Raw genomic sequence first — 57,671 nt, forward strand, 5'->3', positions numbered from 1 at the left:
GACTGCTGTCTGGGCTGGGGTTGATCCGGATGGCGACATCAAATTGTTCCTCGACGAGGTCGACCACGCGATCCTCCGAAATGACCTCGATCGTGACGTCAGGATAAGCCGCACAAAACTCTGCGCCGATGCCTCCCATCGCAAGCTGCGAGAACAGGACTGGGGCAGCGACACGCAAGCGTCCGCGAGGCGTCGATACGCCCTCCTTCGCCGCCGCCATGGCTTCCGCCACCTCGGCCAACGGCCCTTCGGCCCGGGCCAGCAGTAGCTCTCCAGCCTCGGTGAGCTTCAGACCGCGCGCGCTGCGCTCGATCAGCCTTACGCCCAGTTGTTCCTCAAGGTCGGCAATGCGGCGCGACAAGGTGGCCTTGGCTATTCCGCTCGCACGGCTTGCCTTTCCCAGCCCCTCGTTCGTTGCGACGAGGGTGAAATCGATCAGCGCGTTCAGGTTCATGGTGTTCCATTTTTGCAACGGAGTGTCTACATCCTGGCGTCTTCGTTTTACTCCTGCAACACAATATCGTTTGTCCATCGCAACGGGCCGACAAGGTCGTAGCGGACCTTCTGACTCCCCCACCCTTTTGCAGGAGATTCAAATGAGCATTCTCGTTACCGGCGCCACAGGCACCATCGGTTCACTCATCATTCAACGCCTCGCCAGCGCAGGCACCGAGGTCAAAGCCCTCGTGCGCCAACCTGGCAAGGGCTCCTTCCCGGCGGGCGTCACTGAAGTCGTTGCCGACCTCACCGACGTCCCTTCGCTGCGCAACGCACTGGCGTCGGTGCGTACGCTGTTCCTGCTCAACGCCGTGACGCCCGACGAGGTGACACAAGCCCTCATCACCTTGAACCTCGCTCGCGAAGCAGGCATCGAGCGCATCGTCTACCTGTCGGTGATTCATGCCGACAAGTTCACCCACGTTCCGCACTTCACCGGCAAGCACACGGTCGAGCGCATGATCGAGAGCCTCGACATCCCCGCCACCATCCTGCGTCCGGCTTACTTCATGCAAAACGAACTCATGGTCCAGCAGACCATTCAGAACTACGCGGTATACCCGATGCCGATCGGCTCGGCGGGCGTGTCGATGATCGATACCCGGGACATCGCCGATATCGCCGCTGCCGAGTTGCTGCGACGCGACAAGGCACCTTCGGCCCTGGATCGGGTCACCTTGGAATTGGTCGGCCCGCACGCACTGACCGGCACCGACGTGGCGAAGATCTGGAGCACCGCCCTGGGTCGCGAGATCGCCTACGGCGGTGACGATGTGGCTGCCTTCGAAGCGCAATTGGCCGCCTACGGTCCCGCCTGGCTGGCTTATGACATGCGCCTGATGATGTCTGGCATCCAGACGTTCGGTATGCAGGCGGTTGAAGGAACGGTGGAGCGGCTACAGGCCATCCTCGGACGCCCGCTGCGCACCTACGAAGACTTCGTCCGCGAGACCATCGCCGGGGTTTGAACAGCAGGGGTCGTCATGCCGTATTGCTGCCCCGATGATTCAACCGGTCGAGGCAACACGATTACTCCTCGGCAGGCCTCATATGAAAAATCGTATAAGGCAGGATCAACGTATCGGCGACGATACTGAAAGGCAGGTCAATGATTGCAAACGGTGCCAGCGCACGTGAATACACGTCGTTGTCGTTCGTCGAGCCCTTGATGATCTCGATATCGGTCGCCGCACCGCAATAAGGCTGACGGCCGCAAAGTTGCCCCATGCCAAAGGTTTCATTGGCCGTCGCGCAGCCGGCCAGCAGCGCCATCGTCAAAGCCATTGCTACGATCCGCATGCCGCTCCCTCCCCTGGAAAGACCGGACTGTAGCACCGATGGCGGACGACCTATAGGGGCAAGCAGTGTTACCGGAATGAGGGGCGCAAGACTGCACCAGCGCCCCCCAGACCTTCCCATGCATCAATCCCACCACTGAACACTGTTGCCTGGGAAACAATGGATCAACTGTTGCCCGAGCAACAGCCATTCAACAATTCATCCGCCAGACCAACAGTCGCTCCCCCTCCCTGCCCCGCGAAGCCCAGCAAATACTGGGCTTTTCGCGTTGGTACGGCCCTTGCTCAAGCCTGTGTACCTCGATCAACAGTCCAACAGGAACACCTAGGATGAGCACTCCCCTGAAAGTCGTCGCTGTTTCCGGCGGTACCTCCCGCCCCTCGCGCACTTTGGCACTGACCGAAGCCATCCTGGGCGAACTCGGCCAGCACTTGGTCATCGACACCCACTTGATCGAACTGGGCAACATTGCCCGTCCGTTGGGCGGTGCGTTGTGGCGCAAGGAATTGCCGGAAACCGTCGAGCATGAACTGCGCCTGATCGAGTCTGCCGACCTGCTGGTGGTGGCCGCGCCTGTCTATCGCGGCACCTATCCGGGCCTGTTCAAGCATTTGTTCGACCTGGTCGGCCAGGACGCCCTGGTCAACACGCCGGTACTGCTGGCCGCCACCGGTGGCAGCGAGCGCCATGCCCTGGTCCTCGATCATCAACTGCGCCCGCTGTTCAGTTTCTTCCAGTCGCTGACCCTGCCCATTGGCGTGTACGCCAGCGAGACCGATTTTACCGACTACCGCATCGTCAACGCGGCCTTGCAGTCGCGCATCGAGCTGGCAGCCGCACGCGCCGCTCGCCTGTTTGCCGACCAGGCGCATGCTTTGCGCAAGATCGCCTGAGGAACCCGCATGAATCACCACTGCATTTGCCTGGAAGGCCTTTTCGCGAGGGATATCGCGTGAGAATCCAACAACAGCCCACCGTGTTGACCCCGCTACAGACCGCCCGCCGCCTGGCTGCGGAATTTGCCGAAACCGCCGTCGAGCGTGATGAGGCCGGCGGCACCCCCAAGGAGCAACGCGACGCCATTCGCCAGAGCGGCCTGCTGGCCTTGAGCATTCCAACCCAGTTTGGCGGCCTCGGGGCCAGTTGGAGCGAAACCCTCGGCGTGGTCCGCGAGTTCGCCAAGGTGGACAGCTCCATCGCCCATGTCTTCGGTTTCCAGCACCTGATGCTGGCCACCGTGCGCCTGTTTTCGCGCCCCGATCAATGGCAACCCTGGTTCGAACAGACCGCCCGCAAGAACTGGTTCTGGGGCAACGCGTTGAACCCGCTGGACACCCGCACCGTGGTCAAGACCTTCGACGGCTGGCGCGAATTCTCCGGCAAGAAGAGCTTCTGCTCCGGTGCCAGCGACTCGGAAATGCTGATCGCCTCGGCCATCGACGAAAGCGCCGGCGGTAAACTGCTGATCGCCGCGATCCCCAGTGGCCGCACCGGCATCACCCTGCACGGCGACTGGGACAATATGGGCCAGCGCCAGACTGACAGCGGCAGCGCCACCTTCGAACGGGTGCGCGTGGAAGAGAACGAACTGCTGCTCGACCCCGGCCCCCTGAGCACGCCTTTCGCCTGCCTGCGCCCGCTGATCGCCCAATTGCATTTCTCCCACATCTTCCTCGGCATCGCCGAAGGCGCCCTGGAAGAGGCCCGCCATTACACCCTCAAGGAAGGTCGGCCGTGGTTCCGTTCCAAGGCCCAGCACGTCAGCGAAGACCCCTATGTGCTACGCCACTACGGCGAGTTCTGGGTCGGCCTGGAAAGCGTGCGCCTATTGGTGGAACGCGCCGCCGAGCAGCTCGATGAAGCCTGGCACAAGGGGCACGCGCTGGGTGCCGAGGAACGCGCACAACTGGCGCTGTCCATCGCCACCGCCAAAGTCGCCGCCGTACGCACCGGCCTGGATATCTGTAGCCGCCTGTTCGAAGTCACCGGCGCCCGCGCCACCCACGCTTCGCTGCGCCTCGACCGCCATTGGCGCAACCTGCGCACCCAGAGCCTGCACGACCCGGTGGATTACAAACTCCACGAATTGGGTGACTGGGCGCTGAACCAGACGCGGCCTACCCCCTCCTTCTACTCATAGGGATGCCCATGCAACTGCTGACTCTCCCCCCTTCGCCGACACTAGCTACCTCGATCCGGGCGACCGCACAGGTCTTCGAAGACCCTAGATCGCAGGCGCTGCTCGCTCACGTGCAACAGGTCGCCCCCAGCGAGGCCAGCGTCCTGATCATTGGCGAGACCGGCACGGGCAAGGAGCTGGTCGCGCGTCACATCCACAACCTCAGCGGCCGCCGCGCCGGACCGTTCGTTGCCGTCAACTGCGGGGCCTTTTCCGAATCGCTGGTGGAAGCTGAGCTGTTCGGCCACGAAAAAGGTGCCTTCACCGGCGCCCTTGCCGCCAAGGCCGGCTGGTTCGAGGAAGCCAACGGCGGCACGTTGTTCCTCGACGAGATCGGCGACCTGCCGATGGCCATCCAGGTCAAGCTGCTGCGAGTATTGCAAGAACGCGAGGTGGTGCGCCTGGGCTCGCGCAAGAGCATCCCGATCAATGTACGCGTGGTCGCCGCCACCAACGTGCAACTGGATAAGGCCATCGGCGCCGGCCACTTCCGCGAAGACCTGTATTACCGCCTCGACGTGGTCAGCCTGCAACTCTATCCATTGCGTGAGCGACCGGGCGACATCCTGCCGCTGACCCGTCACTTCATCAAGACCTACTGCAATCGCCTGGGCTATGGCGAGGTGCGCCTGACTTCGCAAGCCGAACGCAAACTGGTGGACTACAGCTGGCCGGGCAACATCCGCGAACTGGAAAACGTCATCCACCACACCCTGCTGGTGTGCCGCAACGGCCTGGTGGAGGAAGACGACTTACGCTTGTCGTCCCTGCGCATCGAGCGCCAGGAACAACCCCAGGCCACCCACGGCGAGAGCGCCGACGAACAACTGCTGCGCACCTTTCACCGGCTATTCGAAGAACAGGCCGGCGGCCTCCACGAGAAGGTTGAAGACAGTCTGCTGCGCGCCGCCTATCGCTTCTGTCACTGCAACCAGGTGCGCACCGCCAGCCTGTTGGGCCTGAGCCGCAACGTCACGCGGGCGCGTCTGATCGCCATTGGCGAGCTGGTGGTCAACCGACGCCGCCCGGACAGCAACACGCATCCGGGCCAGGCCCTGCAACTGTCAATCTGATCACGATAAAAACAGGCAATGCGGCCTGGCCGACAAAGCCCCGATACGCCAAGCGTTGCGATACAGCAAGGGCCCATGCGCCCTTCCATACTCTCAACAGCACAAGGATCAAACTTCATGAGCCTGGATATTTTCTGGTTCCTTCCCACCTCCGGCGACACCCGCTACCTGGGCCATTCCGGCAGCGGCCGGCCGGCGACCAACGCCTACATGCGCCAGATCGCCGTGGCTGCCGATCAGCTCGGCTACGATGGCCTGCTGATCCCCACCGGGGCCAGTTGCCTGGATCCCTGGGTGACCGCTGCCAGCCTGGTTCCGGTGACCCAGCGGATCAAGCTGCTGGTGGCGCTGCGCACGTCGCTGGGTAACCCCACGGCCTCGGCGCGCCAGGCCGCCAGCCTGGATCAGGCCAGCGGAGGCCGCCTGCTGCTCAACGTCGTGCCGGGCGGCGATGCCACCGAACTGCAAGCCGACGGTGTGTTCCTCACGCACGACGAGCGCTATGACGCCTCCGACGAATTCCTGACCATCTGGCGGCGTCTGCTCCAAGGCGAGACCGTCGACTTCGACGGCAAGCACTTGAAAGTACGTGGCGCCCAGAACTTCTTCGCCCCCGTGCAGCAACCGCACCCGCCGCTGTACTTCGGCGGTTCATCAGAGGCCGCGCACGAATTGGCGGCCAAGCATGTGGACGCCTACCTGACCTGGGGCGAACCACCGGCTGCCGTGGCCGAGAAAATTGCCGACGTGCGCGCCCGTGCCGCCAGGCATGGACGCAGCGTGCGCTTCGGCGTGCGCCTGCATGTGATCGTGCGGGAAACCAACGAGGCCGCCTGGGCCGCGGCCGACGAGCTGATCAGTCACCTGGACGATGCCACCATCGCTGCGGCCCAGGCCAACTACGGCAAAATGGATTCCGAAGGCCAGCGGCGCATGGCCGCGTTGCATGGCGGCGACCGCAATAAACTGGAAGTGGCCCCCAACCTGTGGGCCGGTGTCGGCCTGGTCCGTGGCGGTGCCGGCACCGCCTTGGTGGGCGACCCACAAACCGTCGCCGCACGCCTGCTCGAATACGCCGAGCTGGGTGTCGACAGCTTCGTACTCTCGGGCTACCCGCACCTGGAAGAAGCCTATCGCTTCGCCGAACTGGTGTTCCCATTGTTGCCGGGCAAGGGCAAGGTCACCGTCGAAGGCGCCTTCACCGGCGGCGCCTTCGACGTTCGCGCAGGCAAGGAGAAAGTCGCATGAAAGTCATCGACCTACGCTGTCGCCCGGCCTACCTGCACCCCTTCTTCGGCGGCGTGCCGGGCTCGCCCGAACACGCCGTGGCGCGCTGGCTCAACCGACGTGTCGGCACCCGCGGGCCGGACGATCACTTCGAGCGCTCGCTGACCCCGCAGGGTTTTCTCGCCGAAGTACGGGATGCCGGCCTGGACAAAGCCGTGGTGGTCGGCCGCCACACCCCGGGGCAACACCTGCCGAATGAACGCATCCACGAAATCGTTCATGGCCACGACGAACTGATCGGCATCGGCTCGATAGAACCGGTGCTGCAGGGAATCGAAGGCGCCCTGGCGGAAATCGACCGGGCGATCGACCAACTGGGCCTGGCCGGCATCGACCTGGAGCCGGGTTTCGCCGAGCCGGCCCGACACCCCGACGACGCACTGTACTGGCCGATCTACGAACATCTGCAAAAGCGCGGTATCCCGCTGTTCCTGATGAGCGGGCCGACCACACCGGACCCGAGCTACAACGACCCGGCACGCCTGGCTGCTGTGGCTCGGGCGTTCCCGGACCTGACGATCGTCGTTTACCACGGCTACTGGCCCAATGTGCAGCAGGCCCTCGGCGTTGCGTTCCGCTTTGAAAACATTCACCTGGTGCCGGACATGTACCTGTTCCAGCCGGGCAGCGAGGGTTATGTGCAGGCCGCCAACGGCTACCTGGCCGAGCAGTTGTTGTTTGGCTCTTCCTACACATTCCGCCCAATCCGCCAAAGTATCGAAGATGCCCTGCAACTGGGGTTCAAGGACGAGGTGCTGGAGAAGTTCTTCCACGGTAACGCGCGCAGGGTGTTAGGGCTGGCCTGAGCCGACGTCGACTCTGTTTCTCGTTCAGCATTTCCTGCGGTTCAAACCCTGCCGCAGGAAACCCGGGGAGCGCTCCTGCACTCCCCGGATCCATTCACCTACCCAGCCCATTTCCTTGTCCGTCGGCCAACGCAGCGCCATTGAGGTAATGGTCGCCAAGCAGTCGACGTTGAGTCAGCAATGCCGGCTCGGGGTTTTCCGGCAAGGGCCGCGGCAAGCTGCGACCGGCCAGTTCGAAGTAGACATGGCCGGCCAGGCGCGCCGATTCAGCGGCGGCCAGGCGAAAAGCGATGGCGGCCGACTGGGACTCGTCGGCGTACGCCAACAAGGCATCGGCAGCGTCGATGCGGATGCGCAGTTCACCGACCGCGGCGATCACCAGGGCCTCATGACGAGCGCTCTGCGCACGCAGGTAGTCAAGCAGCGCCGCCTCGACATGACGGGCATGGGCCAGGTCGCTGCGGCCTTGAGAATGTAAGTTGGACATGCGCGATACCTCAGTTCCAGGAATGACGTTGCGGCTTGACGCCGTTGAGAAGCTGATTGCCGACCAAGTGATATTTCCAACGCACCGGATCGTGCAGGGTATGAGTCCGCGCATTACGCCAGAACCGATCCAGCCCCTGGCTGGCCGAGACGCTGCGGGTGCCGCCCAACTCCAACAGGCGGCTGGAAGCCTCCAGGGAAATCTCGGTGGACAGCACCTTGGCCTGGCCGACGATTACCGAGGCCTCGGCAACCCGTTCTTCGCTGGGCTCGGCGACAGCACGGTCGACCGCGTGCGCCGCGCGCCGCAGGATCGCTTCGGCCGCTTGCAGGCGCCAGGCCAACTCACCAATCAACGCTTGGCCGAGCGGGTCCTGCCAGCCGTGTTGCAACCCGCTGTCCACCCATGGACGCGCCTGGCGTGCCACGCGCAAGGTCTCGGCGAAGGCGCCACGGGCAATGCCGGTGTCCACCGCAGCCTGGATGATTTGTGAGATCGGGCCGTCAGAGGTGGGCTGGTCATAGGCCTTCCAGGCCGGCACCACGTCGCTCGCCGGCACCCGCACGCCTTCGATGCGCACCTGGCCGCTGGCGGTGATGCGCTGGCCGAAACCGTCCCAACTGTCGATCACTGTCAGGCCTGCGGCATCGCGCGGAACGAGGGCGATATGGACGTGCCCCACCTCGTCCACCCCGGCGACCGGCACGATGTGGGCGAACAGCGCACCGGTGCAGTAGGCCTTCTCGCCGTCGAGTACGGCGGTGTCGCCATCGAAGCGGATCTGCGTCTGGAAGGTGGTGACGTACTGGCTGCGCGCCTCGGAAAAAGCGTTGCCGAAGCGATAGCCCTGCAACACCTTGGCGTAGTAACGGCGCTTCTGCTCCTCGCTGCCGGTCAGGCTGAGGTTGCTGAGCACGCCGAAGTGGTTCTGCGGCAACTGGCCGAGAGACGGATCGGCAGCGGAAATGATCGCGATCACTTCACTGAGGGTGGCATAGGACACCTCGGCGCCACCGTAGGCCTTCGGCACGCGGATCGCCCACAACCCGCTCGCGGAAAAGCGTTCGAGTTCTTCCCAGGGCAGGCGTCGCTCGCGGTCGCGCAAAGCGGCCTCGCGGGCGAAATCCTCGGCCAGGCGCTGTGCCACCTCGATGGCCTCGGCGTCACTACGGATGATGTGGGCCGGACTGCGTGGCGCCGGACGCGCCTGCCCAGGCTGATCGAAAGATGGTGAGTCGGTCATGTGCTACTCCATGCATAACGGGTTCACCCAGAGCTAAAGCACAGCCCGTACCAACCTTTAAAACGCTTTATATTCAATAGCTTGAAGAAATATCCGAGTACGCTTGAAAGCCTCGGGAGCGGCAAACTGTCGATGGACTGTTGCCCAGCGAACAGTTGCGTCACACCCCATCAACGAGCCTTGCCACCCAGGTAGAAATGCTGGATGTCTTCCCGCGCCGCCAGCTCCGTGGCGTCGCCCTCACCCACCACCCGCCCGTTCTCCAGGATGTAGGCGTAGCTGGCATGGCGCAGGGCGACATTGATGTTCTGCTCGGCCACCAGAAAGCTCATGCCTTCCTGGGCATTGAGCTGCGCGACGATGGCAAAAATCTCCTCGACGAGGATCGGCGCCAGCCCCATTGAGGGTTCATCGAGCAGCACCAGTCGAGGCTTGGTCATCAGGGCCCGGCCAAGGGCAAGCATCTGCTGCTCACCGCCCGAGGTCAGCCCGGCCTGGGTCTTGCGCTTGGTCTTCAGGCGTGGAAACCAGGCGTAGATACGCTCCAGATCCTGCTCCAGCTCCCGTCGTGTCGGCTTGCGCAGGAAACCACCGCTGCGCAGGTTGTCCTCGACAGTCAAGTGGGCGAATACATGTCGTCCCTCCAGCACATGGACGATGCCCTGGCGCGCCAGCAGATTGGCCGCAACCCCGGCGGTGTCCTGTCCCTGGAAGACAATCCGTCCACGGCTGACTTGCGCCCGATCGGCCTGGACCAACCCGGAGATGGCCTTGAGCGTGGTGCTCTTGCCGGCCCCGTTGGCGCCGAGCAGGGCGACGATGTCACCCTGTCCGACCCGCAGGGAAACCCCGGCCACGGCGAGGATCGCGCCGTCGTAGATCACTTCGATGTCTTGCACCGCCAGCAACTCTCTGTTTTCGGTGCCGGCAAGGGCCGCGTTGGTCATGATTCCCTACTCCTTGGGCGCGGTCGCGCCCGGTTGTGTTTCGATTTACCGAACCGAGTGCATGGCTACAGCGCCGCGCAATCGCGGGCGGTCACACCCTTCTCTTTCGCATATTCGGCGGCCTTGGCATCGATCAGTGGCCGCAACGTCGCGCGGTCGGCCTGGACCCAATCGGTGATCAGCTTCCACTGCTGGCCGTCCCATTGCTGCACCTTCGCCGCGCCACCGCCCTCGTGGTCGCTGCATGACAGCTTCAGCGGCTGCATCAGCCCAAGAAAACCGATTTCCTTGAGGCGTGCATCGTTGAGGTCGAGGTGCTCCAGGCCCCAGCGGCCCTCCTCACCGTTGAGCGGACGATTGCCGAAATGCTTCTGCCCGGTGCGGATCGCCTCGACGGCAATGGCGGCGTTCACCAGGCCAGAGTTGTAGTAGACGCTGCCGAAGCTCTTCGGATCCTTGAGGTCGCTCTTGCCGGTATCGAGAATGTACTGGCGCAGGCGCTGGTGAATATCGAAGTCGGCGCCGCCCGGATAGGGCGTCAGTGCCAGGTAGCCCTTGCCTGCTTCACCGGCCGGCAGCACGTCTTCGTTGGAACTGGCCCAGATGTCGCCGACGATGCGCTCCACCGGGTAGCCGAACCTTGCGGCGGTCTTGATCGCCACCGGCGTGGACACGCCCCAGGTCCGCAGGAACACCCAATCCGGCTTGAGCTGGCGCACCTGGCGCCACTGTCCGGCCTGCTCATTACCTGGGTCTGCCACCGCGATCTGGATGTTCTCGAAGCCGTATTTCTGCGCCAACAGCGCCAGTGGCCCCTGGGTTTCCCGGCCGTAGGCGGAGTCGTGGTAGACGGTGGCGATCTTCTTGCCCTTGAGCTTGTCCAGCCCGCCCTCGCGCTCGGCCACGTAATTGATGAACGCCGAGGCCTCGCTGTAGAACGTCAGCATGGCCGGGAAGTTATAGGGAAACACCCTGCCGTCGGTGGCTTCGGTGCGGCCATAGCCGAGTGTGATCAAGGGAATCCTGTCGGCGGCGGCCTTGTCCGCGAGGGCATAGGCCGCTGGCGCGCCATTCGGCTGGTAGACCGCCACCGGCGCGCCATTGAGGCCGTTCTTGAAGCGTTCGTAGCATTCGATGCCCTTCTCCGCCGTCCATTCGGTCTCGCATTCCTGCCAGACCAGCTTGACGCCATTGATCCCGCCTTCCACCTCATTGATGTAGCGCAGGTAGTCGATCATTCCGGCCCAGACTGGAATGCCACTGGAGGCATAGGCGCCGACCCGGTAGGTGGCCAGCGGGAAGAACTGTTCGTTGGCCGCCTGAGCGGCCGGTACCAGCACCGCGCAGGCGCTGAGCGCCAGGCCAACGACGGCGAGACTACGTTTGAGGGTTGCATGCATGATTTTTTTCTCGGCTTGAGTGCCCGACCGCGCCATGGCAGCCGGACGACAGTTATCGACGGCGGCTCATTATTCGCGGGCGCAATCACGCGCGGTGATGCCCTTCTCCTTGGCGTAGGCGGCAGACTTGGCTTCGATCAATGGGCGCAATGTGGCGCGGTCGGCCTGGACCCAGTCAGTCACCAATACCCATTTCTCGCCATCCCATTGCTGCACGCGCGCCGCGCCGCCGCCCTCATGGTCGGAGCAGGACAGTTTCAGCGGTGGTAGCAGGCCTTCAAAACCGCTGGCCTTGAGCCGCGCGGCATCGATGTCCAGGTGTTCGAAGCCCCAACGCGCTTCCTCGCCGTTGAGGGGGCGATTGCCGAACTTGGCCTGGGCCGTGCGCAGCGCCTCGACCGCAATGGCCGCATTGATCAGACCGATGTTGTAGTAGACCTTGCCGAAATAGCTGCGGTCCTTGAGGTCACTCTTGCCGGTATCGAGAATCGACTGGCGCAAGCGCTTGTGGATCTCGAAACCGTCGCCGCCCGGAAACGGCGCAAGGGCCTGGTAGCCCTTGGCGGCAGGGCCAGCCGGGATCACGTCGGCCTCGGAGCCGGCCCAGACATCGCCAATGATGCGGTCTACCGGGATGCCGAACCTCGCGGCGGTCTTGATCCCCACCGGGGTGGAGACGCCCCAGGTCCGCAGGAACACCCAGTCCGGCTTGATCTGCCGCACCTGGCGCCATTGCCCGGATTGTTCATTGCCGGGATCGGCCACCGGAATCTGGATGTTCTCGAAACCGTACTTCTGCGCCAGCAAGGTCATCGGTGCCTGGGTTTCCCGGCCATAGGCGGAGTCGTGGTAGACGGTGACGATCTTCTTGCCCTTGAGCTTGTCGAAACCGCCCTCGCGCTCGGCGATGTAGTTGATGCCCACCGAGGCCTGGCCGTAGTAATTGAGCAGTAGCGGGAAGGCATAGGGAAACACGCTGCCGTCGGTGGACTCGGTACGCCCGCCAGCGCCGTCGATCAGCGGGATCCGGTCCGCCGCGCCTTTCTCCATCAGCGCATAGGAGCCCGGCGTACTGTGGGTGAAGAAGAACGCTGTCGGGGCGCCGTCGAGCCCGCCCTTGTAGCGTTCATAGCACTCGACGATACGGTCGACGTTCCACTCGGTCTCGCACTCCTGCCAGACCAGCTTGACGCCGTTGATGCCGCCTTCCACTTCGTTGATATAACGGAAATAGTCGATTTCCCCCGCCCACCAGGGGATGCCGCTGGAGGCGTAGGCGCCGACCCGGTAAGTGGCCATGGGGATGAATTGCTGGTTGCTGGCGGCCTGGGTGATGGTCGGCAGCAGGGCCTGGACACCGGCCACGAAAAGGCTGGCGAACAGGAGGCGAGGCAAGGTTCTACGCATGGTCTGTACTTCTTGTGCAGTGTTGGAAACCTCCTTTCCCTGGGTCGGGTCAAGGTCTGTTGGGGCGTGGGTCGGCGCTCAGAACCGCAGCGGCCAGACCCTGATACGTTCGCGCAGGTCACCGAGCAGGCGGGCCAGCCCTTCCGGCTCCTTGATCAGGAACCAGATGATCAAGGCACCGAAAAGTACCTTTTGCAGGTTCTGCAACTGCCCCGCGTCGACGTTGCCGTTGAACAACCATTGCCCGGCGTGGCTGAGCAGGATCGGCACCAGGCTGATGAAAGCCGCGCCGATGAAGCTGCCGGCGATGCTGCCCATGCCACCGATAATGATGATGAACAGAATCTGGAATGAGCGATTGATGTCGAAGCTGCCAGCACTGGCCGTGCCCAGGTAGGCGAAGGCCCAGAGCGCCCCGGCGATTCCCAGGTAGAACGAACTGACGGCAAAGGCCATACGCTTGTCGCGCTCGACGGCAATCCCGATCACCGCCGCAGCGGTGTCCATGTCACGAATGGCCATCCAGTTGCGGCCGACCTGGCTGCGCACCAGGTTGACCGCCACCCAGGTCAACAGCACCACGCAACCGAGGGTCAACAGGTAGCGACCGACCGGGGTGCTCAGATCATGGCCGAACAACTCCAGGCGTGGCGCGCTGATGGTGCCGGACGAGGCGTAGTTATAGAACCAGGGGAACTTGGCGAACACCCACTCCAGGAAGAACTGCGCGGCGAGCGTGGTGACCATCAGGTAGAAGCCCTTGATCCGCGAACTGGGGATGCCGAACAGCAACCCGACCGCCCCGGCGATCAGACCGCCGCCGAGCAGTGCCAGGGGCAACGGTAGGCCAGGCACCCGCAGCAAAAGGCCATAGGTGGCGAACGCACCCACCGCCATGAAGCCGGCGGCGCCGACTGACGTTTGCCCGGTGTAGCCTGTCAGCAGATTCAAACCCAGGCCGGCCAGCGACAGCACCAGGAAAGGGATCAGGATCGCGTTGAGCCAATAGTCGTTGCCCAGCCACGGCAGGCCGACAAAGGCCACCAGCAGCAACAGCAGCAGGCCCGGTCGCCAGCGCCGGCGCACCAGGGTCAGCGGTGCTTCGTCGAAACTGGCAGTCAGGCGCGGAACAGTAGCGGTCATGGCGTCATACCCGTTCAATGATCCGGTCGCCGAACAGGCCGGACGGACGGATGTAGAGGAAGATCAAGGCGAGGAAGTAGGCGAACCAGGGCGTGATGCCTCCGCCGATCAGCGGGCCGATGTAAGCCTCGGCGAGGTTCTCGGCGGCCCCGACGATCAGACCGCCGACGATGGCCCCGCCGATCGAGGTGAAACCGCCGATGATCAGCACCGGCAGCGCCTTGAGCACCACCAGCGAGAGCGAGAACTGCACGCCCTGGCGCGCGCCCCAGAGCAGTCCGGCGACCAGCCCGACCACCCCGGCCACGGCCCAGACGATCTGCCAGATGCGGTTGAGGTTGATGCCCAGCGACAGCGCCGCGCGAGTATCGTCGGCCACGGCGCGCAAGGCGACACCGATGCGGGTCTTGTTGAACAGCACGGCCAGCACCGCCACCGTCAGCGCGGACACCCCAGCGGCGATCAGGTCGAACTGGCTGACCATGATCTCGCCGACGAACAGCGGGACGTCCTCGATGCCCAGGTCCAACGCGCGCACCTGGGCACCCATCAGTCCTTGGGCCAGGCCTTCGATGATGAACGACAGGCCGAGGGTCGCCATGAACAAGGTAATCTGCGAGCGGTTGACCAACGGCCGCAACACCAGGCGCTCGATCAACAGCGCGCCGACAATCATCACCAATACCGTCAGGACCAACGCCAGGGCAAAGGACAGGCCCTGTTCACGCAAGCTGACAAAGGTCAGCGCGGCGAACAGCAGCATGGCGCCCTGGGCGAAATTGAACACGCCGCTGGCCTTGTAGATCAGCACGAAACCGATGGCCACCAGCGAATACAGAGTGCCGGCCAGCAGCCCGCCGATCAGGGTTTCCAGAAAGAAATTCATGAATGAGGCGCTCCCAGGTAGGCAGCGATCACCTCGGGATTGGCCTGGACTTCGGCCGGCGAGCCATCGCCGACCTTGCGTCCGTAGTCCAGCACCACCACATGGCTGGACAGGCCCATGACCACCTGGATGTCGTGCTCGATGAGAATCACCGTGGTGCCAAGATCACGATTGATGTCGGCGATGAAGCGGCTCATGTCCTGTTTCTCCTCGGCGTTCATGCCGGCCATCGGCTCGTCGAGCAACAGCAGCGTCGGCTGCGCGATCAGCGCTCGGCCCAGCTCCACGCGTTTCTGCAAGCCATAGGCCAGGCTGCCCACGGCGACGTCGCGCCAGGCCTGCAATTCGAGGAATTCCAGCACCCGCTCGGCCCGCTCGGCGAACGCCCGCGCCTCGCGCCGGGCACGCGGCAGGCCCAGGGCCTGTTCGAGAAAAAACGTTCGTTGGAAACGCGACAGACCGGTGAGCAGGTTGTCCACCACACTCATTTTCTTGAACAGCGCATTGTTCTGGAACGTCCGGCCGATGCCGAGCCTGGCCGCCTTCAGTGGATGCGGGCGGCGCAACGGTTCGGCGGCGAAGAACAATTGGCCGGCGTCGGCCCGGTAGACCCCGTTGAGAATGTTCAGCAGCGAACTCTTGCCCGCGCCGTTCGGCCCGATCAGCGCACAGATCTCGCCAAGCTTTACGCTGAACGAGAGGTCGGAAATCGCTTTCACGCCGCGGAACGACAGCGACACATTGCGCACCTCCAGCAGCGCACTCATGCCGCTCGCTCCAGGTACTCCTGCAACCACGATTGACGCGCCGGGCCGTGTAACACCACGTCAGCGGGCGCGCTCGGCACCTCGATCCGACGCAGCCGCTGAAAGCCCAGCAGGTGCCGCACCCGCGCCTTGAGCCAGCGGCGCAGGCCACGCCGTGGATCGTTCAAAGTCCATTCGCACAGGCGCCGCCGCCAACTGCCTGGAAGTGGCAGGCGAGCTTCGATTTCCGCGGCCAGCGATTCGACTCGCGCAGCGGACAGCAGCAAGGCGGTCGGGGCGATCTCGCGGCGATCACGGCTGGCTGACTCGCGGTTTTCCGGAAACGCCAGGCCTTCGCCGCCCTCTAGCCAGCGACTGAACAAGTGGGCCAGGCCATCGCGCCATTCGGTGCCTTCATCGACCCACACCACCGCGTCCTCGGCGACCTGGGCCCAGCCCTGGCGTTGCGCTGTCGGCGCCTCGGTGACGAACAGCACCGACAGCGACTGCACCTGCCACAGGCCGCGACTCGCCACACTGACCTGGGCCGAATACAACCGCAGCGGCCAATCCTCATCCAGGCCGCACTGCAGCCAGTGCGACACGCTTTCGCGGCGCTGGACAAAAGCGAACGTCGGACGGATCAGGCGTAACTGGCGTTGTAGCGCCTCACCACGACTGTCGCGGTCGATCACCACGCTGTGTCCGCCCAATTGACGCGCCGCCAGTGCCAGGATCAGCAGGCTCGGTTCGAAGGCACCACTGAGCGCCAACCGCGCGCCAGGGGCAAAGCCTTGCTGGCGCAAGCCATCGCAGACACGCTCGACCTCGCGTTGCACATCGATCCAACGCCAGGCCTTCCAGAGGCCGAGGCGCCGATGGCGCAGGGCGATCTGCGTCGGTCGCTCCCTGGCCCAGCGTTGCAAGGCCGCCAGGGCGCTGTCAGTCACTCCGTCGGACAGTGGCGAATTGAGCTCAAAGACACTCATGGGCTTACTCCTCACCGGCCAAGGCCGGCTCAGCGAGGTGGGTGTGCCGGACCAGGCGCTTCAAGTCCCGGTAGCCAGCACCAGGGTGGTTGGCGGGCAGTCGCGGACCGTCGCCGAACAGCTTGTCGCGCAGCGTGCCTGGGCGGTATTCGGTCTTGTACGCACCGCGCCGTTGCAACTCGGGCACCAGCAGTTCAACCACATCGTGGAAGGTTTCATGGGCCAGGGCGTAAGCCAGGTTGAAGCCGTCCACGTCGGTGTCCTCGACCCAGGCCTGCAGCTCGTCGGCCACGGTTTGCGCACTGCCGACGATCAACGGGCCGAACCCGCCAATGCCGACCCAGTCGGCCAGTTCCTGGACGGTCCACTGCTTGTCCGGGTCGGCGGTAGAGAAGGTTTCCACCGCCGACTGGATGGCATTGGTATGGATGTGCTTGAGCACCTGGTCGGGCCGGTACTGACCGAAGTCGATGCCGGTCCAGCCGGAGATCAGCGCGAGCGCGCCCTCGTAGCTACTGTAGGATTTCAGTTCCCGCCACTTGCCCTGTGCCTTGGCGTCGGTCTCGTCGACGATCACCGTCTGCAAGTTGAAGATCAACACCTTGCGCGGATCGCGCCCGGCTTCGGCAGCGCGCCGGCGTATGTCGGCCACGGTCTTTTTCAGGATCACCTTGGACGGTGCGGCGACAAACACACATTCCGCATGGCCGGCGGCGAAGTCCTTACCACGACTCGACGCGCCCGCTTGGTAGAGCACCGGCGTGCGTTGCGGTGACGGCTCGCAAAGGTGGATGCCCGGCACCTGGAAATGCTTGCCCTGGTGACGGATCTCGTGGACCTTGCTCGGGTCGCTGAAAATCCCGCGCTCACGGTCGCGCACCACCGCACCCTCCTCCCAACTGCCTTCGAACAACTTGTAGAGCACTTCCAGGTATTCGTCGGCATAGTCATAGCGCGCATCGTGATCGCTCAGCGCCTTCTGCCCGAGGTTGCGCGCCCCGCTGTCGAGGTAAGAGGTGACGATGTTCCATCCGATGCGGCCCTTGGTCAGATGGTCCAGCGTGGACAAGCGACGGGCGAAGGGATAAGGGTGTTCGAAGGTCAGCGAGGCAGTGAGGCCAAAGCCCAAGTGTTCAGTCACCAATGCCATCGGCGTGATCAACGCCAACGGATCGTTGACCGGCACCTGGGTCGCCTGGCGGATGGCGGCATCGCCGTTGCCGCCGAGCACATCGTAGATACCGATCACATCGGCGATGAAGATGCCGTCGAACTTGCCACGCTCCAGCAGCTTGGCCAGGTCAGTCCAGTAATCCAGGTCCTTGTACTGCCAGGCGCGATCCTTGGGATGCCTCCAGAGACCGGGCGACTGGTGACCGACACAGTTCATCTCAAAGGCATTCAAACGAATTTCACGTGGCATGGGAACTCCTGCTCGATAGATTCAGCACCACTTCCCGGTGCTTCTCATTGCTCTATCAACACGATTCGTGCCAAGTAATAATTCGTTTATTTACAAATAGTTAGACATGCATTCAGGCAGTGGAAATGCCTGCACGGGGACAACCTTGTTGATCAACTGTCTGGTGGCAGACAGTGTGCAGCCAATTCGTACAAGAAGCTCCTCACGCCTATACCGAAATTCCTCAAAGATTTAACTTGACGCATCAGATTACGACCATCATATTCAGCCAGAATATTATGACCATCATGTTATTGACGAGACGTTACAGCGTGATGCTCACCCCAGCAACGCCGCGGGCCGCAGACTCAGGTTGAGGCACGCCATCCACCAGCGCAGGAAATGACGTATGGAAGCCCGGACTTCATTGGCGATTGCCGATATACAACCCCACGCCTCCACCCAACTCTTGACCGGTAAAGTCGTGGCACTGCTTGCCGGCCTCGCGGCGATCAGCATGCTCTCCACCAACATCATCCTTCCGGCGTTTGCGGACATCGGTGAAGATCTGGGCGTGACCGCTCGCGAACTCGGCCTGACGCTGTCCAGCTTCTTCATCACCTTCGCCTTGGGCCAACTGGTGGTCGGGCCACTGGCCGACCGCTACGGGCGCCAGAAGCTGGTGCTGGGCGGCCTCTCGGTATTCGTTGTAGGCACCGTCATCGCCGGTCTTGCCAGCACGCTCGACGTATTGATCGCCGGACGCGTCGTGCAGGCGCTGGGCGTATGCGCAGCCTCGGTGCTGTCGCGCGCCATCGCTCGGGATCTGTTCGAAGGCGAGACGCTCGCCCGCGCCCTGTCGCTGACGATGATCGCCACTGCCGCGGCGCCTGGCTTTTCGCCGCTGGCCGGCAGCGTCCTGTCCGTCACGCTCGGCTGGCGTGCCGTCTTCATCCTGGTCGGGTTGGCCGCCGTTGTACTGGCCTTTTTCTACGTGCGTGACCTGGGAGAAACCCATCCCGCCGATCGCCGGGCGCCGCACTCGGCCAAGAGCGTGGTCCTCGCCTATCGCCGATTGGCGCTGGATAAGCGCTTCATCCTCCCTGCCCTTTCAATGAGCCTGCTAATGAGTGGCTTGTTCGCATCGTTCGCGGCGGCACCTGCCATCCTGATGAAAGGTATCGGCCTGACGTCGGTGCAGACCGGCCTGTATTTCGCCTCTACGGTATTCGTCGTGTTCGCAGCCGGCATGGCGGCTCCGCGCCTGGCGCATCGTCATGGTGCCCGGATCATCACACTGCTGGGCATTGCCTGCGCCATGACCGGCGGAGGCCTGCTTCTCGTCGGTCCGGCCGCGCCTGGTCTTGGGTGGTATGCCCTCTCGATGATCACCTTTCTGTGGGGCATGGGCCTGGCCAATCCGCTGGGCACGGCAATCACCATGGGACCTTTCGGCAAAGAAGCCGGCATGGCCTCCGCACTGCTGGGGTTTCTCTCCATGGGTGCGGCAGCGCTGACCACCTGGCTGGCCTCGGTCTTGAGCTTCGCGCCGGTCACGACGCTGGGCGGGATCCAGGCGACGGCCTGCCTGGTGGCACTGGTATTGTTTCTCTTGCGGGGCAGCCGTTGAAGATGGCCGTTGTGCTCCGATCAATACACGGGCCAGGTTTCGACAATTTTCCCACCGCGCACGGCCAGCAAATCGCCAAATTGCAGCAGCACGGATTCCGTCTGTGTCGGCCGCAAAAACACCTGGTCTTCCACATTCAGCCCTACGGCGGGTGAGCCGTTGACCATTTCCTGGTTGGAACTGCGACCATAGAGCTCGTTGCTTTGAAGCCCCGAAGGGGACTCGAACTCGGCCATCCAGTTGCCGCCATAGATAAAGAATGTCGCGCGCTGATTAGGGTCCCACCAAGAGAACAATCGGGACTTGTCATCCAGGGCTGGAAAATTCACGGCTCCAGTACTCTTTAGCACTGGCGTTGCGATGAAGGCCGCCGGCACATGCTCGGCCAGCGATGGCAGGTCGTAATGGGTCGGTTTGAGAAACGCCGTCCCCACCGAGACCTCGCTGCTCAAGCGCTCCTGCTCATGCATGCGGTAGCTGGGGCTGCCGGCGGTATTGAGCGTGAGCCCTTCGTGCCAAAGCGCCGGGAAACGCTCCCGTAGGTAGCGCACATGAGCGTTGTAGATGACCATCACCTTGTCGAACAACGCCTGGGACGAACCGAGGACCTTGGGCACACCCATGCCGACAAACGGGTCATACCCCATGAAACCGGCGAATTCGAGATGCTGCGGATGGGCACTGATCAGTGTCAGCATCTCGCCGAGCACCGTTTGGTCAGCGACACCGCCGCGATGCAGGCCGACATCCAGCTCGATATTGACCCGCATCCGGATGCCCAGGCCTTGCGCCAATGCCAGGTAATCCATCAGTCGCTGGGGCGTATCGAGCAGCCATTGCAGTTGCCTGGAAGGGTCGAAGGTTCCCTTGTGGGTTTGGTAAAACACCTCGGCCGAGCGCACCGGTAAAGGTTTGCCGAGCAAGATATCAGCCTCGGGAAAGGTCACTGCATCGTGATTGAGGAACGGCTGATGAAACGACATCAGCCGCCGGGTATCGGTACGTTTGGCGATGTAGGCCAACAGCCCCGGGGATGGCAGGGATTTCTCCACCAGGCGCAAGTGTTTACCGGCGCGCATGACGGATTGCATGAGCACATTGATGTTGTGATCGAGCAGGTCGAGGTCGATGAGCATCACCGGTCGCATCGGCCCATGGGTCTTCAGCTCCTGGTTCAGCGCGCGGAAATACTCATTGTAAGGGCTGCCCCTATCACTCGGCCGCAACAGCACCCCCGCCCCGACCATCAATGCCCCCACTCCCGCGGTGCCGAGCATAAAGGTTCTACGATTCATCAGGACGCTCCCTCGGCGTGCGCAGTCAAGTTGCACGTTACGGCAGCAGCATCAGGCTGTTGAGGCTATGGGCGGTCAGAAAGGGGACTTTGGCGGCCATGCTTTGCCAAGCCCGCAACCACAGCGGCGCCCCCAGAACTTACAAATACCCAACTGAACTATCTCGCAGTTGCGCTCGCACAGGTTTCTTGTAAAAAACACGCGCGATTACATACACCCGGGATAGTTTTTCGTCCCACTCCAGAAATGAATGAAAGATTAAATCTCCCACAGCAGTTGACAGCTCAAGGGACACGTTGGTAGTTTCACCGCACTGCCAATTATTCGCGTAGTGTTTAGCCAAGACTGGGATGTCTAAAAATGTACTATCACCTTTCTGCTATCAGTTCCTCCCACAGCTATCCCGATAGCTGCTCCCCGGCCATTCTGGCCATCTTCAAAAGCAATATCTGGCGTCGCTAATCCAGCGAAGACCGGAGCCTGTCTGCTGCCTGCCAGCAACGTCCTGATCTTTCCCCACTGAACTCGAAGACGCTCGCGCCTTGTGCCCTGCGCATCGCCTGGCAGCAATCCATTGCAAGCCTGGTAATGCGCGCGACATGAACAGCGTCCGTCCCGAATATTCAGAATATCCGTCAACACGTATTTAAAGTGCCTGCGCGCTTTATATTCCCGTGGTGCTCTCTTAATGGAGCGCCTGAACCGTTGCACCTTTAAAATGGCATTAACCATGAATAGAAATTTAATTGCCGTGAATATTCTTCATCACGAGGAACGGCGACCTGCGGATGCACTTGGCATATATGCAAATGCACTGGAACAATTGGGTCGCGAATCTGTTTTCATTCTTGAATCACTGTCCGGTCCAAGCCGTGATCGCCGAGCGACGATCATCGGGCTCGAGCCGCTTTTCGAAGTGTGCATCAACGAGGGCCAGGCACAGCTGCGAGGCGGCGTTGCCCTGTGCGAACACTTGTCCGCCAGCCTGCGGCAAGCGGGCGTGCAGGTTGACCAGGCATACACGATCCATCTACCCGACAGTGAGGCGGCATGGGACCTGCTCCGGACTATCCAGGCAACGTTCCAGCCGGCGCCCAATGCGCCCTCCAGCCTGGCCTTCTTCGGCTATTTCTCTTACGACTGCGTTCGCCTGATCGAGCGGCTTCCCGACCTGGCCAAACAGACCTACGACTACCCGCTCATTGCCCTGTCGGTCTATCAGACGCTGGTTTATTTCCACAGCAATGGCATTGTCGAAACCCTGATCAACAACCACGACCTCTGGACGCCCCGCACGTTGGAGGACTACCCCTTCCTGAGCACAACCCCAGCATGCGAAGCGCAGGATCCGCCATCGTATCCCGAGGCGTTCGAGGAAGAGCGCACAGTGACCCCAGAGCAGTTCGTCGAGCGTGTCGAGGTGGCGATGGAGCACATCCGCGCCGGTGACGTCTACCAGATCCAGCTCGGCCATGAGGTTCGCATCCGCTCGCAGGTTTCGCCGTTCGCTGTGTACCAGCACCTGCGCCTTCGCAACCCCTCCCCCTACATGTACCTGGCCCACTTAGGTGGCATCGATCTGATCGGCGCCAGTCCCGAGCTGTTCGTCAGGATCAAGGACGACTTGATAGAAATGCGTCCGATCGCCGGCACCGTCGGCAAGAAACCTGGCGTCGATCCGGCTCAGTTGGTCCTGGAACTGACCCGCTCGGAAAAGGAGCGCGCCGAACACCTGATGCTCATCGACCTGTGTCGCAACGACATTGGTCGTGTGTGCCAGGCCGGCTCGCTGGAGGTCGATGAATTCATGCTGGTGGAAGAGTACTCGCACCTCTATCACATGGTGTCCAACGTTCGTGGCCTGCTGCGCCCGGGCCTGGATGCCTACGACGTGATCAAGGCCTCGTTCCCCGCGGGAACCATGTCCGGCGCGCCCAAGGTCAGGGCAATGGAACTGATCGAGGGGATGGAAAGCAACCGCCGGGGCATTTATGCCGGGGCCCTTGGCCTGGTCGGTTTCGATGGCAGCGTCAACACCGCGTTGTGCATTCGCTCAACGGTCTTCGACGAGGGTACGTACCACTTGCGGGCATCCGCCGGCGTGGTGGCCGATTCGGTGCCCGAACTGGAGTGGAAAGAGACGCTGTACAAGATGGGTTCCGTCTACCGGGCAGTGACCGGCCAGGAGATCGCACTGTGAAAGTATTCCTGATCGATGCTTACGACAGCTTCGTCTTTATCATCAGCCAATACCTGGAACAACTGGGGCTGGAAACCCGCGTCGAGCGCCATGACGTGCCGGATCTCATCCAGCGCATCGAAGCATTCTCGCCGGACTTCTGCGTGCTGGGCCCAGGGCCTGGACATCCGGCCGACGTGGGCTACATCCAAGTGATCGAGCACTTTCAGGAGACCCTGCCGCTGCTGGGTGTGTGTCTGGGTCACCAGGCCATCGGCCTGGCCTTCGGTGCCCAGGTTTGCCGGGCCCTGCTCGTGATGCACGGCAAGGTGAGTACGATCGAGAACGACGGCAAGGGCGTCTATGCCCACACCCAGGCACGCCCGATACAGGCCACCCGTTATCACTCGCTGATGATCAGCGACCAGCCATTACCCGACTGCCTGCAGATCACCTCGAGATCCACGGACGACGGCTATGTGATGGGTGTACGCCATCGTCACCTGCCGGTGGAGGGAGTGCAGTTCCACCCTGAAAGCATCCTGACCGAAAACGGCCTGGACCTGTTCCGCAGTTTCATCCGCTGTTACGTGCACAAGTGACCCCACCAGGAAGGGGCATGCGCCCCTTCTCCAACCATTGACTCGCCGGCTGACGGGAGCCAGGAATGAGCACGATGGGTTGCTGCGACGCTCCATCCTCAGGAATATCCTGATGGCATATTCAACTCAGCGATGGCAAGCTTGCGACCGGCAATACAGGCCCGTGTGCAGTTGGGCAGCACGTTCATATCCGATGCTGGCTGCCATTCACCTCGGGTACCCATCACCTCTCACTCAACTGAACAAGGATGTCGGCATGAAAATCTCCCTTGGTATCGTCACCCTGGCCGGGTGCCTGTCCACCTTTTCTGTCTCGGCCGCAGGTCCGAGCCACAGCGATCTGTTCAAGGCCCTGGCGCAGTGCCAGGCCAGTGCGCAGCAAGTGAGCGAGTTCAATGGCCTGGTCGACGCTGAACAACTGACGCTCCCCAAGGATGAAGCCCACAGCCCGTGGGGCGGTGGCGCCTGGCAAGCCACTGCGGCGCTGACGGTGCACGGCGTGTCGTCGACCACCTTGGTGATGACCGACCGCTTCAGCTTCTTTCTCCAGGCCAAAAGCAGCAACCCGAAGGCCGATGCGCAGAAGCTCGCCAGCACCCTGAAACTGGAAAAGACGTTGGATACCGACGGCTATGTTGACTACCAGCGCGACCTCGGCAACGGCGCGACCCTGCGCGTGGTCTCCACGGAAAACAAGGACAGCGACCTCTATGTGGGTTGCAGCTACGAGCAGGATGCTTCCTGAGGCCTGGCGATACCCTCTCCCGAGAATACCGAAGAACCGAGTCGTTAATGCCCGGGCATCGGACTGTTTGGGCGTTTTACCTCGCGTTGTTGCCTTACCGAGTCAGGGTTGGCAATGCGGTTCGATTGAGGCCCGCCAGACGTACGCAATAACAGGCCGATTTCCTGCGCGCTGACCGCCTTGCTGAAAAAATATCCCTGGATTTCATCGCAGCCATTTTCACGCAGGAAGTCTTGCTGCTCTCGGGTTTCGACACCTTCGGCAATGACCTTGAGGTTCAGTTTGTGCCCCAACGAAATCACCGCGGTGGCAATGGCCTTGTCGTTCTCGTTGTCGGGCAGATCGCGTACGAAAGACTGGTCGATCTTGAGTCTGGCGATCGGGAAGCTTTTCAATGCGGCGAGACTGGAGTAACCGGTGCCGAAGTCGTCGATCGAGAGGCTGATCCCCATTGCTTGCAATGCCTTCATTTTGCTGATGGCTTGCTGAAGGTCCTGCATGATCAGGCTTTCGGTCAATTCCAGCTCAAGGTACATCGGGTCCAGTCCACTTTCTTGCAAGGCATGCTTCACCCGGTCGATCAGGTCCCTTTCGATGAACTGGCGGGCGGAGATGTTCACCGACACGGTGATCGGCGGCCAGCCGGCGTCCTGCCACGCCTTGTTCTGTCTGCAGGCGGTACGAATCACCCAGTCGCCGATGGGCACGATCAACCCGGTATCTTCGGCCTGGGGAATGAATTTGATCGGAGACACCATGCCCAGATCGGGGTGTTGCCAACGGATCAACGCCTCTACGCCGATGATCCGGCCTGACTGCAAATCCACCTGGGGCTGGTACAACAGCAGGAATTCATCATTGTTGAGTGCGCTTCGAAGCCCGTCTTGCATGGCGAGCTTGCCCTGGACCTTGTTATTCATCTCGCTCGTATAGAACTGAAAACTGTTGCGCCCCAGTTCCTTGGCCCGGTACATGGCGGCGTCCGCATTGCTGAGCAACGTGTCGGTATCGCTGCCGTCGGCCGGGTAAGTGGCCAGCCCCATGCTGCAGGTGACGTGGAGTGTATGGCCGGCGAGCTGAATCGGCCGCAGGATGGCTTCCTGGATTTTATGCAGGACTGGCGTCACACCGTCGAGATCCGAGGGCTGGTCGAACAGAATGATCACAAACTCGTCGCCTCCCAGTCGCACGACGGTATCGGTACGACGTACACACTCCAGCATGCGCTGGGCGACGGTTTTCAACAGTTCGTCCCCGGCACTGTGCCCAAGGCTGTCATTCACCAGTTTGAACTTATCCAGGTCGAGAAATACCACCGTCACCAGCCGGTTGTAGCGCTGGGCATAAAGCATCGCCTGCTTGAGACGGTCTTCGAGCAGGGTGCGATTCGGCAGCCCGGTCAGTGCGTCATGGTCGCCCATATAGCGAATGCGCTTCTCGGTCAGTTGGCGTTCTATCGCAATGCCGGCAAGCGGTGTCGCCATGTCGATCAATTGCGTCTCGGCCGGGCTGGGGCTGCGTACGGTGTTAGCATACAAGGCAAAGGTACCCAAGACCTTTCGCTCATGGGACAGGATCGGCGTCGACCAGCAGGCGCGAAACCCATAGGGTTCGGCGAGTGAGCGGTACGCTTCCCACAATGGATCCTGCTGGATGTCCGTGACGATGACCGGTTCTCGTCGATACGCCGAGGTGCCGCATGAACCGACGTTCGGACCGATCTCGACCCCGTCGATAAGCTGGCTATAGGATTTTGGCAAGCTGGGCGCCGCCCCGTGCAGCAGGTGCTTGCCCTCCTCATCCAGCACCAGGATAGACACCTTCATGCCCTCCAACTGGGACTCGACCAGGTGAGCCAGGCTGTCGAGCACTTCTGCAAGCTCGGTGCTCCTGGCGATCATTTCCAGGACATGACCTTGTCCGGCACGGACAATGGCTTCTTGCTCCAAGCGGTCGTTTTGCACGGCGAGCCGTTCCGTGGCGATACTCAATTGAGCCGTTCTTTTTTCCAATTGAAGTCGATCTTCGAGGAATTGATTCACCGCGCGCGCCATGTTGCCGATCTCGTCCTTGCCATGGTCCGCCATCATCAGATGAGTCTTGTCAGCGTGTTCCTGGCGCAATTGCCGGCTTATTTCATTCAGGCGCACGAGCACATGGCGACCCATGAAGACCCGGGTCACGAACCAGGCGAATACCAGGCTGGCGCCCAACATGATCAGCACCCATTGCTGGCTGCGATTCGAGCCCTCGACCAGGCGCTGCACGGCCTGGCGATAGTCTTCGGTGTAGGCACTCGATTGCGCCCTGGCCACCGCGACCAGCCTCCCGGCTTCGTTCTTCAGTTGCTCATTGAAGCGCTGCATGACGTTATGCTGATTGATGAGCGTCTGGCGCAGGGCGAAGAGATCGGGCATCGCCACATCAGCGTCAGGCAACTTGCCTGAGGTGCGTGACAGTCCCTCGTATCGGATCCGCAGCCGTTGCACGGCCTCGCTGTCAGCCGCTTGCGGCAGATCGAAAAGCATCATCGCCAGTTCCAGGTTGGCCCGGGTCTGGGTCGCGGTGAGCCGGGCGGTTTGATCCTTGAGGGCCTGCTCGAAGGTGACCTCGGTTTGCAGCAGGCTTTCTCGCAGTTGCGCAACGATGTTGGCGGTATTGCGGAACATCTGACTCGACTGATGCATGTCGAGTATCGCCACGCCACTGTTGGCGGCAGTCAGTTGCTGCACCAGTTGATCGAGGGCTTCAAGCTGCTCGACGGTCGCCGCATAGCTTGAACGCAGGATGTCGGGGGAACGGCTCGTCAGAAACTGGTCGGTCTGGCGTTCGATCAGCAAAGTGCGCTGCGCCATGTCTTGCCCATCTTGCATGCGGACCAGTCGTTCATCCGTCAACTGGCGAGTGGCGCTGTTTGAGGTGCGCAACGCATAGACCGCTGTGGCGCCCCCTGCCAGGATCAGCAGCGCCAGCGTCAGGAACGCCAGAGTGAACTGTGCCCGCAGCGACTGCGGCAATAGCGGGCGTCCAAGTCGGAAATTCATGTCCAACGTCAAGGATTCCATTGGTGGCGATAGATGTCTCGATAGCCATTGTCAGGATCGTAGTGAAATTTTTTCCCGCCATCGAAGGCCATATTGTCGGCATTGACCAAGTGAATCGGTGCCACGAAGCCGCTCACCGGCTGGCCTGCGAACAAGCGGTTCAATTCATCCATCACTTGCCAGCCATGCAGGTTGAGCGGTTCGGCCACGGTAACGGTCTGGTAGGTTTTTGCCTGTATGCGCAAGAAAGCCGAAGCGCTGCCGTCACCGGCAGACAACAGACTGATGCCGTCACTGGGTATGGCGGCGTTGGTCAACGAGGCAATCGAGTAGTCGAAATAGATGTCGTTGATGGCCAGCGTGTGGGTCCAGCGCTTGCCATAGCGCTGAAGCAACTCCTTGGTGATCGCTGGCATCTTCTCGCCACTCTCGGAGATCGCGACATCGCGCACCTCCAGCAACGTACATTCTCGGCAGGCCCGGATGACGTCCTCCATTGCCCTGGCTTTCGCCATGGCAATGCTGTACTTGGAGTCGGTCAGGATGACCACGCCGGCGCGTCCGCTCGACTGCGCCACCGCCGCCATGGCCGTGAGGCGGGCCACTTCAAGCGGGTCAGTGGTGACGTTCATGGCCACCGGCGTGCCGTCGATCGGCCCGGGGCGTACTCCGACGTGCCAACCAACCACCGGCACTTCCTGGTTGGCGAACAGAAGCAGCGCCGCATTGTTCTCAAGGGCATCGGAGCCGCACAGAATGAGGCCGTCGGGCTTCGCTGCCAGGGCATCGGCAAAGGCCTTCGCGCGCCCAGCCGATGATCCGGCGCCATCGAATATCTTCAGCGTCCAGCCCAACGCGTTGGCAGCCTCCCGAGCGCCCTGCGCGACACCGACGATGCCTCCGTTACGCAAATCTTCTGCGACGAGCGCGATGCTCTTGCCCCGCTGGGCTTGCGGGCCGGACTCTGGGCCGTTCCAACGAACGGTGCCGAGGGAGGCCCTGGAAACGATTTCCTGTGCTTGAGTCACCGTGACCTTGTCGTTCTCGGCATCCGTTGCGGTTGACAGGTTCTGGCCGTATCCGGAAGTTGCCGTGAAAAGACAGGCTACCGTTATGCAAGCCATCCCCAGTAGCCAGGGACTCAGTAATCTGGGCCTGATCAAACAGGTGGGGTCACCGCATGTGATGCCGGATCTGGGGCCGGTAACGCGATCATAGTCTGGCATGACGTCCCTTTTTGCCGAGAATGCAGTGTTCCCAAAGGATAGTCGGTTCTGCTGCCATCAGGTCCTTTGTGGGTAAAAGGGCAATGCCAGTGATAAAAAATGGATTTCAGAGGGATCAAGAAAAAACGGGGCAGCCCCATCAATGATTCAACCCATCGAATTACTGCACAGGGTGCAGCTATGCCTTGCATGACCAAGGTATTGTCCATGCAAAGGTCTGCAATCATTCTCCAGCGACACACATTTTCGAATCCTGAGGAGTTGCTGGAATGGTCACGGTCATTGGTTTTTCTTCCACGGGTGGGCCGCAGGTTCTAGAGGTCAAACAGGACGGTCATGCTGCGCCCGGCTTCGGTGAGGTGTGGCTCCAACAGCATGCCATCGGCATCAACTACCTCGACGTCACCCAGCGCAACGGCGCGGTTCCCGTCGCCCTGCCTTCGGGGTTGGGTCTGGAGGGGGCCGGGCTGGTCACTGCGGTAGGACCAGGTGTCACTCACGTCAAGGTCGGTGATCGCGTGGCGTATGCCACCGGCCCGCTGGGTGCCTACGCGAGTGGCCGCTTGGTTCCGGCCGGGAAACTGGTACCACTTCCTGCATCGATCAGCTTCCAGGATGCTGCCGCCGTACTGTTCAAGGGCATCACCGCCCAGTACCTGCTCAAGAGCACTTATCCCGTGGGGCCGGGAACGGTCATGGTGTTGTATGGCGTCGCCGGTGGTGTCGGCGCAATCATGGCCAAGTGGGCCAAGCATCTGGGCGCTTTCGTGATCGGAGTCGTCTCTCGTGCGCAAAGCGTCGAGAAGGCGCGGGCTCTGGGCTGCGATGAAGTCCTGGTTTTCGATGCCCAGACGTTGGCGCAGGAGGTGGCTCGCATCACCGACGGCAAGAAGGCCGATGTGGTTTACGACCCGATTGGGCGAGTCTCGTTCGCAGCATCGCTCGATTGCCTGCGCCCGCGCGGGCTGATGGTGTCTTTCGGCGCATCGTCAGGTGCGCCACAAGCGATCGAAGTGGGCATGCTCAACGCCAAGGGTTCGCTATTCCTCACCCGCCCCTCGATTGCCGCCCACACCAGTAGCGTCGAGGAGTACCAGGCGCGCGCCAATGACGTATTGGCCGCGCTCCAGGCCGGAATCATCGAACCCGCCGTCTGGAAAACCTACAAGCTGGAGGACGTCGCACAAGCCCACGCGGATCTGGAAAGCGGCCGCGCTTCAGGTACTCTGCTGCTCATTCCCTGAAATGTCCTTGAGTATGCCTCAGAGGTTGTGGACACGTGATCACACTGGATAGCCGCCACACGGACGAATTTGCCGCCTTGCTGGCGCTCGAATCGCAAGGTTCGTTCGTTGCCGCCGCGCGGCTTTTGCAGCGCCACCCCACGATCATTTCCAAACGCCTCGCGGCGCTGGAAGCCCGCCTGGGAGTCAGGCTGCTCGAGCGCAGCACCCGACACATCCGCCTGACAGACGCCGGGGCCCGCCTGGTCCGACGCCTGCGGCTGGCGACCGAGTTGATGGTTGAAGCAGAGCAGGAAGCAACGTCCGGGGCCGCCGAGGTGCGTGGCAATCTGCGCCTGGCGGTACCGGCAGCCATGGGCAGGCTCTGGTTGGCGCCGATACTGCCGGAGTTCCTGGCGGCCCATCCGCATTTGACGCTCACCGTGGATTACAGCGAGCGTCTCGTCGATGTGATCGCCGAAGGTTTCGATGTGGCAATACGCCTAGGTGAACTCAACGATAGCCGCCTGATTGCCAAGCGCCTCGGCGATCATCGGCGCATCCTTTGCGCGTCTCCCGGTTACATCGAACGCCATGGCTGGCCAGCGTCACCCGCGGAACTGGTCAATCACAACTGCCTGGGATTCACGGGACTGGCGTCATACCCGGAATGGAAGCTCATCCGCGCCGACGAACACTTCAGCGTGCACCCCCAAGGCTCCCTCGTGTCCAACGACAGTGAAGCGCTGTTGAGCGCGACCATTGCCGGCACCGGCATCCTCGGTGCGGGGGAGTGGCTGTTCAGCCGTGCGTTGGCAAACAAAGAACTGGTCAGAGTATTACCGGACTGGGAGTTGGGGGCAAAAGGAGGGATCTATCTTATCCGGCCCTCGGCAAAATTTGCCTCCTCCGCCACCCTGGCGCTCAAGGAATGGCTCGAGGGCAAGCTCGTTCAAACGGGCACTGTCAGGGCCGCGTAAAAAAGGCCAGCACCACAATGCAAGCCCGCTCCCCCAGGTTTCGGTTCGGCTATCCCCACCTAATAAAGCATTTACTTCCATCCGGATGACGCCAACTTATTGGCACAAAAAACACCGAGATAAAAATAAATTAATACAGCGACGGTTTCCCGACGCACGGTAGCCATGCGCCATTGCTGGGGGTTCAAGTCGAGGCTCATCATCCGCTGGCAACCCCCGCAGTACGTTCAGGCCGCCGAGCTGAACGAAAGGATGTAATCAATCGCTTCGCTCAATGGAGCAACACCGAGATGATGACTGTATATTTTGTTGTCATGACGATTTGCAGTGGCATCGAAGGCTGTGTCGAGGAACGCAAACAAGGACCAACTTTTGCTTCCAAGGCAATATGCATGGAGACGGCCAGAGGCATGGCTCCGCGCAAAGGCGTGAAGTTCAAGTGTCGTAGCGAGCGTTTGTGGGTGGTCGATGAGACGCCGCCGGTAGAAGGTTACAGCAAGATTGTCTCGACCAAGACCGCAGGTCAGCCTTAGCCACCGAAGTGGGCAAATCGCGCCTACGATCAGTTGCCAAGCATCTGCCACAACGACGCCCCTACCCCGGTAATGCTCTCCCCGGCAATCAACCCCGCCGCCGCGGTGATGGCGAAGCGTTCTGTGAGGGTCGGCCAGCGACAGCTCACCAGCCAGGTCAGCACCGCACCAAGGGCCATCATCAGGGACACCGAGGCCGGCAACACGAAGGCCAGGCCCAGGGCCGCCGTGCTCGGCAGGTACCGGGCCCGATGCGCCGGCAGCACGCTGTCGAGCACGCCCAACAACAAGCCGACCAGGCCGCCGATGAAAATCGCCCAGCGAATGCTCGCGGACAATGAATCCAGGCCCAGGGTCAGGGTTTGCGCCACGGCCTTCCAAGTGGCGACCGCCGGAGCCGGCCACTCTTCGGAGAGCAGCATGGCTTGCGGGTCCGGGATCAGGGCCAGGTAAGCCAACACGCCGACGATGCTACCGACAAAAATCCCCAAGGTCTGGGCGATCAGTTGCTTGCGCGGCGTAGCGCCAATCGCCCGGCCTACCTTGAAATCGTTCATCAAGTCGGTGCATTGCCCGGCCGAACCGCCGGCGGTGTTGGCGCTCATCAGGTTGATCGGCACTTGCCCTGGCGCGACGATGCCGAAGCTCAACTGGGACAATTGCCCGATGGCACCGATCGGTGGAATGCCCGTGGCGCCGACCACCCGGGCGGCTACCGCCGCCAGGCAGATCGCCAAGGGAATGGTCAACAGCGCCATCCACGGGTTGATGCCGAACAACAGCACTTGCAGGCTCACCACCAGGACGATCGCCAGCAAGGAACCTGTGGCAGGCCCGGCCTTGGGTGTCGTCCAGATCGCCCCGCCGCCAGCCTTGGTGGAGCGGTGCAATGCCCACAGGCGAATTGCCAATGAGGCCAGGGTCGAACACACCATCAGGCTCACCCCCGGCCAGAGCAACCACTCCACCAGCGCAGCGAACTGCGGGCCGCTGCTGCCGGGCGGCAACCGCACCAGGCCTTGGGCCAACAACCATGGGGCCAACCCGCCCCACGCCAGCAGCGCGCCGAGCAGCAGGGTCAGACCCACGCGAATGCCGATGATCGCGCCGAAACCGACCAATAGCAGCGAAGGGTCAGCGGTAAAGGTCAGGCGCTCCAGTTGAGCGGTCGGCGACCAGCGCGGGATAGCCCACATGAAGGTGTCGACCCCCTTGGCCACCCCGGACAGCAGCGCGGCGCTGAGCAACACCTTCAAACGCGTCGCGGCTTCGTGGCCGTGGTTGTAGATGTGCAGCAAGGTTTCCAGGGTCGCCATACCCTCGGGAAATTTCAGCGCCTTGTCATTGAGCAGTGACGGTCGCAGATACCAGGCAATCCAGATCCCCAGGAAACTCACGGAAAAGACCCAGGCCACCATGGGAATGGCGTCCAGCTGCTGGCCGGTCAGCAGAGTGTAGGCCGGGATTGGCGCGACCAGCCCACCGGAAATGATCGACGCAGCGGCAGAGGCCACGGTCTGGTTGATGTTGCTTTCGTGCAGCGTCCAAGGCAGCCGCCCCACCGATCGACTCGCCAAGCCTTGCCAGATGCCATAACCGACCAGCAAGGCAATGATCGACATATTGAACGACCAACCAATCTTCAATCCGGCATAGACATTGGACGGCGTCAGCAGGACACCCAGGACAATGCCCGTACTGACCGCGCGCAAGCTGAGTTCGCGTTCGACAGGGGCGTTCAAGGGCAATGTGGACGAGGTTGGGTGCATGCGAAGTCCTTATCGGCACTGGGAAGCAGCCGCCAGAGCCAGACAGGTCCCCTGTGGGTCACATAAAGCGGCAACTTAATAAGTGAACGCAGTATTCGCGCAAGGTTCACATGGCGAAGGGAAACCCTGGCGAACGTGCTCGCCAGGATCCTCAATTGATGGGCATGAGGTGAGGAATGTCGCGAGCGCCGCGACGCATCGCGACCCAGGCAGCGCTCGACTTATTGCCCGCCCTCGCAATTGACCATCCAGGCGATCCCGAAACGGTCTTCGAACATGGCAAAGCGTTCCGCCCAGAAGGTCCTCGCCAAGGGCATGTGCACGCTGCCACCGACACTCAAGCCCTTAAACAGCCGCTCGGCCTCCTCCACGCTGTCGACGTTGAGGGAAACCGACACGCCTTGCGGTTTGCTGTACGGCTGGCCTGGCGGGCAGTCAGAGGCCATCAGGCTGAAAGCATCGACGGTCAGGCAGGTGTGCAGGATCAGGTCGGGATCCTTGGGCATGCCGGTTTCCTCAGGCGCCTGGGCAAAGGACATGGAAAACAGCTCGCCGCCCAGCACCTTCTGGTACAACGCAAAGGCCTCTTTGCAACGACCGTCGAAGGTCAGGTAGGGAATGATTCTCATGGTGGGTTCTCCTGTAGTCGGCTTCACGATTGACCGGACATCTGCGCCCGCAAGCGTTCTTCCTGCTCGCGCAATTCCGGCGTAAAGGACTCGCCGAACTCCTCGAGCTCGAAGATCTGGCGGATCTCGATTTCACTGTCGCTGACCATCGGGTTCGGGCAGCGCTTGACCCAATCGATGGCCTCCTGCAATGACTGGACCTTGAAGATCCAGAAGCCGGCGATCAGCTCCTTGGTTTGAGCGAAGGGCCCATCGACCACCGTCCGGTCCTTGCCGGAAAACTGCACACGCACGCCCTCGACACTGGGATGCAGGCCTTCACCGGCGAGCATCACCCCGGCCTTGACCAATTCTTCGTTGTAGGCGCCCATGGCGGCCAACAGTTCTTCGCTGGGCATCTGTCCGGCTTCCGATTCCGGACTGGCTTTGACGATCACCATAAATCGCATGCTCTGATCTCCTGAGAGTGGATGGATCAAGCCGTCCGTGTGGCGGCTCTATGGGCTAATCGAATGGCGTTGGCCGAAATCGACAATCCGATGCGAATATTTTTTTACAGACTCCGAGCCAGATTGCTGGACTGACGATCACCCACTCGACATCCATTGTTCGACGCACCTCGAAGTGAGGAACCCGTCGAGCCCATAGGCTATGAGCCAACTTGGAGGAGATGGCGATGACACACACCCGTTTTTTTGGAAAAACCGTACTGACCTGCACGTTCATCCTGGCGATTATCGGTTGGGGGGTCGGCTTCTATGGGCCACCGATCTATATGCAAGCGGTCATGGAGCGCACGGGTTGGCCGATCGCCCAGGTTTCGACTGCCGTTACCTTGCACTTTCTCAGCGGCACGATCGTCATCGCCAACCTGCCACGACTTTACGCACGCTTCGGAATACCCGCCATTACCCTACTGGGCAGCATCGTCCTGGGCATCGGCGTGAACATCTGGGCTCAAGCCGACCAGCTATGGGTGCTGTATGCCGGCGCCGTCTGTTCGGGTATCGGCTGGGTGACATTGGGTGCCGCCGCCGTTAACACCCTGATCGCTCCGTGGTACGTCAAGGACAGACCCAAGGCCCTGGGCAAGGCCTACAACGGCGCCAGCCTGGGTGGCGTGATCTTTTCGCCGCTGTGGGTGTTGCTGATCGAGCGTTTCGGCTTCGCCATGGCGGCGTTGGTGATCAGCGTCATCGCCGTGCTGCTGATAGGCGCCCTCGCCTTCCTGGTCTTCAGCAAAAGCCCACAAAGCCTGGGACAACATCCCGACAATGCAGACCAGCCCGAACCCCTGCCGATCAGCGCCAGCGCCACGCCGTGGAGCACCATGCAGACGCTCAGGTCGGCACGTTTCCGCACACTGGCAGCCGGCATGTCCCTGGGGCTGTTCGCCCAGATCGGCTTGATCGCGCACCTGTACTCGATCCTGGTCGGGCGCATGGGAGCCCATGACGCTTCATTCGCCATGGGCCTGGCCACTGCCAGTGCGATGGGCGGGCGATACGTCGCCGCACGCCTGATGATCCAAGGCATGAACCGCCGACAACTGGCCTGCCTCGGTTATGCCATCCAGGTGCTGGGCACGCTGATGCTTCTCGGCCTGGACCTTCACCCGACTGTGGCCTGGATAGCCGTGGCGCTGATCGGTTCGGGCATCGGCAATGCCACATCGTTGCCGCCACTGATTGCCCAGGCCGAGTTCAGCCGTGAACAAACCGCCAGGGTGATCGCCCTGATGGTCGCGATCAGCCAGGCCACCTACGCCTTCGCCCCGGCCTTTTTCGGCCTGCTGCGCTCCGCCTTCACCGATCAGAATCACGCCATCGGCGCCGTCGTGACAGGCGCGGTCGTGGTACAGGTGCTGGCCATTCTGTCGTTTTATCGAGGTGTATCCGCGCGTCCCTTCAAGAAAACCGCTTACTGACCTCTTCCCTGGCCGGGCGGTGCCCAACCCGATCACTACCCGACCTGGTTTCGCAAGATGAGGCTGTTCGCCGACCACTTAATTTAAGTGCTCGAAGATTTCTTTTTCAGGCTTCCGTGGCTGCCCGCACATAGACCATCCATGACCCGGTTCATCAATCCGATGCAACCGGCTTCACCACGCTTTGACTGGCAGCATTCGGCTGTGAACTCAATCAATCGACGCAACAAACAGGCCGACTAGTAAGGCGTGCGCATTGTTGTAAATGCCAGGCTTTAAGCATGGTCAAATTGTCCTCATTCGCCGCCAGGGGACCATTAGTGCTTATCGCCGCAAACAATCAAACCGAGGCTTTCAAGTCCACGCCCAATGCCTGGGCAAATGCCTTGACCAAGGGGCTGCGTACAATGTTATGGCGCAGTATCAAACTGAACGGCGTGACGATGTAGAACAGGTCTGGGCGCACCGCGCGAAACTCTCCCCGCGCTACCATCGGCGCGGCATAGTGCTGGGGCAGGAACCCCAGAAAACGCCCCGTCTTGATCAGCAGTGCAACGGCCTCCACCTGGGTTGCCGAGGCGGAAAAGCTGTCGTAGTGGGCAAATTTCAGTTTGTCGCGATGAATCGCGTAGCGATGGTTGATGCACTCGTAATCCTTGAGCACATTTTCCCCCATGTCCGCGTCCGCCATGGAGAACAGCGGATGGCCGAGCGCGCAATAAACCTCCGAGCGCTCTTCGTATAGCGCGTAGTAATCGAACTCTTCGCGCTTTTGATAAATCGGCACGATTCCCGCCACCAATCGGCCCTCGACGACACCTCTTTCAACCTCATCGAGTTGCGTAGCCTGAAGTTGAAACCTGACCTTCGGAGATTGTTCGTTTATACGCCTAAGCGCGGCAACTAACGGAGAATTATAATCGGAGATCGTATTATCAATAACCCCCACCCCAAGATCACCGACAAGTTCATTTTGTGCCGAACTAAGTCGATCTCGAAAGTTGTCGACCGAGGCAAATAAGTCTATTGACGCCTGATACACCAGACGCCCCTCTTCCGTCAGGTGAAAACCCTCTCGCCCCCGTGTGCAAAGGCGCATGCCGATACGGATTTCCAGGTCGGAAATCTGTTTGCTGATGGCTGCCAACCCCACATTCAGCTCATTTTGCGCGGCACTGAAACCTCCTGCCTCGACCACGGCCTTGAACACCTTGAGCAGTTTGAAGTCCAGTCCACTGAGGGCTAACGGTGCCCGTTGCAGCGGTTTCGGCGGCGGGTTTCCGGAATTGGAAAGTGGGGTTTCCATAATGCTTATTTACCTCTGGCGCCTTATTCAACAACCTGTGCCCAACAACAAAAATATAGCCGGCCTAATAATAATGAACACAGAAAACCAGGCTTGGCAACCGCCAATAAATCCCGAATATCAGTGCCAAACCACTGATCTCGAAACATTAAAAGCTGACACTTCGATCAGTTCTCGCTCCGTTGCAACTGCCCTCTTGAAAACTGCCCTGGCCTGATTTCGCTCGCTTATTTTCCAGCGACGTTTCGGCCCGCAATCCCTATTCAGTTCGCGTTACCGACGAGGAAAACAACAATGTCCCAAACCACCGACCGTCTCTGGGGTGCTCGCTTCACCAGCGGCCCATCCGAAGCCTTGGCGGCCCTGTCCCGTTGCCCTGAGCGCTACTTCCGGCTCACCCCGTACGACCTCGCCGGCTCCAAGGCCCATGCCCGGGAATTGCAGCGCGCCGGACTGCTGAACGAACAGGAAACCCTGACCATGCTCGACGCCCTGGAGCGCATCGGCGTGGACTACCGCACTGGCAGCATCGCCCCGACCCTGGATGACGAAGACGTCCATACCTTCATCGAGCGCCTGTTGACCGAACGTCTTGGCGCCCTGGGCGGCAAGCTGCGTGCCGGTCGTTCGCGCAATGACCAGACCGCCAACGACCTGCGGCTGTTCCTGCGTGACCATGTCCGCACCCTGGCCGTTGAAGTACTGGGCTTGCAGCAGGCGCTGGTGGCGCAGGCCGAGCAACACATCGAGAGCATCTGCCCCGGCTTTACCCACCTGCAACAGGCCCAACCGGTCGTGTTTGCTCACCACCTGCTGGCCCACGCCCAGTCGATGCTGCGCGATGTGCAGCGCCTGGTGGACTGGGACGCGCGTACGTCGCTGTCGCCACTCGGTGCCGCGGCCATGGCTGGCTCGGCGATCGCTCGCCTGCCTCAGCAATCGGCAAAAGAAATGGGCTACAGCGGTGTTTGCGAAAACTCCATCGACGCCGTGGCCAGCCGCGATCACGTCGCCGAATTCCTGTTCATCGCCAGCATGCTCGGCATCAACATCTCGCGCCTGGCCGAAGAGTTTTGCCTGTGGTCGTCGCGGCAGTTCCGCTGGGTCGCACTGGATGATGCCTACGCCACCGGCAGTTCGATCATGCCGCAGAAAAAAAACCCGGACATCGCCGAACTGGCACGGGGCAAGGCGGGACGCCTGATCGGCAACCTGACCGGCCTGCTGGCCACCCTCAAATCCTTGCCACTGTCCTACAACCGCGACTTGAGCGAAGACAAGAACGGCGTGCTCGACAGCGTCGATACCCTGTTGCTGGTGCTGCCGGCCATGGCCGGAATGGTTGCGACCATGACGGTCAACGTCGAAGAACTGCGTCGCCAGGCACCACTGGGCTTCACCCTCGCCACCGAAGTCGCCGACTGGCTGGCGGTGCGCGGCGTGCCGTTCAAGGAAGCTCACGAGATCACCGGTGCATTGGTCCAGGCTTGCGAGAAACACGACATCGAATTGTGGGAAGCCTCGCCCGCACTGCTGGCGGAAATCGACCCGCGCCTCACACCACAAGTACGCGAAAGCCTGACCCTCGAAGCCGCCATCGCGGCCCGCAGCGGCTGGGGCGGAACCGCGCCACAACAGGTGCGCGAACAGATCGGCCGCCTGAAAACCGCCCTCGCCGCCCAGCAGCAATGGACCGAGGACTATCAGGGCTTCCGCCTCTGAAGCCGCGCACAAAACCGGTGGGAGCGAGCTTGCTCGCGATTACGGTTTCACCTTCAACATCAACGTGGACTGACCCACCGCTATCGCGAGCACGCTCGCTCCCACAGCGATAGCGCCGAAACCGAGTACGGAGAACCACCATGAGCCAGACACAGGCAGAACGACTCCAGGCGGAGCGCAAGCTGGCGGAAAACCAGTTCGACATCACCCAGTACGATCATGTGCCCCGGCGGTACTACGGAAGGATCTTCTTCGCCACGGTGATCGTCATCGCGCTCATCGGCCTGGTGCGCGCCTTCGCCGAAGGCAAGATCGAATGGTCCTACATCGGCCAGTTCCTGACCTCCCAGGCGATCATGTGGGGCTTGCTCAATACCATCGTCATGGCGGTGCTGGCGATGGCGCTGGGCATCGTCTTCGGCGTGATCACCGCGATCATGCGCATGTCGGCCAACCCGATCCTGCGCTACGTGGCGCTGACCTACACCTGGCTGTTTCGCGGCACGCCGCTGATTCTGCAACTGCTGTTGTGGTTCAACCTGGCGCTGATCTTCCCTACCATCGGCATCCCCGGCCTGTTCGAAATGGACACCGTGAGCCTCATGACCCCATTCGCGGCGGCCCTGCTTGGCTTGAGCATCAACCAGGGCGCCTACACCGCCGAAGTGGTACGTGCCGGCCTGCTCTCGGTGGACACCGGGCAGTATGAAGCCGCCAAGTCGATCGGCATGCCGCGCCTGCAAGCGCTGCGGCGAATCATCCTGCCCCAGGCGATGCGCATCATCATTCCACCGGTGGGCAACGAGTTCATCGGCATGGTGAAAATGACCTCGCTGGCGAGCGTCATCCAGTACTCGGAACTGCTCTACAACGCGCAGAACATTTACTACGCCAACGCCCGCGTGATGGAGCTGCTGATCGTCGCCGGCATCTGGTACCTGGCCACCGTCACCGTCCTGTCCTTTGGTCAAAGCCGCCTGGAGCGTCGTTTCGCCCGCGGCGCCGGCAAGCGTTCTTGAGGAGCCCCCCATGAGAAGCATCGTCAAGGCCGTGAGCCTGAACAAATATTACGACCAGTACCACGCGCTCAAGGACATCAACATCGAAGTCGAGCAAGGCGAAGTGCTGTGCATCATCGGCCCGTCCGGCTCGGGCAAGAGCACCTTGCTGCGCTGCGTCAACCAGTTGGAAAAAATCGATAAGGGCGGTCTGTGGGTCGACGGCGAACTGGTGGGTTACCGGATCGTCGGCAACAAACTGCACGAACTCAACGAAACGCAGATCGCCCGCCAGCGCCTGTCCACCGGCATGGTGTTCCAGCGTTTCAACCTGTTCCCGCACATGACCGTGCTGCAGAACATCATCGAAGGGCCGTGCCAGGTGCTCAAGCGTTCACCCAAAGAGGCGAACGAAGAAGCCCTGGAATTGCTCGCCCGCGTCGGCCTGGCCGACAAGCGCAACAGCTATCCGATCGAGCTTTCGGGCGGCCAGCAGCAACGCGTCGCCATTGCGCGTGCATTGGCCATGCGCCCCAAGCTGATGCTGTTCGATGAACCCACTTCGGCACTCGACCCGGAACTGGTCGGTGAGGTGCTGTCGGTAATGCGCGATCTTGCGCAGACCGGCATGACCATGATCGTCGTCACCCATGAACTGGGCTTCGCTCGCGAGGTTTCCAACCGCATGGTGTTCATGGACGACGGGCAGATCATGGAGGCTGGAAGCCCCGAAGAAATACTAATAAGTCCGCAAAACCCTCGCACCCAAAGCTTCATTTCTGCCGTTCGAACCTAGGCGCCCGTTGGCGCTCACAACACTCATAAGAGAACGACCATGAAGAACTTCGTTATTCCAGCAGTACTCGCAGGCGTTATGGCATCCGGCTTCACCTTCGCCGCGGAACTTCCGGCCAGTATCAAGGCCAAGGGTGAAATCGTCGTAGCGATCATGCCGAACTACCCGCCGATGGATTTCAAGGACCCGGCCACCAACACCCTCACCGGCCTGGACTATGACCTGGGCAATGCCCTGGCCGAACGCCTGGGGGTGAAGATCAAATGGCAGGAAACCGGCTTCGAACAAATGATCAACGCCCTGACCACCGACCGCGTGGACATGGTGTTGTCGGGCATGACCGACACCGTCGAACGTCAGGCCAGCGTGACCTTCATCGACTACTTCACCAGCGGTCCGCAGTTCTACACACTGCAGAAAAACAAGGACACCAACGAGATCGTCGACCTGTGCGGCAAGAAGGTCGGCACCAGCCGCCGCACCAATTTCCCGACGGAAATCGCCGAGTGGAGCAAGGCCAACTGTGAAGCCGCCGGCAAGCCTGCGATCAATGTGATCGGCACCGAAGGCTCGGCCGATGCCCGTGCGCAACTGCGTCAGAGCCGCATCGATGCGGCCATGCAGGGCAGCGAAACCCTGCCCTACCTCAAGACCCAGGAAAAGGACATGTACAAGACCGTGGGCCTGCCAATCTCCGAGCAGTACACCGGGTTGGGCGTGAGCAAGAAAAAGCCCGAGCTCAGTGAAGCGGTGAAGGTTGCCCTGCAAAGCATGATCGATGACGGCAGCTACCAGGCGATCCTGAAGAAGTGGGACCTGGAGCTGGGCGCGATCAAGACCGTGACCATCAACGCCGGGAAGTAACCGCGCAGCCTCCCCTAATCCAATGTGGGAGCGGGCCTGCTCGCGAAGGCGGTGTGTCATTCAACGTCAATGTTGCCTGACTTGACGCCTTCGCGAGCAAGCCCGCTCCCACAGGGATGGGTTGTGTACTTGAAAGCTTATTGGAGCACCGCAGATGTCCTCCTCACCCCAACCCACCTGGCCCGATCAGCACAAGGCTTGCATGGCCCTGGCCTTCGACCTCGATGGCCCGACCGGTGACGCCATGCTCGATGGCTCGATCTGGCGCAAGCCCGAGTACTTCGGTTTCGGTGGCTATGGCCCTTACCGGGCGCTACCCCGATTGCTCGACCTGCTCGACGAGTTCCGTATCCCGACAACCTTCTTCGTCCCGGCCTGGGTCGTAGAGAACTGGCCGAGCCAGTGCCAGGCGATTGTCGAGCGCGGGCATGAGGTGGCGTATCACGGCTACAAACACGAATCCTTTTACACCCTGACACCGGATCAGCAAAAAGCGGTGATGGACACCTCCCGCAAGGTGTTCTGGAAACACCTGAACATCCGCGCCGAAGGCTTTCGTACGCCGTCCGGTGACTGGCGTACCGACACCCCGGCCATACTGATGCAAGCTGGCGTGAGCTACTCCAGCAGCATGCGCGGCGATGACCGGCCGTACCTGGTGAACGTGCCGGGGTTCGATACGCCGTTGGTGGAAATCCCTGGCCGCTGGGAAATGGACGACTACGCCTCCCTCGCCTACACCCGCGCGCCGAACTTCCCCTCCGGGCTGGACCGCACGGCCAGCTACGCGCTGACCCTGGATAACTGGTGCCGCGAATACGACGGCGCGATGGACGAAGGCTTATGCCTGACCACCCTGTTCCACCCCAAGATTACCGGTAAGCCGGGGCGTATCTTGCTGCTGGAAAAACTCTTCGAACACATGCGCCAGCGCGACGACGTGTGGTTCGCCACTTGCCGCGATGTCGCCCAGTGGTGGCTGAAGGAGCATCACCATGGCTGACTCCACTCTCTGGCCGAAAGGCTATCGCTGCGCCGTGGTATTGACCGTCGATTACAACGACATCCACGGCATCCTCACCCAAGCCCCGGAAGTCGCCGGGCGTGACAAGACCTTGTCGGTATGGCGCTACGGCAGCCAACGCGGCGTGGCGCGCTTGCTCGGCCTGTTCAAGGAACTCGGGGTCTGCAGCAGTTGGTTTGTCCCCGGCATCGTTGCCCAGGAAAACCCCGAACATATTCAGGCGATCCAGGCCGACGGCCATGAGATCGCCTGCGCCGGTTATCGTCATCAGAACTACGACACCTTGGACCTGGCCGCGCAAAGCGATGATATCGCCAAGGGCCGCGAGGCCTTGGCCGGGTTGACCGGCCAGCGCCCGGTCGGTTTTCGAATCCCGGCGGGCAATGGTGCGCCGGGGTTCATCGAGGCCTTGAGCGATCAGGGCATTCTCTGGTCCTCGTCGTGGCGCGGCGATGACCTGCCATTCGCGCACCCGACCGCCCCCAGCGTCATTGAACTCCCCCTGCACTATGAACTGGAAGACGAGCCCTACTTCGCCTTCAACTTGAGCCCGGCGGTGCCACCGGCGCAATCGCGGATCGCGTCCTACAGCCACACCTTGGGCAACCTGCAAATGGACTTCGCCGGGTTTCATCGCTTTGGCCTTTGCTACGTGCTTCGCCTGCACCCGGAAATCATCGCCACGCCGGGGCGGATAAGCGTGCTGCGCGAGTTGATCGAGGGCATTCAACAGCACGATGACGTATGGATCGCCACGGGTGCCGAGGTCGCGCAGTGGTGGGCGGAGACCGCCGCGCCGGTCGCTGAGGATCATCCGGCGTCGGTTTACGAGCGACATTATCGGGATTACGTTTTATGAGCGAGCGTCTGCAACGCCTGGTGCAATTCTGTGTGGATCTGCGCTTTGAAGATCTACCGCCTGCGCTGGTGGCGCAAGCCAAGCGGCACATTCTCGATACATTCGGCGCAGCGTTGGCCGGAGCCGACAGCGGTGTCGCGGAACAGGCGCGCAAGGTGTTCGCCGGTGAAGCGGGTGAAGTGTCGGTCTGGGGCACTGACGTGCAGGTTTGCGCGGCTCAGGCAGCGCTGCTCAACGGTGTCGCCGCCCATGTCCTGGAGCTGGACGACACCGGTGGCTGCGATCACTCCGGCGCCGTTGTGCTGCCGGCGGTGATGGCAGCGGTTTCGCTGCTCGCGCGGCCAGTGAGTGGCCGTGAGTTCATCAGCGCCGTAGTGATCGGCTACGAAGTCGGCCGTCGGGTGCTCGAAGCATGCGGTGGCTATTCGGCCCACAACGGCGCCGGTTGGCACTCCACCGCGACCTGTGGGGTGTTCGGCGCGGCAGCAGCCAGTGCGCGCATCCTGGGCCTGGATGCACGGCAGACCCTCGCGGCGCTGGGCATTGCCGGCAGCTTCAGCGGTGGTCTGTGGGCCTTCATCCACGACGGCTCACAAAGCAAAAAACTGCACAGCGGACGCGCCGCAGAAGGTGGGCTACTGGCGGCGAGGTTTGCCCAACAGGGGATCAGCGGGCCTGCGCAGTTGTTCGATGAGGTCTGGGGTGGTTTTCTAACAACCCTCGCCCCGGCGACCTCGATGCCAGAAGCGCTGGATGCAGGCCTCGGCGTGGTCTGGAAGCTCGCCCGGTGCTCGATCAAACCCTACGCCTCCTGCCGTGGGACCCATTCGGCCATCGACGCCCTGGGCCTGCTGCTGGATCAACTGAATGTGCGGAGCGACCAGGTCGAATCCGTACAGGTTGCGCTGAGCGGGTTTCTCCACAACATGTGTGGCGGCCAGGACGTCAGTACCCTGGCCGCCGCGCAAATGAGCCTGCCGTATGCCTTGGCCGCGCGGCTGGTGCAAGGGCATTGCCGATTGCAGGCCTATGACGATTTACAACGCAACGATCCGCGCATGACCCAATGGCTGTCGCGCATTCAGCTAGAAGTGGACCCACGCCTGTCCGAGGATGGCGAGCCGCTGGTGACGCTGCGCACCGTGGATGGCCGGCAGGCGAGCTTATGTGTAGAAATACCATGGGGCGCGCCAGGCAATCCGCTGAGCGATGTGGCCCTGGAGGAAAAGTTTTTCAGCTTGACGACGCGGGTGATGCCGCGGGAACAGGCTGAAGGATTACTGCGGCAACTGTGGCGCGTCGAAGAACTGCAATCGGTACACACGCTGGATCGCTGGATCGTCCGCGATGGCAGCGACGGGACATTACGGCGAACGCCGAAAATCTGAATAAGGACATTTGCACCACCGTGGCCACTTACTCGCTCGTTATTCGACGCTTGATGATCGTTTCGCTGACAATCGTGGTCAGCCGCGCCATTACCAGTCCATTGCTCACGTTATTCCTGAGCAACAAGTTGGGCCTCAACCAACAGGACGTCGGCTTGCTGCTGGGGATCGCCGTGTTCATCGCCACCCTGTTGGCGCTGTATGGCGGCTATGTCATCGACCGCCTGGAAAAGCGCCGACTGCTGATCCTGGCGATGCTTTCCAGCGCCATCGGTTTCATCCTGCTGACCTTTGCCGAAAACCTCTACCTGACCACCCTGACCGTGGTGATCACCGAGACCGCGTCAGCGTTGTTCCTTATCGGTTCAAAGGCGATTCTCAGCGAAAACCTGCCCGTGGGCCAGCGCGCCAAGGCGTTTTCCCTGCGCTACACCCTGACCAACATTGGCTATGCCACCGGTCCCATGCTCGGCGTGGTGATTGCCGGTGTCTATCCGATCGGGCCATTCCTGATCGCCGCTGGCATCGCGTTTTCCAGCATTTTCCTGATGACCGGCATCCCCAGGGATGCCGCGCCAACGCCGGTCATTGGTCAACCGCCGAGTTTTCTCAAGACGCTCAAGACCCTGAAAAACGACCGAACCCTGATCATGTTCACCTGCGGCTGCCTGCTCAGCACGGTGGTGCACGGACGCTTCACCCTCTACTTGTCGCAATACCTGCTGGTGACCCACGATTCCAAACGCGCGCTGGACATCATGGCCGCCCTGCTCGCCTGCAACGCCATCTGTGTGATTGTGCTGCAGTATCAAATCGGTCGGTTCCTCGATCGCGAGAAGCTGCGCTACTGGATCACCGCAGGCACCAGCCTGTTCATTCTTGGCCTGATCGGCTTCAGCCTGGCGGACAGCATGGTGAGCTGGTGCGTGGCGATGTTCATTTTCACCCTCGGTGAAATGATCATTTACCCGGCCGAATTCCTTTTCGTCGACACCCTGGCCCCGGAAGAACTGCGCGGCAGCTACTACGGCGCGCAAAACCTGGCAGCGTTGGGTGGCGCCCTGAGCCCGGTGATCTGCGGATACCTGCTGATGCACACCCCGGCCCCCACGATGTTCTATGCGTTGAGCGCACTGACCGCGATGGGGGGCCTCTTGTGTTTCATGAGTGGTCGTCGGATGGCTAAAGTAATCTGAGCCAGGCACTGCACGAGCGCGCAGCACGATGAAGTTTGTTGCAGACCGGGCTATGCTAAGGCGCCACCCGCCCCGGCTGGCCTGGCTTGCAAGGAATGCGTCATGGAGTTCGTGGTTCATAGTTATTGCCTGAAAGGCGCACGCCAGGAGCCTTTGCTGCCGCCTGTCACCCTGACACCGACCTCGCTGACCTTGACGGTCGCCGAGCTCATTCGCCTGACCGTCGCCGAACAGATCGCCGCGCTGTCGGTCCAGCACTGGCTGGCACAAGTGTCGGTGCGCGAAGTGCTCGATCGCCAATACCTGAGCGAGCGGGACGTTCTTCGTCAAGCCGGTGAAGGTGCGGTTGTCATGCCTCAGGCCAGCGCACCTCTGGACCTGGATGTCAGCGTTGAGGTCGAACGCGCCTTGAAGGGTTTTGAAACCCGTGCGTTCCGCGTTCTGCACAACGGCGTCATGCTGCAAAGACTCGATGAATCCATTGAATTGAGCCCCCCTTCCACGCTCGCGTTCATCCGCCTGGTGCCGCTGATTGGCGGTTGATCCTCGTCGCTCACTTTTTTGCTCGGATACCCTCATGCAATCACGCCGTCCTGCGCCCGAACAAACCACACGCCTCGCTGCGCTGCGAACATTCTGTGATAGAGCGTTGGATGACTATCCCGAGCTCAGCCACTACGACGAATTCGAGCCCGATTTCTGGGAAGGCATCGACTTGCTGCGCATCGCCGATGACTGGGTCAGGCAGCATCCCAAGGATGGGCCCAAGGCACTGGCGGATGGTTTTGTGTTCCCGACCATTTGGGACGATCTGGAGGACCGCCGCGATCAACAGCGCTATGGCCTGCAATATCGACTCTGCGATGCGTGGATCACGGCTCGCCCGGATGCCTATGCACTGGAGCAGATCGGTGCGCGACTGCAGCACATGCTGCAATATGCCTTCGAGGACAGTGACTATCCCTTGCCCACTGACGAAGATGACCCGGCCTATTACCGAAGAAGCCCGGACCAGGCCTGGGCCTTCCCCGACGTTCACGCCTGCATCAATCGCCTGAGCAATTACCCATCCACCGCGGCCTGGCAGACCTTCGCCGAATGGTTGCTGGACGGCAGCTGGAACCGCGAGCAGCCCCCTTCAGCGCCCGGTGGCGAACAAAGGAAGATCGCCGACGCGTATATCTACGTGCACAAGGAAATCCAGCGCATCGCGCTGGGCCTGCTGGAAGCGGGCCGCCTCGATTACCCGCGCTTCGTCCGGGCGGCCAACACCTGGGGCCGCGCCATGATGTTCTACTCGGACGACGCCGGGCTGGACAGCGATGATGTGGATCTGAATCGGTACGCCGATGAAGATTTCGACGAGGACGATGCAAACAACGAGGCCCCGGAAGACATCGATGATGAGTCGTCTCAGATTGATGAAATCCCCACGCAAGAACCTGCCGTCGCGCCCCCTGAACTGGCGAACTTCACCGTTCGTTATGTCGAGGACGCCCTGGCTGGATTGCCCGATAACGCCGAGAGGCTGGCTGACACCTTCCGCTCGGTAGAGGTGTATCAGACCCGTTGGTTGTTGCAGGCCCTGGCGGTCATCGAACGACTGGGCATAACGCCGGATGACTTTGACAGCTTCGGCGATACGGCCGCGGTGCTCCAATGCTTCCTGCTGCTTCAGGACTTGCCCACAAACCAATCGGCAGAACTGCTCGCGGCGTTGTCCGGCTTTTCAAGAAATACACTGCTCACCGCCCTGCCCTACGCCGGCCAAGCCAGCCGAGTGGTGCTCGACGCGCTCGGCTGGAGTGATCTGCAAGGCTTCCAGCGTGAATACCTGAACATTGCCCTGGCCCCTCGGTCCGGCTGGGGCAGCGACCTGCCCAATACGCTGGATGAAACCGTGGGTGTGGTGGACCGTTACCTGCTGGACAAGGCCCTGGCCGAAGCCGACCCAGACCACCTGCGCGAGTACCTCGCGGCACTCGAACCCTCGCACTGGGCGTTTCCCGAGACGCGTGTACTGCTCGACGCCTACCAGGGCATCGGTCGAGCGGCGCTGGAAAAGAAATTGACCCGCCACGCACAGCCGGCCATGCGCATCTATGGCTTGCTACCCGTCACAGGGCCGGATGACGTACGCCAGCGCTACCTGACGCTCAAGAAACTGCACAAAGAGGTGCGTAAATACGGCGCTCAGCGACAGGCCAACTCCCACGCAGCGGTGCAGGCAGGCCTGGAAAACCTGGCGCGTGTCGCCGGTTACCCTTCGGTGATTCGCCTGGAATGGGCCATGGAATCGGAAATCGCCGAATCCACCGTGACAGCCGCCACCATCGATGGCTATGACGTCACGCTGGAAATCGACGGCTTGTCGCCTACGTTGCACATCTGCAAAGGCGCAAAGGCGCTCAAGACCGCACCGCCCGCGATTCGCAAAAACGCAGACTTCATCGCGCTCAAAGCGCAGCAAACCCAGCTCAAGGAACAGATCGCCCGCTTCTGCCGCACCCTGGAAGCAATGATGAGCAGCGGCGAAAGCCTGGCTCTGGACGAGCTGAAGCAGCTGTTGAAAATGCCTGCGGTTCGCCTGCTGCTCGAACAGCTGATCATGCAAGCCGACGACGCTGCGCTGGGCTGGCTCGATAGCGCAACGCTGACGGTGACTGACCTTGAAGGCCGCCAATACATCGCTGAAAAAAATCTGCGTATTGCTCACCCTTTTCATCTGTTCACGGCAGGACAACTGTCGGCCTGGCAGAAAGAAGTGGTCACCCACCGCCGCGTGCAGCCGTTCAAACAGGCCTTTCGCGAGTTGTACCTGCTGACACCTGTCGAGCGAGACACTGGCTTGTGGTCCAACCGATTTGCCGGCCACCGCCTGAAAGGCAAAGTAGCCACTCGGTTGCTGCAGGTCCGCAACTGGTCGACCTCAAGCGTCGAGGACATCTATTACGAGAGCAAAGAGCACGGCATCCATGCCATGTTCAACTTTCTGGATACCGGCCATTACCTCTCGGAAACAGAACACTTTACCTTCGACACGATCGTGTTCTACCGCAACCAGCAAGCCATACCCCTTGAGCACGTACCGCCGCTGCTGTTTTCGGAGGTCATGCGTGACGCCGACCTGCTGGTCTCCGTAGCCCACGCCGCAGACGGCTACAGCACCAGCCACGAAACCCTGCAACGACGCGCCGAACTGGTCGGCGAGTTGATTCAGGGTCTGGGGTTACGAAACGTCAGATGCGAAGGGCATTTTCTGCACATTACCGGCCAGCGGGCGAACTACCGCATTCATCTGGGCAGCGCAGCCATCCATATCGAACCCGGCAACTACCTGTGTATCGTGCCCGTCGGCAGCAGCTCTACGGAGTTCTACCTGCCGTTCGCCGACACCGACAAGAAAATGGCCGAAGTGCTGAGCAAGATGTTTCTGCTGCTGGACGACCTGAACATCACCGACAGCCTGATACTGGAGCAGATACAGCGCGGCGGCTGATGTTGGCCTTCGCCGCTGCGCTGTCGCCTGAGAAACCGAAAGATCGAAGGTTAGTCTTGACTCACAGGGACTGGTAGCCAGAGGTCTGGACATGGCAGGACAGCTACGAGCGTTCGTTGTCAGTGAAGACCAAATGAAACAGGCATTTGCATTGCTGCGGTAAATCTCCTTGTGAGTCGCCCCCGGATCGGCCAATCGCGCAGTCAGGCAACCGAAAAAGAGTTCATTGCCAGTCAGCGTTGGCGGATCCCACTCGGTGAAGTTCGATACGGATAAGAAACGGCGAACCCACAAGACCCCGAGTCATGCACGCCGACCATGAGGTGCTGTTTATGGCATGGACGCCAGCGACACACTCATGCTCCGGACAGTTTTCGAAATCTCACTGCACGGTCGACGCTGTTGACCATTTGGGATGCCGCATGGATCGTCAAAGGGTGCTGGGTAAAACCCGGTCTTGGCGTAATGTAGCCAGCCATTTCACGCGCAACCGCAAGCTGCTGGTCCGTCCCTTGGGCGAGCAAAGCGATAACCAGGTTTTCCAGAGCAATCACACGAACACGAAGATGAACCAACTCGGCATTCGACAATTCTGGAATCTCATTAGTCCCTTGGATGGGGAACGCTTTTGCTGCGTCCTCAGTGTCCCATTTCGAAAGCGTCATCTGGAGTTGTTGTGTAACAACCGAAGAGGGGGTCTTGTCTTTAGGCATCAGAGGATTCTCCAAAGAGAAGGCGAATGGTGAAGGCTCAAGCCATCATCAGCCTTTGATCCACTCCAGCAACACGCCGGGCAACAAGGCGTATTGACGTGCGCCGAATACCGCATCACATCTGGCTCTGCGCAACATCGATGGGAATATCGAGTATGAACGTCGCGCCCTGCCCGACCCCGTCGCATTGCCTGCAGTAGCGATGAGCATAGCCTCAAGGTGCCCGCTTCGCGCGCGGCCATGGAGGATTTCAACCAACGGAGCGACCGGCAAGGTCACATCGGCTACGACACCTTGGTGGGCGAGCGCGGCATCAGGCATACAGGAGCGCCGCAGCCAAGGGCGGGTCAGGCGCCGCCTGGCGTGACATGCCCGAGCGCTTCGGTCCATTGAAATCAAAAGGGTGTCCGTTATTGAAGCAGGAATGGACGTTTTTAGCGGACATCAAGGACAACGTGAACTTCGCCTCGCCGGCTCCCTGGCGATCTGCGCGATCAACGCTACAACTCCATCCAATAAAAAAGCCCGAGCTGATTCGTCCCGTAGCTGCCCGTGCTCTATCTTGCTGGTCACATTACCGATCACGATCTGCGGATAGGCGACCTGCAGCGCCTGGATCGCCCAGAGCGTTTCATTGAGCTGTTGATGCGCACGCACTCCGCCCGTGAACGCCGGCGATGCAGTGAAACTCAGTACCGGACAGCCTTGCAGCGCCGATTTCCCATGAGGACGGGACAACCAGTCCAGCGCATTTTTCAACACACCGGACATACCGTGGTTGTACTCCGGCGAGCCGATCAAAACCCCATCGGCCGCCGCCACGGCGGCTCGCAAGGCAATCACGGCCTGGGGTGCATGAGCACCATCGTCATCCTCGTTATACGGCGGAATATCGTTCAATCCATAGCGCGTCAACCGGACATGCTCAGGCAGTCGTTCGGCCACCGTGCGCAGGATCGCCGTATGCGCCGACTGCCGGCGCAGGCTGCCGGACAAGCCCAGGATGTTTATCGTTGCGGTCATTTAGATACTCACGGTCTGTGGCTTGGGCTTGAGAAGAAAATGTGCGAGCGCGGGCACCAGGATCAACGCCCCCACCATGTTCCAGACGAACATGAAGCCCAGCAAAATGCCCATGTCGGCCTGGAACTTGATCGGCGACAGCACCCAGGTGGTCACGGCCACGCCCAAGGTAATCCCGGTCATCACCACCACCTTGCCGGTGGACAACAGCGCCAGGTAATAGGCATCCGACAGGCTTGAACCATTGCGCAGGTTGGCAAGCGTCACGCTCAGGATGTAGAGCGCGTAATCCACGCCGATGCCCACCCCCAAGGCGATCACCGGTAGGGTCGCCACTTTTACGCCAATGTTGAGCCCCACCATCAAGGCTTCGCACAGCACGGAGGTGAGCATCAACGGCAACACCGTACAGACCACCGCACGCCAGGACCTGAACGTGATGAAGCACAGGGCAATGACCGCCGCGTACACCATGAACAACATCTGCACGTTCGAACGCTTCACGACGATGTTGGTGGCCGCCTCGATACCGGCGTTACCCGCCGCGTTCAGGAATTGAATCTGATCGCTGTCATGGTCGGCCGCGAACTGTTCGACCGTCTGCACCACGCGGGTGAGCGTATCGGCCTTGTGGTCGGTCAGGTAGACATACACGGTCAGCAGATCGCAGTTCTGGTTGAACAACTCTCGCGGTGCGCGAGTGATGATCGCGTTCAATAGCCCTTGGTTACGGGGGATCTCATACCAGGTCATGCTGCCTTCGTTCATGCCGGCGGCAGCCTGTTTGCTCAACGCCGCCAGGGAGGTGGTGGAGACCACGCCCGGCAACTGTTGCAACTGCGCCTCCAGTGCGTCCACCGTGACCAACGTCTGGTAATTGGCGCAGAAGTACTGCGGGGTCTTGACCATCACCACGTACTTGTCGCTACTGGCGGAGAAGTTGCTGACCATGAAGCGGTTGTCGGTGTTGTAGCGCGATTCGGGACGCAATTCCGGCGCTCCGGGATTCAAGTCGCCGATCTTGACGTGAAGACTGATGGCAAAACCCACCGCCCCCAGCACCACACCAATAAAGATCGCGCCAGTGGCCCATTTGCGTTCGGTGAAGCGATCCAGGAAGGCCCAGAACGGATGCCGTGCATGATGGGCGTCCAACCTGGAAAACCGGTCGTTGGCCGCTTCCCGTTGCGCCGCCATTTTGCTCACGCCGGTGTATGACAACAGGATCGGCAGCAAAATCAGGTTGGTAAAAATCAGCGTCAGCACACCGACGGTCGCGGTAACGGCCAGGTCCTGGATCACCGGGATCTTGATGATCATCAACACCGCAAAGCCCACGGCGTCCGCCACCAGCGCCATCAAGCCGGTCAGAAACAACCGGCGAAAGGTGAAGCGCGCCGCCACCAGTTTGTCGGCACCGCGCCCGATGTCTTGCATGATGCCGTTCATCTTCTGGGCGCCATGGCTCAAGCCGATGGCAAACACCAGGAACGGAACCAGGATGGAATACGGATCCAGGTCAAACCCCAGGGTCGGCAGCAAACCCAACAACCAGACCACCGCGATGATCGAACACAGCAGTACCAGCACTGTGCTGCGCGCACAACGGGTGTACCAGAACAACACGAGCCCGCAGATCACCAGGGTCGCAGCGAAGAACAGCTGCATCTGCCGCATGCCGTCCATCAAGTCCCCCACGACCTTGGCGAAACCGGTGATGTGAATCTGGATGTTCTGGTTTTCGTACTTGGTCCGAATCTGTTCGAGTCGGTTTGACAGTGCGTTGTAATCCAGTGGGGTGCCGTCATCCGAGGTACTTTCCTGAAGCGGCAGGAGCACGATGCTGGACTTGAAATTGGAGGCCACGAGCCGCCCCACCTCGCCCGACCGTTCGATATTCTGCTGCACCTGTTCCAGGCTATTGGCCGAGCCATTGTAATCGTCCGGAATGACCGGCCCGCCATCGAAGCCCTCCTCGGTCACTCCGATCCAGCGCGTGGCCGGCGTCCACAGGGACTTCATGTAGGAGCGGTCGACACCAGGGAGCAAAAACACTTCGTCGTTGATCTTCTTGACCGTCTCCAGGTATTCGGCACTGAAAATGCTGCCCTGCCTGGCTTCGATCGCAATCCGCAATGTGTTGCCGCCCTCCCCCAACTGACTGCGGTTTTGCAGATAGTTCTGCACATAGGGGTGATCCGTGGGGATCATTTTTTCAAAGGCGGCATTGAGCTTCAGACTCAACGCCTGATAGCCGAGCACCAGGCTGAGGAGCACACAGATACCTAAGACAATGCTGCGATGATTGAACAACAGCCGCTCGACCAGGGTTCCGGAAGCAGGATCAAAAGCAGGTGATGCAAGTGCAGGCGAGTGTTCGGCAGAGTGCGTAAAACTGTTCATTGTGACGGCTCCGACGATTGCACTTTTATGGCGGACGACAGCATGCCGCGCGTGCTGCTGATGATCAGCTCACCGTTCGCCGCTTGCGTCATGCCTGTGAAGTAGCGAGATTGAGGGATCGCAAGGACAGCGGCCTGTGTGTCGCCATCGGCAAAACGCAGCACCCGGCCCGACTCGTCCGCCAGCAAGACCGAGCCATCATCAAGACGCAGGCCGCTGGTCAACGTCACCGGTTGCAAGGTGTCGAGACGCTTCCAGGTCTCGCCGCGATCCCGGGACTCGAAAGCCTTGCCACGCAGGCCGAACGCCAGGATCGAATGGTTGTCGGTCGCGGCAAGACCGAAGATCGTTCCCTCATAAGGAGACGCCAGCGCCTCGAAGGTCTGGCCTGCGTCACTGGAACGCAGCAACGTCCCCTGCTCGCCCGCCATGAAGACATCGGCACCTATCCGCGCGATGCCGTAGAGATGCAATCCGTTTGGATTATCGACATGGGAACGAATGGACTGCCAACTGAGCCCGCCGTCATGGGTGACGAAAGCCAAGCCATAGGCCCCCACCACCCAACCGTTTTGCGCGTCCAGGAAAAGCAGGTCGAGCAAAGGTTTATCCGGCCCTTCATCCATCAATTGCTGAGCTTGGGACAGACGCTCCGGAGCCTGTTCTCCGGAGTCGCGCTGGGCTTGCTTGAGTTCGATTTCGGCGGCCTGAACACCGTCGAGCTGTTTATCCCAGGTCAATCCGCCATCCGAGCTGTGCAGGACAACTCCGGCATGCCCCACCGCCCAGCCCTGGCTGTCATCGATGAAGTGCACCTTTACCAGCGTCACGCTGACCGGCGAGCCGACTTGCTGCCAGGTCGCTCCGTTGTCATCCGAGACAATGATGAAACCTCGCTCACCCACGGCCACCAACCGTTGCCCCGCTCGGGCAACACTGAGCATGACCGATTGCGTTGCCATCGCACTATGGATCGCCGGTTGCAGCAACAACCCAGTCGTTTGCGCTACGGCGTTTGGGCCATAACACGTCGTCGCCATCCAAAGGCTGGCAATGAAAACCCTGATGGGGCCTGAATAAAAAGTAGGCATGTCTGAACCTCGATGATGCCGCTCCTCGGAAGCGATGGCCGTGCACCGCCGCCAGGAACCAAACGTATTAATCAGCTGTTGCGAGGCTCAGCGAACCGATCCGGATGCCACTGAAGTGCCGGTGAAAAAGTTTTCGGGTTTGCGCGGTATCACGCTATAGGTTTCGCCATTAAGGCTCTGGACGACACTGTAGGTCTTGGCCTGCAGGTTGTAGATCACCACAGGCTTGACCACCACCGCAGGAATGGACGGCACCACGAATGGCAGCACCTGGGAGACACGCCACAGTTTGCCGTCGGCGTCGTAGCCATCGACCAGCGAGATGGTCCAGCTGTCTTCGTCGATGAAGAATCTACGCTTGGGCACGGCGTGGCGTTTGCCCGGGGCAACCGTGGCTTCCAACTCCCAGACGCGGTGCAGTTCCCAGCGCACTTTGTCCGCATTGAGGTGGTTGGCGGTAAAGGCATCGTCACGTTTCTCGGCGTGGAACTTGTTGTCGTTGTAAGGGATGTACAGTTCTTTCTTGCCCACCAGTTTCCAGTCGTAGCGATCCGGATGGCCGATGAAGCCGTGCACCTCATCGAAATAGTTGGCGCCTGAAGCGACGAAGTCCGGGGTGTCATAACCCACGGTTGGCGCACGCCGCACACGACGTTGGCCGACCAGGTACTGCCAGGCCTCCCGAGGCTCCTGGGCGCTGATGCTGTCATGGGTCACCAGCGATTCCCCGGCCTTGAACGGTGGCTCGCTGGTCAGGAACCGCAGCAACGCATACTGCCCGGACCATTTATTCGCAGCGCCGTCCTTGTAGTAGTACGGGTATTGCCAGTTCTCCACGCCCCGGCTGGCCAACGTCCGAGTCCCGTCGGCGTTGCCGATGACGTTGGCATAACCCATCTGTATGGATTCGGCTTCGACCCGCAGCAGGAAATTCCAGATCACCTCGTTGCCGTTTTTCGGGATCGGGAACGGGATACCGCCGTAGCAGCCCTCTACCGACAGGCCATTGCTGGTGGTCTTGCAGTTAGTGGCGTTGGCGAAGGTGTTTTGATAGACGCTGTCCGGTGCCGCAGCGCTGCGGTGAGTCGGGTAGACATCGAGGTGGAAGGTGTCGGGGAATTTGGCCAACAGGGCTTTGGTACCGTCACTCAACTTGTCGGCGTACTGCGCAGCGTTCTTGGCGGTGATCTGCAACAGCGGTTTTTCGCCAGGGAACGGATCGGCAGGTACATCGCCGAACTTGGCCCCGGCGACATCCTTGGTCAAGCCGCCGGTCCAGGCCGGGATGGAACCATCGGCGTTGCCGGCTTTTTCGGCCCCCATGGGCGTCAGCGTGGTCTTGAGCTTCGCCGCCTCGTCGGGACTGACCGCCGCCAGCGCGGTACCGATAGACAGGGAGATCGACAGAGTGGACAGCAACAGCAGTTTAATTTTTATCATTATCAGGGCCCGCCTGTTCTTTGCTTAAAAGGTTCGCTGGATCGAAAACGCCACGAAGTCCCGGTCTTTCATGTTTTGCTGGTAGGTGAACGAATTGGCTGAATTGATGACTGGCCCGGCCTCACCGAAGAAGTTGGTGTAGCTCAGCGAGGCGTACCACTGCTTCTTGTAATCGGCCTTGAGACCCAACGTCAGGTCGCCGCCATGTTCCGGACCAAACGCCTGGGGCGTGACGGAAGAACGCCCGGACGGGTTGTAGCCAATGGTGATCGGTGCTTGTACGTCGATGCCCGGAAACACCTGGAAGTACTGCGGTTCAAACGTGAAGCGCATCCCGAACGCATCGCGCGTGGTGTTGGGGTCCAGTTGGTCGGCGTTTTTGGTCACGCTCAACCGTCGGTTGAAAGCCAGTTCACCCAGCAGGGAAGCGCCGTCCCACAGCGCGGATCCGCCGTAGACATTGATCATCGATACCTGGGCATGCCAAGACCGACCGATGGGGTACGCGGGGTTGGAATCGTTGTCGGCGTCCATTCCGGTGATGATGGTGCCGCCGACGCCTGCCAGGGGGGTGTCGACCCTGATCGAGGTTTCACCGGCGATGTTTGCCTCTCCAACCTGAGTACTGAAACTGGCACCGAAAACTTTCACGTCCTCGGGATAGACATTGATGAATGAGTCATCGGCACCCGGCACCAGCGCGGCCGGGCGGAAGTAAAACACCGGCGTCTTCTCGTGGTACTTCGCGGCGTAGAGACCGAACTCCCAATCCTCGACGGCAAATTTCACCTGCGCACCAAATTGCCCGGAGTCCCTCGCTTCCTTGTCTTTTCCGTGACGCAACTCGCCGGTGGGAAAGAAAACCCGCTCGCCTCCCTCACCGACAAAATCCGAACCGCTGAAATAGCTGCCCGCCGCAGGCAACCGCGTCTTGTTCCATTCGAATTGGTAGTAGGCCCCCACGCTCACGGTGTCGTTCAGTTGCCAGTTGCCGGACACCTGCTTGGTGGGCATCAGGATTTCTTTGAACTGAGAACCGGGGACTGACTGAAGCTTCACCAAATCCACGGTGGACTGGGCGTTGGCAATACCGTTGGCACCGAAGAACAGGCTTTCGCCGTAGATCTGCGTGAACTGCCCGAGCCGCCCGGACAACGAGGTCGTGCCGATTTCCGTCGAACCATAGACAAAAGCATCGAGGATTTCAGTGCGTTGACCGTGGATCCGGCGGGTGTCACTGGTGAATTCGTCATGGTCGACACTCACCGAGTTGGCGGTGCCCGGCGAATCGTTGTCATTGTCCTGGCTGTAGACGTTGTCGTACCAGGAGGCCGCACTGAGGCGCGCACCGACGTCTTTGTACTTGATGTCGAATTCGGAAAGGATGTCCAGGCGATTGGAAATGAGCCCGCGATCGAAATTTCGATCGCCATCGTCCAGGTTGGGGTTGCTGTTGGAGGTCCCGGGGCCGACCGCCACCTTGTGATCGAGTTTGTTCACGCGCCAGGCGTTGCTGTACTTGATGGTGTTATCCCACGTCGCCGAAAGATCGGGGTTGCCGGTGTCGATCTGGAAGGCTTGCGCCTGGGTTGAAACACTCAGCAGCACCGTTGCGCTGACTGCGCAAGCAAGACTGGAGACCGGCAACGGGCAGAACCGCTGGTTGGCTGTTTTCATGGAGATGTTCCTGTTTTTTTGTTTTTGTAAAAGGTCATCCACTCGCAGCATTGGCCGCGAATACCACTGGCACGATTTTTGTGCTCAAAATAATATTT

The 57,671-nt window shown here is 61.0% G+C and carries 49 protein-coding genes and 1 pseudogene (1 of these 50 cut by a window edge); 25 read left to right on the forward strand and 25 right to left on the reverse strand.

The window, feature by feature from the left end; translation table 11 throughout:
* A protein-coding gene (locus tag PBDP_RS17885; RefSeq protein ID WP_109753254.1) for a LysR family transcriptional regulator crosses the window boundary here: on the reverse strand, nt 1-454 show its 5' portion. It extends 422 nt beyond the left edge of the window; 454 of the gene's 876 nt are visible here — the first part of the coding sequence; it begins with the start codon at nt 452-454; its stop codon lies beyond the left edge, outside the window.
* A gap of 142 nt (nt 455-596) precedes the next feature.
* Between PBDP_RS17885 and PBDP_RS17890 the strand changes: the two genes are divergently transcribed.
* Nucleotides 597-1,466 (forward strand): NmrA/HSCARG family protein, encoded by an 870-nt coding sequence (locus PBDP_RS17890; RefSeq protein WP_109753255.1) that lies wholly within the window; start codon nt 597-599, stop codon nt 1,464-1,466.
* A gap of 61 nt (nt 1,467-1,527) precedes the next feature.
* Here the strand turns inward: PBDP_RS17890 and PBDP_RS17895 are convergent, their stop codons facing one another.
* Nucleotides 1,528-1,797 (reverse strand): YceK/YidQ family lipoprotein, encoded by a 270-nt coding sequence (locus tag PBDP_RS17895; protein ID WP_109753256.1) that lies wholly within the window; start codon nt 1,795-1,797, stop codon nt 1,528-1,530.
* 329 nt (nt 1,798-2,126) lie between these two features.
* On the opposite strand from PBDP_RS17895, the gene msuE reads away from it, so the two are divergent.
* From msuE to PBDP_RS17920, 5 genes are all read left to right on the forward strand, one after another.
* Nucleotides 2,127-2,690: an FMN reductase gene (msuE, locus tag PBDP_RS17900; RefSeq protein ID WP_109753257.1), complete on the forward strand. Its 564-nt coding sequence runs from the start codon at nt 2,127-2,129 to the stop codon at nt 2,688-2,690.
* A gap of 59 nt (nt 2,691-2,749) precedes the next feature.
* On the forward strand, nt 2,750-3,937 hold the full coding sequence (locus PBDP_RS17905; RefSeq protein WP_109753258.1) for an acyl-CoA dehydrogenase family protein: 1,188 nt from the start codon (nt 2,750-2,752) through the stop codon (nt 3,935-3,937).
* Between the two features lie 8 nt (nt 3,938-3,945).
* Nucleotides 3,946-5,049: a sigma-54 interaction domain-containing protein gene (locus tag PBDP_RS17910; RefSeq protein WP_163858125.1), complete on the forward strand. Its 1,104-nt coding sequence runs from the start codon at nt 3,946-3,948 to the stop codon at nt 5,047-5,049.
* Nucleotides 5,050-5,166: 117 nt separating this feature from the next.
* A complete protein-coding gene (gene ssuD / locus PBDP_RS17915; protein WP_212801085.1) occupies nt 5,167-6,297 on the forward strand; it encodes an FMNH2-dependent alkanesulfonate monooxygenase in 1,131 nt (376 codons plus the stop codon).
* Nucleotides 6,294-7,142 carry an amidohydrolase family protein gene (locus PBDP_RS17920; protein ID WP_212801086.1) on the forward strand — a complete coding sequence of 283 codons (849 nt, stop codon included), beginning with the start codon at nt 6,294-6,296 and terminating at the stop codon, nt 7,140-7,142. Before ssuD ends, PBDP_RS17920 begins: the two co-directional genes overlap by 4 nt.
* A gap of 94 nt (nt 7,143-7,236) precedes the next feature.
* Here PBDP_RS17920 and PBDP_RS17925 read toward each other — a convergent pair whose 3' ends face one another.
* The 10 genes from PBDP_RS17925 to PBDP_RS17970 form a co-directional block, all read right to left on the reverse strand.
* Entirely contained in the window at nt 7,237-7,629 is a 393-nt protein-coding gene (locus tag PBDP_RS17925) for a hypothetical protein (protein WP_212801087.1), read from the reverse strand.
* A gap of 10 nt (nt 7,630-7,639) precedes the next feature.
* Nucleotides 7,640-8,872 (reverse strand): SfnB family sulfur acquisition oxidoreductase, encoded by a 1,233-nt coding sequence (locus PBDP_RS17930; protein WP_212801088.1) that lies wholly within the window; start codon nt 8,870-8,872, stop codon nt 7,640-7,642.
* Between the two features lie 170 nt (nt 8,873-9,042).
* Nucleotides 9,043-9,819 carry an ABC transporter ATP-binding protein gene (locus PBDP_RS17935; RefSeq protein ID WP_109753264.1) on the reverse strand — a complete coding sequence of 259 codons (777 nt, stop codon included), beginning with the start codon at nt 9,817-9,819 and terminating at the stop codon, nt 9,043-9,045.
* A 65-nt stretch (nt 9,820-9,884) separates the two neighbouring features.
* Nucleotides 9,885-11,219: an ABC transporter substrate-binding protein gene (locus tag PBDP_RS17940; RefSeq protein WP_109753265.1), complete on the reverse strand. Its 1,335-nt coding sequence runs from the start codon at nt 11,217-11,219 to the stop codon at nt 9,885-9,887.
* A gap of 69 nt (nt 11,220-11,288) precedes the next feature.
* On the reverse strand, nt 11,289-12,626 hold the full coding sequence (locus PBDP_RS17945) for an ABC transporter substrate-binding protein (protein WP_163858115.1): 1,338 nt from the start codon (nt 12,624-12,626) through the stop codon (nt 11,289-11,291).
* 78 nt (nt 12,627-12,704) lie between these two features.
* The gene (locus PBDP_RS17950; RefSeq protein ID WP_212801089.1) at nt 12,705-13,769 is read right to left on the reverse strand and encodes a branched-chain amino acid ABC transporter permease; all 1,065 of its coding nucleotides are present in this window, start codon (nt 13,767-13,769) and stop codon (nt 12,705-12,707) included.
* Nucleotides 13,770-13,773: 4 nt separating this feature from the next.
* Nucleotides 13,774-14,655: a branched-chain amino acid ABC transporter permease gene (locus PBDP_RS17955; protein ID WP_109753268.1), complete on the reverse strand. Its 882-nt coding sequence runs from the start codon at nt 14,653-14,655 to the stop codon at nt 13,774-13,776.
* Nucleotides 14,652-15,422, reverse strand: coding sequence for an ABC transporter ATP-binding protein (locus tag PBDP_RS17960; RefSeq protein ID WP_109753269.1), 771 nt, complete (start codon nt 15,420-15,422; stop codon nt 14,652-14,654). The genes PBDP_RS17955 and PBDP_RS17960 overlap by 4 nt, the downstream gene beginning before the upstream one ends.
* The gene (locus PBDP_RS17965) at nt 15,419-16,390 is read right to left on the reverse strand and encodes an AMP-binding protein (protein ID WP_116832734.1); all 972 of its coding nucleotides are present in this window, start codon (nt 16,388-16,390) and stop codon (nt 15,419-15,421) included. The genes PBDP_RS17960 and PBDP_RS17965 overlap by 4 nt, the downstream gene beginning before the upstream one ends.
* A 4-nt stretch (nt 16,391-16,394) precedes the next feature.
* Complete coding sequence (locus PBDP_RS17970; protein ID WP_212801090.1) at nt 16,395-17,813, reverse strand: LLM class flavin-dependent oxidoreductase; 1,419 nt, start codon at nt 17,811-17,813, stop codon at nt 16,395-16,397.
* Between the two features lie 388 nt (nt 17,814-18,201).
* On the opposite strand from PBDP_RS17970, the gene PBDP_RS17975 reads away from it, so the two are divergent.
* Nucleotides 18,202-19,422 carry a multidrug effflux MFS transporter gene (locus tag PBDP_RS17975; RefSeq protein ID WP_212801091.1) on the forward strand — a complete coding sequence of 407 codons (1,221 nt, stop codon included), beginning with the start codon at nt 18,202-18,204 and terminating at the stop codon, nt 19,420-19,422.
* 20 nt (nt 19,423-19,442) lie between these two features.
* Here PBDP_RS17975 and PBDP_RS17980 read toward each other — a convergent pair whose 3' ends face one another.
* Entirely contained in the window at nt 19,443-20,648 is a 1,206-nt protein-coding gene (locus PBDP_RS17980) for a DSD1 family PLP-dependent enzyme (RefSeq protein WP_212802519.1), read from the reverse strand.
* 799 nt (nt 20,649-21,447) lie between these two features.
* Here PBDP_RS17980 and PBDP_RS17985 point away from each other — a divergent pair.
* The 3 genes from PBDP_RS17985 (at nt 21,448) to PBDP_RS17995 (ending at nt 24,243) form a co-directional block, all read left to right on the forward strand.
* Nucleotides 21,448-22,917 carry an anthranilate synthase component I family protein gene (locus PBDP_RS17985; protein WP_212801092.1) on the forward strand — a complete coding sequence of 490 codons (1,470 nt, stop codon included), beginning with the start codon at nt 21,448-21,450 and terminating at the stop codon, nt 22,915-22,917.
* On the forward strand, nt 22,914-23,498 hold the full coding sequence (locus PBDP_RS17990; RefSeq protein WP_212801093.1) for an anthranilate synthase component II: 585 nt from the start codon (nt 22,914-22,916) through the stop codon (nt 23,496-23,498). Before PBDP_RS17985 ends, PBDP_RS17990 begins: the two co-directional genes overlap by 4 nt.
* A gap of 256 nt (nt 23,499-23,754) precedes the next feature.
* The gene (locus tag PBDP_RS17995; protein WP_116832737.1) at nt 23,755-24,243 is read left to right on the forward strand and encodes a hypothetical protein; all 489 of its coding nucleotides are present in this window, start codon (nt 23,755-23,757) and stop codon (nt 24,241-24,243) included.
* 44 nt (nt 24,244-24,287) lie between these two features.
* Here the strand turns inward: PBDP_RS17995 and PBDP_RS18000 are convergent, their stop codons facing one another.
* Both PBDP_RS18000 and PBDP_RS18005 read right to left on the reverse strand, forming a co-directional pair.
* Nucleotides 24,288-27,308 (reverse strand): EAL domain-containing protein, encoded by a 3,021-nt coding sequence (locus tag PBDP_RS18000; RefSeq protein WP_212801094.1) that lies wholly within the window; start codon nt 27,306-27,308, stop codon nt 24,288-24,290.
* Entirely contained in the window at nt 27,296-28,315 is a 1,020-nt protein-coding gene (locus PBDP_RS18005) for a substrate-binding domain-containing protein (protein ID WP_212802520.1), read from the reverse strand. The genes PBDP_RS18000 and PBDP_RS18005 overlap by 13 nt, the downstream gene beginning before the upstream one ends.
* A gap of 467 nt (nt 28,316-28,782) precedes the next feature.
* Between PBDP_RS18005 and PBDP_RS18010 the strand changes: the two genes are divergently transcribed.
* From PBDP_RS18010 to PBDP_RS18020, 3 genes are all read left to right on the forward strand, one after another.
* Nucleotides 28,783-29,757, forward strand: a complete 975-nt coding sequence (locus tag PBDP_RS18010; RefSeq protein WP_109753279.1) for a quinone oxidoreductase family protein — start codon at nt 28,783-28,785, stop codon at nt 29,755-29,757.
* Nucleotides 29,758-29,792: 35 nt separating this feature from the next.
* The gene (locus tag PBDP_RS18015; protein ID WP_163858105.1) at nt 29,793-30,716 is read left to right on the forward strand and encodes a LysR family transcriptional regulator; all 924 of its coding nucleotides are present in this window, start codon (nt 29,793-29,795) and stop codon (nt 30,714-30,716) included.
* 290 nt (nt 30,717-31,006) lie between these two features.
* Nucleotides 31,007-31,249 carry a hypothetical protein gene (locus tag PBDP_RS18020; RefSeq protein WP_116832739.1) on the forward strand — a complete coding sequence of 81 codons (243 nt, stop codon included), beginning with the start codon at nt 31,007-31,009 and terminating at the stop codon, nt 31,247-31,249.
* A gap of 29 nt (nt 31,250-31,278) precedes the next feature.
* Here PBDP_RS18020 and PBDP_RS18025 read toward each other — a convergent pair whose 3' ends face one another.
* From PBDP_RS18025 to PBDP_RS18035, 3 genes are all read right to left on the reverse strand, one after another.
* Nucleotides 31,279-33,018, reverse strand: a complete 1,740-nt coding sequence (locus PBDP_RS18025; protein WP_212801095.1) for an OPT family oligopeptide transporter — start codon at nt 33,016-33,018, stop codon at nt 31,279-31,281.
* Between the two features lie 221 nt (nt 33,019-33,239).
* Nucleotides 33,240-33,647, reverse strand: coding sequence for a VOC family protein (locus PBDP_RS18030; protein ID WP_212801096.1), 408 nt, complete (start codon nt 33,645-33,647; stop codon nt 33,240-33,242).
* Nucleotides 33,648-33,670: 23 nt separating this feature from the next.
* Nucleotides 33,671-34,096 carry a YciI family protein gene (locus PBDP_RS18035; RefSeq protein ID WP_109753284.1) on the reverse strand — a complete coding sequence of 142 codons (426 nt, stop codon included), beginning with the start codon at nt 34,094-34,096 and terminating at the stop codon, nt 33,671-33,673.
* 227 nt (nt 34,097-34,323) lie between these two features.
* Here PBDP_RS18035 and PBDP_RS18040 point away from each other — a divergent pair, with 227 nt between their 5' ends.
* Nucleotides 34,324-35,574, forward strand: coding sequence for an MFS transporter (locus PBDP_RS18040; RefSeq protein ID WP_109753285.1), 1,251 nt, complete (start codon nt 34,324-34,326; stop codon nt 35,572-35,574).
* Between the two features lie 340 nt (nt 35,575-35,914).
* Here PBDP_RS18040 and PBDP_RS18045 read toward each other — a convergent pair whose 3' ends face one another.
* A complete protein-coding gene (locus tag PBDP_RS18045) occupies nt 35,915-36,880 on the reverse strand; it encodes a LysR family transcriptional regulator (protein WP_116832743.1) in 966 nt (321 codons plus the stop codon).
* 294 nt (nt 36,881-37,174) lie between these two features.
* Here PBDP_RS18045 and argH point away from each other — a divergent pair, with 294 nt between their 5' ends.
* The 11 genes and pseudogenes from argH to PBDP_RS29965 all read left to right on the forward strand — a co-directional run.
* Nucleotides 37,175-38,602, forward strand: a complete 1,428-nt coding sequence (argH, locus tag PBDP_RS18050) for an argininosuccinate lyase (RefSeq protein ID WP_212801097.1) — start codon at nt 37,175-37,177, stop codon at nt 38,600-38,602.
* A 140-nt stretch (nt 38,603-38,742) separates the two neighbouring features.
* Nucleotides 38,743-39,621, forward strand: coding sequence for an amino acid ABC transporter permease (locus PBDP_RS18055; protein WP_212801098.1), 879 nt, complete (start codon nt 38,743-38,745; stop codon nt 39,619-39,621).
* A gap of 10 nt (nt 39,622-39,631) precedes the next feature.
* On the forward strand, nt 39,632-40,396 hold the full coding sequence (locus PBDP_RS18060) for an amino acid ABC transporter ATP-binding protein (RefSeq protein ID WP_109753289.1): 765 nt from the start codon (nt 39,632-39,634) through the stop codon (nt 40,394-40,396).
* Nucleotides 40,397-40,435: 39 nt separating this feature from the next.
* Nucleotides 40,436-41,260 carry an ABC transporter substrate-binding protein gene (locus PBDP_RS18065; RefSeq protein ID WP_109753290.1) on the forward strand — a complete coding sequence of 275 codons (825 nt, stop codon included), beginning with the start codon at nt 40,436-40,438 and terminating at the stop codon, nt 41,258-41,260.
* 154 nt (nt 41,261-41,414) lie between these two features.
* Entirely contained in the window at nt 41,415-42,263 is an 849-nt protein-coding gene (locus tag PBDP_RS18070) for a polysaccharide deacetylase family protein (RefSeq protein WP_212801099.1), read from the forward strand.
* Complete coding sequence (locus tag PBDP_RS18075; protein WP_212801100.1) at nt 42,256-43,143, forward strand: polysaccharide deacetylase family protein; 888 nt, start codon at nt 42,256-42,258, stop codon at nt 43,141-43,143. Before PBDP_RS18070 ends, PBDP_RS18075 begins: the two co-directional genes overlap by 8 nt.
* Nucleotides 43,140-44,531: an MmgE/PrpD family protein gene (locus PBDP_RS18080; RefSeq protein ID WP_116832748.1), complete on the forward strand. Its 1,392-nt coding sequence runs from the start codon at nt 43,140-43,142 to the stop codon at nt 44,529-44,531. The genes PBDP_RS18075 and PBDP_RS18080 overlap by 4 nt, the downstream gene beginning before the upstream one ends.
* Nucleotides 44,532-44,551: 20 nt before the next feature.
* Entirely contained in the window at nt 44,552-45,727 is a 1,176-nt protein-coding gene (locus tag PBDP_RS18085; RefSeq protein WP_349306081.1) for an MFS transporter, read from the forward strand.
* 102 nt (nt 45,728-45,829) lie between these two features.
* Entirely contained in the window at nt 45,830-46,270 is a 441-nt protein-coding gene (locus PBDP_RS18090) for a hypothetical protein (RefSeq protein ID WP_212801101.1), read from the forward strand.
* Nucleotides 46,271-46,304: 34 nt separating this feature from the next.
* Entirely contained in the window at nt 46,305-49,226 is a 2,922-nt protein-coding gene (locus PBDP_RS18095) for a DUF4132 domain-containing protein (protein ID WP_212801102.1), read from the forward strand.
* 58 nt (nt 49,227-49,284) lie between these two features.
* Nucleotides 49,285-49,389 (forward strand): annotated as a pseudogene (locus tag PBDP_RS29965) (hypothetical protein); the annotation flags it as partial.
* A 193-nt stretch (nt 49,390-49,582) separates the two neighbouring features.
* Here the strand turns inward: PBDP_RS29965 and PBDP_RS18105 are convergent.
* The 6 genes from PBDP_RS18105 to PBDP_RS18130 all read right to left on the reverse strand — a co-directional run bounded on the left by PBDP_RS18105 (nt 49,583) and on the right by PBDP_RS18130 (nt 57,573).
* A complete protein-coding gene (locus PBDP_RS18105) occupies nt 49,583-49,939 on the reverse strand; it encodes a hypothetical protein (RefSeq protein WP_212801103.1) in 357 nt (118 codons plus the stop codon).
* Between the two features lie 444 nt (nt 49,940-50,383).
* Nucleotides 50,384-50,962: an NADPH-dependent FMN reductase gene (locus tag PBDP_RS18110; protein ID WP_109753296.1), complete on the reverse strand. Its 579-nt coding sequence runs from the start codon at nt 50,960-50,962 to the stop codon at nt 50,384-50,386.
* Nucleotides 50,963-53,365 carry an efflux RND transporter permease subunit gene (locus PBDP_RS18115; RefSeq protein ID WP_109753297.1) on the reverse strand — a complete coding sequence of 801 codons (2,403 nt, stop codon included), beginning with the start codon at nt 53,363-53,365 and terminating at the stop codon, nt 50,963-50,965.
* Nucleotides 53,362-54,327 carry a WD40/YVTN/BNR-like repeat-containing protein gene (locus PBDP_RS18120; protein ID WP_249411804.1) on the reverse strand — a complete coding sequence of 322 codons (966 nt, stop codon included), beginning with the start codon at nt 54,325-54,327 and terminating at the stop codon, nt 53,362-53,364. Before PBDP_RS18120 ends, PBDP_RS18115 begins: the two co-directional genes overlap by 4 nt.
* Before the next feature lie 216 nt (nt 54,328-54,543).
* Nucleotides 54,544-55,896 carry a DUF1329 domain-containing protein gene (locus tag PBDP_RS18125; RefSeq protein WP_109753299.1) on the reverse strand — a complete coding sequence of 451 codons (1,353 nt, stop codon included), beginning with the start codon at nt 55,894-55,896 and terminating at the stop codon, nt 54,544-54,546.
* A 24-nt stretch (nt 55,897-55,920) separates the two neighbouring features.
* Entirely contained in the window at nt 55,921-57,573 is a 1,653-nt protein-coding gene (locus PBDP_RS18130) for a DUF1302 domain-containing protein (RefSeq protein WP_109753300.1), read from the reverse strand.
* Nucleotides 57,574-57,671 lie beyond the last annotated feature (98 nt).

This window comes from Pseudomonas sp. St290 (assembly GCF_018325805.1).
In the GTDB taxonomy this organism is placed as follows: domain Bacteria; phylum Pseudomonadota; class Gammaproteobacteria; order Pseudomonadales; family Pseudomonadaceae; genus Aquipseudomonas; species Aquipseudomonas bijieensis.

Bases quoted from the DNA above. Each gene is read 5' to 3' on its own strand.
- PBDP_RS17890 (WP_109753255.1), top strand. From the start codon at position 597: ATGAGCATTCTCGTTACCGGCGCCACAGGCACCATCGGTTCACTCATC.
- PBDP_RS17895 (WP_109753256.1), bottom strand. From the start codon at position 1,797: ATGCGGATCGTAGCAATGGCTTTGACGATGGCGCTGCTGGCCGGCTGC.
- msuE (WP_109753257.1), top strand. From the start codon at position 2,127: ATGAGCACTCCCCTGAAAGTCGTCGCTGTTTCCGGCGGTACCTCCCGC.
- PBDP_RS17910 (WP_163858125.1), top strand. From the start codon at position 3,946: ATGCAACTGCTGACTCTCCCCCCTTCGCCGACACTAGCTACCTCGATC.
- ssuD (WP_212801085.1), top strand. From the start codon at position 5,167: ATGAGCCTGGATATTTTCTGGTTCCTTCCCACCTCCGGCGACACCCGC.
- PBDP_RS17920 (WP_212801086.1), top strand. From the start codon at position 6,294: ATGAAAGTCATCGACCTACGCTGTCGCCCGGCCTACCTGCACCCCTTC.
- PBDP_RS17925 (WP_212801087.1), bottom strand. From the start codon at position 7,629: ATGTCCAACTTACATTCTCAAGGCCGCAGCGACCTGGCCCATGCCCGT.
- PBDP_RS17930 (WP_212801088.1), bottom strand. From the start codon at position 8,872: ATGACCGACTCACCATCTTTCGATCAGCCTGGGCAGGCGCGTCCGGCG.
- PBDP_RS17935 (WP_109753264.1), bottom strand. From the start codon at position 9,819: ATGACCAACGCGGCCCTTGCCGGCACCGAAAACAGAGAGTTGCTGGCG.
- PBDP_RS17940 (WP_109753265.1), bottom strand. From the start codon at position 11,219: ATGCATGCAACCCTCAAACGTAGTCTCGCCGTCGTTGGCCTGGCGCTC.
- PBDP_RS17945 (WP_163858115.1), bottom strand. From the start codon at position 12,626: ATGCGTAGAACCTTGCCTCGCCTCCTGTTCGCCAGCCTTTTCGTGGCC.
- PBDP_RS17950 (WP_212801089.1), bottom strand. From the start codon at position 13,769: ATGACCGCTACTGTTCCGCGCCTGACTGCCAGTTTCGACGAAGCACCG.
- PBDP_RS17955 (WP_109753268.1), bottom strand. From the start codon at position 14,655: ATGAATTTCTTTCTGGAAACCCTGATCGGCGGGCTGCTGGCCGGCACT.
- PBDP_RS17960 (WP_109753269.1), bottom strand. From the start codon at position 15,422: ATGAGTGCGCTGCTGGAGGTGCGCAATGTGTCGCTGTCGTTCCGCGGC.
- PBDP_RS17965 (WP_116832734.1), bottom strand. From the start codon at position 16,390: ATGAGTGTCTTTGAGCTCAATTCGCCACTGTCCGACGGAGTGACTGAC.
- PBDP_RS17970 (WP_212801090.1), bottom strand. From the start codon at position 17,813: ATGCCACGTGAAATTCGTTTGAATGCCTTTGAGATGAACTGTGTCGGT.
- PBDP_RS17975 (WP_212801091.1), top strand. From the start codon at position 18,202: ATGGAAGCCCGGACTTCATTGGCGATTGCCGATATACAACCCCACGCC.
- PBDP_RS17985 (WP_212801092.1), top strand. From the start codon at position 21,448: ATGAATAGAAATTTAATTGCCGTGAATATTCTTCATCACGAGGAACGG.
- PBDP_RS17995 (WP_116832737.1), top strand. From the start codon at position 23,755: ATGAAAATCTCCCTTGGTATCGTCACCCTGGCCGGGTGCCTGTCCACC.
- PBDP_RS18000 (WP_212801094.1), bottom strand. From the start codon at position 27,308: ATGGAATCCTTGACGTTGGACATGAATTTCCGACTTGGACGCCCGCTA.
- PBDP_RS18010 (WP_109753279.1), top strand. From the start codon at position 28,783: ATGGTCACGGTCATTGGTTTTTCTTCCACGGGTGGGCCGCAGGTTCTA.
- PBDP_RS18020 (WP_116832739.1), top strand. From the start codon at position 31,007: ATGATGACTGTATATTTTGTTGTCATGACGATTTGCAGTGGCATCGAA.
- PBDP_RS18025 (WP_212801095.1), bottom strand. From the start codon at position 33,018: ATGCACCCAACCTCGTCCACATTGCCCTTGAACGCCCCTGTCGAACGC.
- PBDP_RS18030 (WP_212801096.1), bottom strand. From the start codon at position 33,647: ATGAGAATCATTCCCTACCTGACCTTCGACGGTCGTTGCAAAGAGGCC.
- PBDP_RS18035 (WP_109753284.1), bottom strand. From the start codon at position 34,096: ATGCGATTTATGGTGATCGTCAAAGCCAGTCCGGAATCGGAAGCCGGA.
- PBDP_RS18040 (WP_109753285.1), top strand. From the start codon at position 34,324: ATGACACACACCCGTTTTTTTGGAAAAACCGTACTGACCTGCACGTTC.
- PBDP_RS18045 (WP_116832743.1), bottom strand. From the start codon at position 36,880: ATGGAAACCCCACTTTCCAATTCCGGAAACCCGCCGCCGAAACCGCTG.
- argH (WP_212801097.1), top strand. From the start codon at position 37,175: ATGTCCCAAACCACCGACCGTCTCTGGGGTGCTCGCTTCACCAGCGGC.
- PBDP_RS18055 (WP_212801098.1), top strand. From the start codon at position 38,743: ATGAGCCAGACACAGGCAGAACGACTCCAGGCGGAGCGCAAGCTGGCG.
- PBDP_RS18060 (WP_109753289.1), top strand. From the start codon at position 39,632: ATGAGAAGCATCGTCAAGGCCGTGAGCCTGAACAAATATTACGACCAG.
- PBDP_RS18065 (WP_109753290.1), top strand. From the start codon at position 40,436: ATGAAGAACTTCGTTATTCCAGCAGTACTCGCAGGCGTTATGGCATCC.
- PBDP_RS18070 (WP_212801099.1), top strand. From the start codon at position 41,415: ATGTCCTCCTCACCCCAACCCACCTGGCCCGATCAGCACAAGGCTTGC.
- PBDP_RS18075 (WP_212801100.1), top strand. From the start codon at position 42,256: ATGGCTGACTCCACTCTCTGGCCGAAAGGCTATCGCTGCGCCGTGGTA.
- PBDP_RS18080 (WP_116832748.1), top strand. From the start codon at position 43,140: ATGAGCGAGCGTCTGCAACGCCTGGTGCAATTCTGTGTGGATCTGCGC.
- PBDP_RS18090 (WP_212801101.1), top strand. From the start codon at position 45,830: ATGGAGTTCGTGGTTCATAGTTATTGCCTGAAAGGCGCACGCCAGGAG.
- PBDP_RS18095 (WP_212801102.1), top strand. From the start codon at position 46,305: ATGCAATCACGCCGTCCTGCGCCCGAACAAACCACACGCCTCGCTGCG.
- PBDP_RS18105 (WP_212801103.1), bottom strand. From the start codon at position 49,939: ATGCCTAAAGACAAGACCCCCTCTTCGGTTGTTACACAACAACTCCAG.
- PBDP_RS18110 (WP_109753296.1), bottom strand. From the start codon at position 50,962: ATGACCGCAACGATAAACATCCTGGGCTTGTCCGGCAGCCTGCGCCGG.
- PBDP_RS18115 (WP_109753297.1), bottom strand. From the start codon at position 53,365: ATGAACAGTTTTACGCACTCTGCCGAACACTCGCCTGCACTTGCATCA.
- PBDP_RS18120 (WP_249411804.1), bottom strand. From the start codon at position 54,327: ATGGCAACGCAATCGGTCATGCTCAGTGTTGCCCGAGCGGGGCAACGG.
- PBDP_RS18125 (WP_109753299.1), bottom strand. From the start codon at position 55,896: ATGATAAAAATTAAACTGCTGTTGCTGTCCACTCTGTCGATCTCCCTG.
- PBDP_RS18130 (WP_109753300.1), bottom strand. From the start codon at position 57,573: ATGAAAACAGCCAACCAGCGGTTCTGCCCGTTGCCGGTCTCCAGTCTT.